This is a genomic window from Bradyrhizobium sp. Pa8, from assembly GCF_052588265.1.
The window spans coordinates 9,447,592-9,505,262 of record NZ_CP176767.1; the positions used below are offsets into that span (position 1 = coordinate 9,447,592).

Genomic DNA, 57,671 nt, shown 5'->3' on the forward strand with positions numbered 1-57,671 from the left:
ACATCCGGCGCGGAACAAGCGCGTAAGGAGCAGCGCTATGGCTGATCAGGTCCTCAAGTTCCAGCCCGAGCAGAAGAGCGACAGCGGCAAGCCCACCAAGAAAGCCGGCACCGATCCGCGCCGCCGCCTGGTGGCGGGCCTGCGCCGCTATCGCCGCTTCCTGCTGCTGGTCGTGCTGCCGCTCGTCGTCGCCGTCGGCGGCCTCACCTTCTATCTGAACGGCGGCCGCTATGTCGGCACTGACGATGCCTATGTCGGCGCGCAGAAGGTCCTGGTGACGCCCGACATCTCCGGCAAGATCCAGAAGGTCGTCGTGAGGGAAGGCCAGATCGTCAAGCAAGGCGACGAGCTGTTCGAGATCGATCCCGTGCCGTTCCGCCTCGCGGTGGACGAGGCGAGGGCGCAGCTGATGCAGGCGCAGTCGACCTATGACAACCTCCGCGCCAACATCAAGATCTACGGCGACATGCTCAACCTCGCGCAACAGGGCGTCGACCTGAAGCAGCGCGATGTCGAGCGCAAGCAGGCGCTGGTGAAGAACAGCTACGGCTCGCAGCTCGACCTCGACAACGCCGCGAACGCGCTGGTCACGTCAGGTTCGATCGCGCAATACGTCAAGCAGCAGATCTCGACGGCCAAGACGCAGCTGCTCGGCGACACCGACCTGCCGCTGGAGAAATTCCCGCCTTACGCGCAGGCCAAGTCCAAGCTCGACAATGCCGAGCGCAATCTCGACCACGCCGTGGTGCGGGCATCGATGGGTGGCGTTGCGACGCAGGTCGAGCAGATTCAGCTCGGCCGCTACGTCACCGCCGGCACGCCGGTGTTCTCCATCATCGACGTCGCCCACCCCTGGGTCGACGCCAATCCGAAGGAGAGCGACCTCACCTACGTCACCGAGGGACAGCCTGTTACCCTCGAGGTCGACGCGTTCCCGAACCACGTCTTCAAGGGCAAGATCGGCTCGCTCTCGCCCGGCACCGGCGCGCAATTCGCGATCCTGCCACCGCAGAACGCCACCGGCAATTTCGTCAAGGTGGTGCAGCGCGTGCCGATCCGGATCTATTTCGACGAGACCGACAAATACGTGCGGAAGCTGAAGGCCGGCATGAGCGTCTACGCCACCATCGACACCGGCCACAAGCGCTCGCTCGCCGGCCTGTTCGGATTGTCGGCGACGGCGAACCAGGACAAGGACTGATCCGATGTCCGGTCCCAATGCCAGCCTGATGGTCCCCGGCCTGCGCCGGAACATGGTGACGATCTGCGCCATGACCGCGACCATCATGCAGGCGCTGGACACCACCATCGCCAACGTCGCTTTGCCCTACATGCAGGGCACACTGTCGGCCTCGCAGGACCAGATCAACTGGGTCTTGACCTCCTACATCGTCGCCGCCGCGATCATGACGGCGCCGGTGGGCTGGATCGCCAACCGCTTCGGCCGCAAGCGCATCTTCATCATCTGCGCCGCCGGCTTCACCTTCGCATCCGTGCTGTGCGGGCTCGCGCAGGACATCAACCAGATGGTGCTGTTCCGCCTGCTGCAGGGCGTGTTCGGCGCCGCCCTGGTGCCGCTGTCGCAATCGGTCATGCTCGACTATTACACGCTCCAGGAACGCGCCAAGGCGATGTCGATCTGGGGCATGGGCGTGATGATGGGCCCGATCATGGGCCCCTCCCTCGGCGCCTGGCTGACCGAGACCTATTCCTGGCACTGGGTGTTCTTCGTCAACCTGCCGTTCGGCGTGATCACCGTGCTCGGGCTGATCATCTTCATGGACGAGACCCGGAAGGATATCAGCCTCAAATTCGACTGGTTCGGCTTTGCCGCACTGGCGATCGCGATCGGCTCGCTTCAACTCGCGCTGGACAGGGGCGAGCAATTGGGCTGGCTCGAATCCAATGAGATCATCGCGGAGTTCATCGTCTCGGCCGTCGCCTTCTATTTCTTTCTCGCGCACTCCTTCACGACGTCGACGCCGTTCATCCGCTTCGCGCTGTTCAAGGATCGAAATTTCGTCACCGGCTGCATGTTCATGGTCGTGATGGGGCTTGTGTTGTTCTCGACCATGGCGCTGGCCTCGCCCTACATGCAGAACGTGATCGGCTATCCCATCATCACCGCCGGCCTGCTGCTGGCGAGCCGCGGCTTCGGCACCTTCTTCGCCATGATGCTGGTCGGCCGCATGATGCGCTATATCGAGGCGCGCACGCTGATCATCACCGGCCTGACGCTGACCGCGGGCTCGCTGTTCCAGATGACCGGGTGGACCGACCTGACCCAGGTGCCCGAGATCGTCACCGTCAGCGTCATCCAGGGCTTCGGCTTCGGCCTCGTCTTCGTGCCGCTCTCGACGGTGGCGTTCCTGACCTTGTCGAACGAGCTGCGGACCGACGGCACCGCGATGCTGACCCTGATGCGCAACGTCGCGAGCTCGGTCGGCATCTCCGTCGTCATCGCTGAGCTGACGCAGGGAACGCGGCGGACCTACGCGATCCTGTCCGAGTACATCAACCCGTTCAACCACGCGCTCCAGATGCCCAGCGTCAGCGGCATGATCAATCTCTCCACCGACGCCGGCCGCGCCATGGCCGACAGGATGGTCAGCGTGCAGGCCCAGATCATTGCGTTTGCGCACGACTATATGCTGGTGATGATCTTCATCCTCTGCACCATCCCGCTCGCCTTGCTGATCGGCTCGACCAAGGCCACGCTGCGCAAGCAGGCCGCCGGGCCGGAACATGCGGTGATGGAGTAGCAGTGTCATGCCCCGGCTTGACCGGGGCATCCAGTACGCCGCAGCCTCTCCGAATCCCATGACCGTCTCTGGAATACTGGGTCGCCCGGTCAAGCCGGGCGACGACAGCGAACAGGCGGCACGAGCTTCTACAACAACTCCTCACAGCCCAGATCGTCCACCGCCATCATCACCCGTTCCAGATTATTCCACCAGATCAAGGGCGGGATGTTGATGCTCCATTGCCAGACCGGCCTCGTGATCTGCCAGAGCACGGACCAGCGGTAGTCGCGATCGAGCGCACCTCGCGTGTAGCCCGTGATGCCGCTTTCGATCAGCGTGTCATGATAGGAATTGAGCAGCGAGCGTTCGAGCCCCTGCCGTCGCTCCGGGTACCACTGCATCGCCATCATGTAGGCGAGATCATTGGTCGGGACGTTGATGCCCCACAGGTCGAAGTCGAAGATGCGCACGGTATCGGCAACACCGGTGCGAGGCAGCAGGAAATTCCAGCTATGGGCGTCGCCATGGGTGATGCTGAGATGACGGCGCGCATGATAGCGCTCGGATAGCCGGGCCGACTGATCGATGAGGCGACGGTAGAGGAGGCGTCGCTCCTCGCTGAGACGGTCACCGAGCAAATCGGCAAAGCGGTCGTAATGACCCGCGAACGTCTCCATGTGCTGCGCGCTGTCTTCGGTGCTCGCCCAGCGGCCGACGGTCTGGCCGAGATCGGGATGGTCCCACCAGGCCGCGTGCCAGCGCGCCAGCGTCGTGACGATCGCGATCGCCTGCTCGCGTGACGGCGGCAGCGGCCATTGCGTTGCGACCTCGTGGCTGTCGGTCAGATCCTCGAGCAGCAGGTGCCAGGCGAGGTTCTCTTCGTCGAAATGCGCGTCGAAGCAGCGCGGCACCAGTCCCAGCGGCATCTTCGGCGCAGGCTGCGTGTAGTACGCCACCTCGTGCCGGCCGGCATTGGCGAGTGTCTGCGCAAACCCGGAATTGGCGGTCTTCAGGATCAGCGATTGCGGCGCACCGGCGGATTCCCCGACATAGCGCAGGCCGAGGCGGACGATGTGTGACACGACGGTGTCACGCTGATGCAGCACCTTCACCTCGCGCACCGCGCCAGCGTCCAGCACGCCACCCCTGCGCAGCGCAGCCGTCAGTTGGGCGGGCTCAACGACCGCCGGCAGTTGTGGAGGTGTCATGACCACGATGCCCCTGTCCCGCGCCATACTGCACGATCAAGCCCCCACGTACCAGCCGCGGACCCGGCGCCCGGCTCAAGCCGCGGCGGTCGAATCGCGCACGGTCCGGACCACGACCGACCGCAGCGATTCCAGGTTGGCCGCCATGCCCGCAATCGCCTGCCTCACCTCCGTGGCGCGCTCGTCCACCGAGGCGGCGTCGCGGCTGACATTGGCGATCTTGGCCGAGACCTCCTTCGCAGCGGATGCCGATTCGGAAATCGACCGCGCGATCTCCCGCGTTGCGGAGTCCTGCTCTTCCATCGCCGCCGCGACCGAGGTCGCCACGCCGTCGATTTCGACGATGTGGCCTCCCATCGTCTCGACGGCATCGACTGCGGCCTGGGTCGAGGCCTGCACCTCGGCGATCAGGCGCCCGATCTCTTCGGTGGATTTGGCGGTCTGGTCGGACAGGGATTTCACTTCGGCCGCAACCACCGCAAAGCCGCGGCCGGCCTCGCCGGCCCGCGCGGCCTCGATCGTGGCATTGAGCGCCAGGAGGTTGGTCTGGCCGGCGATGCCGCCAATGAGGTCGGAGACCTCCGCAATCTTCTTCACCGCGCCCGCCAGCGCCTGGATGGTCGAACGCGCCTGCTCGCGGCCCGCGACCGCCGATTTCGTGACCGTGCTGGTCCGCGCCACCTGCGTTGCGATGTCCCGGATCGAGGCGCTCAGTTCTTCGGCCGCGGCCGAGACTGTCTGCGAGCTGCCCAGCGCCTGGGTGGAAGCCGAGGCGACGGCCTGCGACTCCGCGGACAGCGACCGGGCGATCTCGGACAGGCTGGAGGCGGCCCGTTCGACGCCCTGGCTTGCCACGCTTGCGGAATCGACCGAGCGGCCGGTCTCGCGCTCGACGGTCTCGGCCATCTGGTGCAGGGCACCGCGCTTGGCCGTCGCGGCCTCCTGCTCCTTCCGCAACTGCTCCTCGCGCAGGCGCGAATTCTCGATCGCCCCTTGCTTGAACACCTGGAGCGCACCCGCCATCGAGCCGACCTCGTCCTGCCGATGCGCGAAGGGGATGTCGGCGGCGAGATCGCCGGTCGCGAGCTTCTGCATCGTGTCCGTCATGCGTACGATCGGCCGCACCACGCCAAGCGCGACGCCGAGCAGGCCTGCGGCAATGAAGGCCAGGACGGCTGCGGAGACGCCAAGGAGAATGTAGAGGATCGAGCTGTCGCGCTCGGCGGCCAGCTTCTCCATGTCGGCATTCTGCTTGTTGGCGCTCTCGACGATGCTGTCGATGACGGCGCGGTGCGCGGTATAGGCGTCCTTGAGCTGCGCATAGGCGCGTTCGGCGCCGGCCATGTCCTTGGCTTTGAGGGCTGGCATGAGCTGGTCGGATAGAAGCTTCCAGAACTTCTGCACCTCGGCGTCGGATTTCGACACCAGTGCCGTCTTCAGATCGGTGGAGAGGCTGGAGGTAGTCCAGAATGCCTTGCGTTCGTCGTAGTCCTTGCGGAGCTGGACCAGGCGTTCGCCATGGGCCGACAGCTGGTCCGGCTCGCGCAGGGCGAGTGTGGCCTCGAGATAGGCTTCGATCACATATTCGGGCGGCGGCAGGATGTCCGCGATGAGGTCGTTGCCGAGCTTGATGTCGGAATAAAGCGGACCGCCGACCTTGAGCTCGCGCAGGGCGTAAAGGCTGGTCGAAACGACGGCAGTAAAGCCGATTGCGAGAACGATCCCGAATGCAATGACTGCAGAAGAAAGCGAGAGACGAATTTTCATGAAACAATCCAATGGCGCAGGTCGAAATCCGAACGGACCCTAAACAACTGCGGTAAACACGGGATTGCTTCGCGCGGAAATTGTATCCCGCGGACACCGGAAAAATACGGAAACAGGACGTCAATCGGTCGGTTTTGAGTCAGCGAGACCGACTCACGGCACGAACCGAAACGTCTCAGGCCCAATGAAACGCAGCAACCAGCTCAGTTGCGCTGGATGAGAAACGCGTGCCGGCTGTCGATATCGCCGTCACGCGTTGCTGCCTCACATGTCGAAGAAGACCGTCTCGTCGTCGCCCTGAAGCCGCAGGTCGAGCCGATAGACCGCCTTCCCCGCCTCGCGCGTCGCGATCAGCGTCGCGCGGCGATCGGCCGGCACCAGTCCCAGCACGGGATCGGCGGCATTGCCGGCCTCGTCGCTGAAATAGATACGGGTGTAGAGATGCCGCAGCATGCCGCGGCCGAACACCGCAAGCACGATGTGCGGCGCCTGTGGCTTGCCGTCGGGATCGGGCACCGCGCCCGGCTTGATGGTGTCGAAGGAATAATTGCCGTCCTTGTCGGTGCCGCAACGGGCAAAGCCGCGGAAGCTGGCATTGGGCAGCGCGCGCTTGTCCTGGGGGGCGGCGAAGCGGCCCTGCGCATCCGCCTGCCAGATCTCCAGCATGACGTCGGGCACCACGACGCCGTCGCCGTCGAACACGCGGCCTTCGATGCGGACGCGATCCCCGGTAACGTCGGGCGTCAGCGTCGAGTTGGTGAACGCGTCGTTCCAGGCGTATTCGCCGGTCGGTGTCAGGCCGTATTTGAAGAACGGACCGACGGTCTGCGACGGGGTGATCCCGTCTGGCTTCACAGAATCCTGCACCTTAGTGGTTCTCCATGGGCGTGGCGTTCTTGCCGCGCAGCACGATGTCAAAGCGGTAGCACAGCGCCCATTCGGGCTGGGTGTTCTCGAGGTCGAACGACGACACCATCCGCGCCCGCGCCTTTTCGTCCGGCACCGAGTTGAAGATCGGGTCGAATGGGAACAGCGGGTCGGCAGGGAAATACATCTGCGTCACGAGGCGCGTGACGAAGGAATGCCCGAACACCGACAGATGGATATGCGCGGGACGCCAGGCGTTGTGGTGATTGCCCCAGGGATAGGCGCCAGGCTTGATGGTGACGAAACGGTAGTAGCCGGCGGCATCGCTCACGGTGCGGCCCGCGCCGGTGAAATTCGGATCGAGCGGCGCCGGATGCTGGTCGCGGACATGGACGTAGCGGCCACAGGAATTGGCCTGCCAGATCTCGACCAGCGAGTTCGGCACGCCGCGGCCGTCCTCGTCGCGGACATGGCCATGCACGATGATGCGCTCGCCGATCGGCTCGCCGGTATGCTGGGTGGTGAGATCGGCATCGCCCTCGCGCACGGTCTCGTGGCCGTAGACCGGGCCGGTCAATTCCGACAGCGTGTGGCGCATCGGGATCAAGGGCTTGTTCGGCGCGCGCTTGATCGAGCTCTTGTATTCGGGCGACAGCGGCAGCGGATGCGCCTTGTTGCTGTCGACGGGATAGATGAATGTCATTGGCGAACTCCTCCCCGGCCACTTTGCTCCGGCCGGTCAACGCTTCCCCCGATCATTATAGAACATAACTAATCTAGGGAAGCGGGTTTGGCAGGCGTCCTGTGCCCGGCAGGACCGCCCTATTTGATCGGCGGACGTGGCAGCACGGCCTCACCGGCCTCCAGCCGGTAGGTGTGGTCGAGCGAATACCAGGGGGTCGGGACGTCAGGCGCGGTCGGATGCGGCGTGTCGTGGCGCTGGAACTTACCGATCAGTGCCTGCGTCACCCCGAACTGCACGTCGCTGTCGATATGCGGGTCGGCGGGGTCGTAGACCTGCGAGATCAGCACCTTGAATCCGGGCTTGAAGATCAGCGCGTGCAGATGCGCGGGGCGATAGGGATGCCGGCTCTGCGCCTCGAGCAGGCGGCCGACCACGCCGTCGGTCGGAATGGGGTAGCCGACCATCATCACCGAGCGGAAGGCGAAGCGTCCGTCCTGGTCGGTCGTGAACTTGCCGCGCAGGTTCATGTCGGCCTGATCAGGGTCCTGGTTCTCGTAGAGACCGACCGGCGAGGCGTGCCAGACATCGACCTCCGCACCCGTGACGGGACGGCCGTCCCTGTCGACGACGCGGGCGCTGACGAACAGCGGCGCGCCGGGCGTCTCAGAGCGGACGATCGAGCCGCCATTCTCGACCTGCGGCGAGTTCAGCCGCCAGAACGGGCCGAGCAGCGACTGATCGGTTTCGGTATTGCCCTGATCGCCGTTATTGAGCAGGCACACCAGCGGCGAGACGCCGAGCGAGCCCGCCATCAGCACGACTTCGTTGTGCGTGTCGGTCGTGAGCTTGCCGAGCTCGGCGACGATCGCGGTCGCGTCCCTGAATTCCTTCTCAGTCAGGCGGACATCGCGGACGAAGGCGTGCAGATGCTTGACCAGGGAGACCATGATCTGGCGCAGCCGCGGATCGGACGTCCGCTCCATCACCGCCAGTGCAGCGGCCGTGACGTCCTGCTCGCGCTCGATGATCATGGGACGGCCCCTGAAGCGACCTGCGTAACTCCAACACTGTCATTCCGGGATGGTCCGGAGGACCAGACCTCAGGTGCGCAATTGCGCACCGGGGAATCTCGAGATCCCGGGTTCGGTGCAAGTGCACCGCCCCGGGATGACGGGACGCTACGCGTCCCGTCAGTTCAGCTTCTCGATCGCGACCGCAACACCCTGGCCGACGCCGACGCACATGGTGGCCAGCGCCAGCTTGCCGCCGCGCTTTTCCATGCCGTGGACGGCGGTGAGCGCGAGGCGCGCGCCGCTCATCCCGAGGGGATGGCCAAGCGCGATGGCGCCGCCATGCGGATTGACGAAATCGGCATCGTCGGCAACGCCGAGCTGGCGCATGCAGGCGATGCCTTGCGAGGCGAAGGCCTCGTTGAGCTCGATCAGGTCGAAATCGCTGATCTTCTTGCCGAGGCGTTCCATCAGCTTGCGGGTCGCCGGCACCGGGCCGATGCCCATGATGCGCGGCGGCACGCCGGCCGAGGCGAGGCCGAGGATGCGGGCGCGCGGGGTGAGGCCATGCTTCTTCACGGCGGCTTCAGAGGCCAGGATCATCGCGGCCGCGCCGTCATTGACGCCGGAGGCGTTGCCGGCGGTCACGGTGCCGGGATTACGCACGATCGGCTTCAGTTTTGCCAGGCCTTCCAGTGTCGTCTCCGGGCGCGGATGCTCGTCCTTGTCGACCGTAATCGGGCCGGCCTTGCCGCCGGGGATGGTCATCGGCGTGATTTCCTCGGCGAAATAACCCGCCGCAATCGCCGCGCCCGCGCGCTGCTGCGAGCGGATCGCGAAGGCGTCCTGGTCGGCGCGCGAGACCTGGAATTCCTCGGCGACGTTCTCGCCGGTCTCCGGCATGGCGTCGACGCCATACTGCGCCTTCAACAGCGGATTGATGAAACGCCAGCCGATGGTGGTGTCAAAAATCTCGGCAGAGCGCGAGAAGGCTTCCTGCGCCTTGCCCATCACGAAGGGCGCGCGGGTCATGGATTCGACGCCACCCGCGATCGTAAGCTCGATCTCGCCGGAACGGATAGCGCGGCCGGCCGCACCGACCGCGTCCAGGCCGGAGGCGCAGAGCCGGTTCAGGGTCTGGCCGGGAACCGAATCCGGCAGGCCCGCAAGCAGCAGCGCCATGCGCGCGACGTTGCGGTTGTCCTCGCCGGCCTGGTTGGCGCAGCCGAAGAAGACTTCGTCGACCTGTGCCCAGTCGAGATTGGGATGCTTGGCCATCAGCGCCTTGATCGGGGCCGCGGCGAGGTCGTCGGCGCGCACCTTGGCGAGCGAGCCGCCGAAACGGCCGATCGGGGTCCGCACGGCATCGCAGATAAAGACGTCACGCATCGTTGTTCTCCCTGAATGCCGCGGTCCGGCCCAAATTCTTCAATGTCCGCGAAGTTTTAGGAGGGCGCCCGCGGCAGGTCAATTGACGGTTTCGCGGGCGGCGTATTCGACTGAGTGCATGAAACTCGCTCGTCATTCCGGGGCGCCCGCAGGGCGAGCCCGGAATCCATAACCACAAGCCGGGGTTATGGATTCCGGGCCTGCGCCTGACGGCGCGTCCCGGAATGACGATGAGAATGTGGCAGCTCTTCGCCCAATGCGGACAACGTGGAAAACCTCCCCTCGCTGGCCAAACCGGTAGGAGCACGGGGCGAAATTTTGTAGGTTGCGCCGCCCATGACAATGCAACAGCCGATACCTGTGCCGCCCCCTGACGAAGCGCCCGCACCGCCGGCGGAAGCTGCCGCGCGCGTCACGCCGATGATGGAACAATATCTGGAGATCAAAGCGGCGCATCAGGGCCTGCTGCTGTTCTACCGGATGGGCGACTTCTACGAGCTGTTCTTCGAGGACGCCGAGATCGCCTCGAAAACGCTCGGCATCGTCTTGACCAAGCGCGGCAAGCATCAGGGCGCCGACATCCCGATGTGCGGCGTGCCGGTCGAGCGTTCCGAGGATTATCTGCATCGCCTGATCAGCGCCGGCCACCGGGTCGCGGTCTGCGAGCAGACCGAGGATCCCGCCGCCGCCAAAGCACGCGGCAACAAGAGCGTGGTGCGCCGTGGCGTGGTGCGGCTGGTGACGCCGGGCACGCTGACCGAGGACACGCTGTTAGACGCGCGCGCCAACAATTATCTGCTGGCGATCGCGCGCGCCCGCGCCTCCGGCGGCGGCGACCGCTTTGGCCTCGCCTGGATCGACATCTCGACCGCCGAATTCACGGTGATGGAATGCTCTAGCGGTGAGCTCGCCGCGACGCTGGCACGCATCAATCCGAATGAGGCGATCGTCACCGACGCGCTCTACAATGACAGCGAGCTCGGACAGACCTTGCGCGAGCTGCCGGCGGTGACGCCGCTGACCCGCGACGTCTTCGACGGCGCCACCGCGGAAAAACGCCTGTGCGATTATTTCGCCGTCGCGACCATGGACGGGCTCGCGCAACTGACGCGGCTGGAAGCGACCGCCGCAGCCGCCGCCGTCACCTATGTCGACCGCACCCAGGTCGGCAAGCATCCGCCGCTGTCGCCACCCGCGCGCGAGGCCTCGGGCGCGACCATGGCGATCGATCCGGCCACCCGCGCCAATCTCGAACTGACGCGAACACTCGCGGGCGAACGCCGCGGCTCACTGCTCGACGCCATCGACTGCACGGTGACCTCGGCCGGCTCGCGCCTGCTGGCGCAGCGGCTCGCGGCGCCGCTGACGGACGCGCCGGCGATCGCGCGGCGGCTCGATGCCGTGAGCGCCTTCGTTGCGGACTCCGCTGCGCGTGAAGACATCCGCAGCATCCTGCGCGGCGCGCCGGACATGTCGCGGGCGTTGGCCCGTCTTTCGGTCGGCCGCGGCGGACCGCGCGACCTCGCCGGCCTGCGCGACGGTATCATCGCCGCCGACCAGGTGCTGACGCGCCTCGGCGAGCTCGACCAGCCGCCGCAAGAGATCGTGGTGGTGATGGCGGCCCTGCAGCGTCCGTCGCGCGAGCTCGCGGCAGAATTCGCAAGTGCCCTCGATGACCAGCTGCCGTTGATCAAGCGCGATGGCGGCTTCGTGCGTCAGGGCTACGAGCCCGCGCTCGACGAAACACGAAGCCTGCGTGACGCCTCGCGCCTCGTGGTGGCATCGATGCAGGCGCGCTACGCCGATCATACCGGCGTGAAGGGCCTCAAGATCCGGCACAACAACGTGCTCGGCTATTTCGTCGAGGTCACCGCGCAGCACGGCGACAAGCTGATGTCGGCGCCGCTGAATGCGACCTTCATCCATCGCCAGACGCTGGCCGGACAGGTGCGCTTCACCACCTCGGAGCTCGGCGAGATCGAGGCCAAGATCGCCAATGCCGGCGACCGCGCGCTCGGCCTCGAGCTCGAGATCTTCGAGCGGCTCTGCGCCAAGGCGCTTGATATCAGCGACGATCTGCGCGCCGCCGCTCATGCCTTCGCGTTATTCGACGTCGCGACCTCGCTGGCCAAGCTCGCGATCGACGACAATTACGTGCGGCCTGAAGTCGACGAGTCCCTCGGCTTCGCCATCGAGGCGGGCCGCCATCCCGTCGTGGAACAGGCGCTCAAGCGCAATGGCGAGCCGTTCATTGCCAATGCCTGCGATCTCTCGCCAACGCCGGCGCAAAAATCCGGCCAGCTCTGGCTGCTCACCGGCCCCAACATGGCCGGTAAATCGACCTTCCTGCGCCAGAACGCGCTGATCGCGCTGCTGGCGCAGATCGGCAGCTTCGTGCCGGCCACGCGCGCGCGGATCGGCATCATCGACCGCCTGTTCTCGCGCGTGGGCGCCGCCGACGACCTCGCGCGCGGCCGCTCCACCTTCATGGTGGAGATGGTCGAGACCGCAGCGATCCTGAACCAGGCCGGCGAGCGCGCGCTCGTGATCCTCGACGAGATCGGCCGCGGCACCGCGACGTTCGACGGCCTCTCCATCGCCTGGGCCGCGATCGAGCATCTGCACGAGAGCAATCGCTGCCGCACGCTGTTCGCGACGCATTATCACGAGCTGACCGCGCTCTCGGCAAAACTGCCGCGCATGTTCAACGCGACGGTGCGGGTGAAGGAATGGCAGGGCAATGTCGTGTTCCTGCATGAGGTGCTGCCGGGCTCGGCCGACCGCTCCTACGGCATCCAGGTGGCCAAGCTCGCAGGCCTGCCGCCCGCCGTGATCACGCGCGCCAAATCGGTGCTGGCAAAACTCGAGGCGCAAGACCGCGGCCAGACCGCGCGGGCGCTGGCCGACGATCTGCCGCTGTTCGCCGTGCCCTCGCGCGCCGCCGCCGAAGCCGCGCCGCCGAGCGAGGCCGAACTGCTGATGGACGCGGTGAAGGCGCTGCACCCCGACGAGATGTCCCCGCGCGAGGCGCTGGATGCGCTCTATGCGCTGAAGGCCAAGCTGCCGAAGCAGTGACAGCGAACCTTCCAACGACCAGGGAATGATGCCAAGCTGAAGCATGCCATGAGGCGAGCCGCAATGCCGGGCTGTGTGCCGCAGGCGGAATTGCGACGGCTTGGCCGTGTTCGCCGGCGTACTGGCCGTCAGCGAGCCGCCCTGGCAAACGGCTCGATCAGCTTCAAGGTGGCGGCGAGGCGGATGCTACGCTTGCCGGCGAGCGCGATCGCTTCCATGTCGGCGCCCTTGTCATCGCAGTGGCCGGAGAAGCCGATGCCCACCTCATAGCCACCGAACAAGGGATGCTCGCTCTTCGCCGGCGTGTGTTCCTGATTGACGAATTCGCCTTTCCAGCGACCGTTCGCCGAAGAATAGGCGCCGAGATAATAGAAGAAGGCATCGCCGCCGAGGATGCGGCCGTCGCGCAGCAACATCACGCCGGTATGGCCACCGGCAATTCCATCCAGCATCCGGATGTCGATCGAATAGAGCCCGCTGACGATGCCGCCCTCGCCGACCGCACCGGGCGGGGGAACGTCATCGTCGCCGAGCGGCGTCATCACGGCGCGAAACACCGAGGCGTCCTCGACCACTTCTCCCTCGAAGCGGTAGAGCTTGCCCTGCGGTCGACCGCGAATGCTGATTGTGACGGCGTCGGAACTGACCAGCGACCTGTGCTGCGGCGACCGGCTGTGGCGCTTCGTCCGGAGCCTGGCGACGATTTCGCCGTCCACAATCTCGTAGGTGCCGAAGTGCGCGAAGGCCGTGTTGCCGCCAAGCATTTTCCCGGCATGGGCGTACAGCACGCTGCGGCCGGAGCCGTCGTTGATATCGTATTCGACCTTGTACAATCCCTCCACCGCACGCCCCGATCTTGCTCTGTTGCCAGCTTAGCGGGTCTGCCAGTCCCGGTAACTATCTATCCTGACGCAGGGCTGAGGTCCCAAGCGTAGCGTACCTCGCCCTAGGAAGCGCGGCGCGGCTGATGCATCGGCCTCTTCCGTCGTCCCATCCACCACAGCGTCAGGTTCCAGCCGATGCAGGTGGCGAGTGCGCAACTCAAGCCGATCGCCGAGCCGAACTGCGTGACGGCGACGTGCAGCACCGCAATTGCCAGACCGAAGCCGAGCAGGCCCCAGGCGGAGTTGGCGAGCACGGCGGCGGTCGGCGGGCCGCCGATGCGCGGATGCAGGATCACCATCATGCTGGTGAACACGATCGGGTAGAGCGCGATGACGCCGCTCACCCGCGGGCCGACCCAGTCCGAGGTCGAGACCACGATCGCAACCAGCGTCGCGACCAGCGAGGCGCGGAATGGAATATCGTACCAGCGGCGCGTCACCAGCGGCATCTTCACATGGCGGTACCGTGCAAGCAGCGGAATGCAGATGCCGAAGGCGACCAGGTTGACGGCGAGCCCGGCCGTCAAAGTCCAGTCGAACAGGCGGATGATGGACGCCAGCACGATCCACACCGCGACCGCGCTGCCCGCGCTCACCAGCAGATTGTTCCGCTGCGCCAGCACGACATAGGTGAGCCCAAGGACGATCGTCGCGGCGTTGACCGGAAGGCTCGACAGCGCGCCTTGCGCGATGAAGGCGGCGTCATGGTCGAGCGCGAGGAAGACGTAGGAAGGACCGGCCGAGATCGGCAAGGTCGCCACCAGTCCGCCGATCACCGGACCGGTGCGCTCGGCAATGAACGACGCGGACACGACGAAGGCCGCGGCGATCGCCATGCGCAGGACGAGGAGGATGATGAAGTGGAGCTCGGGGGGCATTTTTTCTTCTTACCCTCCCCTGGAGGGGGAGGGTCGGCTCATATGGAGCGTAGCGAAAGATGAGACGGGGTGGGGTGACAGTCTCTCGACGGATACGGCGCCCGAGTGGAGAGACCGCACCCCACCCCGCTCGCGCTGCGCGCGATCGACCCTCCCCCTCCAGGGGAGGGTAAGAACCTTAGATCCGCTGCATCGACACCGAAACCTTCGGGCCGTTCTTGATGGTCTGGTAGACCACGCAATAGCGCTCGGTGAGTTTGAGCAGGAGATCGAGCTTGTCCTGCGGCGCATCGGTGTCGACCTCGAAGCGCAGGCGAATCTCGGTGAAGCCGACCGGCGTCTCCTTGTCGACGCCGAGCGTGCCGCGGAAATCGAGATCGCCCTCGGCATAGACGTTGCCGGTCTTCAGCGGGATCTCGATGGCGGTCGCGACCGATTTCAGCGTGACGCCGGCACAGGCGACCAAGGCTTCCAGCAGCATGTCGCCGGAGCAGAGCTCGAGGCCGGAGCCGCCGGTTGCGGGATGCAGGCCCGCCATCGCGATGGCGCGACCGGTCTCGACCTTGCAGGCGATGCCTTCGCTGTCGGTCGAGCCCTTGGCCTTGAGCGTGATCATCGCGGTCTTGGGATCGGTCTTGTAGCGTTCCTTGATCGGGGCCTGCATCTGGCGCAGTTCTGCGGCATCCATCTTGTTCTCTCCCGGAAAAATCGTCCCTCGATGTACCGGCTCAGAGAGAAAATGTCACCACCACATGGCCTGACCGGGACCCTGGGTTGCGTCACGGTCGGGCACGTTGCGGTCGAGCGAACGGTCGAGTGACGTCAGCACACTTCGCTTGAAGTTCTCGAACAGCGGCGAATTGCGGTCGCGCGGCCGGCCCAGATTGATCTCGATCTGGTCGAACAGCCGGCCCGGCCGCGGCCGCATCACCAGCACGCGATCGGCCAGCACCACGGCCTCGTCGACGTCGTGTGTGACGAGGATGAGGGTCGGCCGGGTGTCGGCCCAGAGGTCGAGCAGATGATCCTGGAGATCCCTGCGGGTGAAGGCGTCGAGCGCCGAGAACGGCTCGTCGAGCAGCAGCACTTCCGGCTGCGGCACCAGCGCACGCGCGATCGCGACGCGCTGCGCCTGCCCGCCCGAGAGTTCGCGCGGCCAGGCCTGCGCCTTGTCGGCGAGGCCGACGCGGGCGAGCGCGCGCGCCACCTTCTCGCGCCGCTCCGTCGCGGGCAGGTCGGCAAGGCCGAAGCCGATATTGTCGGCGACGCTGAGCCAGGGCAAAAGCCGCGGCTCCTGAAAGATGATGCCGATTTTTGCGTGCGGCGAACTGATCGCCTCGCTGTCGAGCGTCACCGTGCCTGCGCTCGCGCGATCAAGGCCGGCAATGGCGCGCAAGAGCGTGGACTTGCCGCAGCCGGAGCCGCCGATGATGGCGACGATCTCGCCCTGTTTGATCTCGGCGGAGAAGCGCACCAGCGCCTGGACGCCGTTGGGGTAGGTCTTGCTGACCCGGTCGAGCGCCAGCATCGCGTTACGTTCCCTTCGCGCGCCCGAAGGCGTCCTGCCAGCGCAGGAACGGCGCGGCTGCGACCTCGATCAGCCAGTCGGTGAGCTTGCCGAGGATGGCGAAGATCACGATCGCGGCCAAAATCTGCGCGGGCTTGCCGAGCTGCTGGCCGTCGAGCAGGAGATAGCCGAGGCCTTCGGAAGCGCCGATCAGCTCGGCCGCCACCACGAACATCCACCCCAGACCAAGGCCGACACGCAAGGACACGACATAGGCCGGCAGCACCGCAGGCAGCAGGATGCGGCGGATCATGGCGAACCCGGAAAGGCGGAAGGTGCGACCGACCTCGACGATCTTGCGATCGACGGAAAGGATCGCGCCCATCACGCCGAGATAGACCGGGAAGAACACGCCGACCGCGATCAGCGCGATCTTGGAGGTCTCGAAGATGCCGAGCCAGAGGATGAACAACGGCACCCAGGCGAGCGAAGGGATCGCACGCAGCGCCTGCACGGTCGGATCGAGCAGCCGGCGCGCCAGCGACCAATAGCCGGAGATGGCACCGAGCACGGTGCCCGCGATCACGCCGAAGGCGAAGCCGAGACCGACGCGCCACAGTGTTGCGGCGATGTGGCGGACCAGCTCGCCGGAGCGGGCAAGCTCGGTGATGGTCGCAAAGACGCGCGAGGGCGGCGGCACCAGACGGCCGTTGGACCAGCCGAGCCAGACCACGAGCTCCCAGCCGAGCGCGAGGATGAGCGGCAGCAACAGTCCCAGCACCGGCCGCGCGTAGCGCGCGAGCCGCGAGGGCGCGGCGGCGCTCTCGGCCGGTTCCGATGTCTGTTGCAGCACTGGCGCGTCGGAGATCATGGCCGGTAGGAAGCGCGTCTGGTCAGGGAATGCAAGGGCGCCTCTTACCCACCCCTGGAGGGGGAGGGTCGGCTCATGTTGAGCGAAGCGAGACATGAGACGGGGTGGGGTGACGGTCTCTCCGCGTCGAACAGTATCCGTGTGGAGAGATCACCCCACCCCGCTCGCGCTACGCGCGATCGACCCTCCCCCTCCAGGGGAGGGTAAGACCACCTCAATTCGTCGGCAGCGGGACCTGGTCGTCGATCAGGGCATCCAGCGTCGCCTTCACGTCGACCTTGGCGTCGACGACGCCGGCCTGCTGGAGGGCAAGGCCGGCGGCGAGGATCGACTCGCGCTGGGGCGCGCCGATGCGGCTGTGGGTGAGCTCGGTGCGCTCCTTGAGCTGCTTGTCGACGACGGCCTCCGGCAGCTTGGTCACGGCGATGAAGGTCTTCTTGAGATCATCGTAATTGGCCAGCGAATATTTGCGCGCTTCCTCGTAGACCGCGAGCACGCGACGGGCGGCGTCCGGATAGTCCTTCAAGAACTGCTCACGCACATTGAGGATGCCCCAGGTGTTGGCATCCGCCTTGCGATAGAACAGTTTTGCACCTTCCTCGACCTCGGCCTGCGCCATCATCGGATCGAGGCCGGCCCAAGCGTCGACGTCGCCGCGGATCAGCGCGGTCTTGCCGTCGGCGTGTTGGAGCAGCACCGGCGTGATGTCCTTTTCAGTCAGGCCTGCACCGAGCAGCGCGCGCACCAGGAAGATGTGCGGATCGGTGCCGCGCGTCACCGCGACGCGCTTGCCCTTGAGATCGGCAACGCTCGCGATCTTGGAATCCTTTGATGTCACCAGCGCGGTCCATTCGGGACGCGAATAGACGTAGATCGACTTGATGGGGTTCCCGTTGATCTTCGCCACCAGCGCCGCCGAGCCCGCGGTCGAGCCGAAATCGATCGAGCCGGCGTTGAGGAATTCGAGCGCCTTGTTGGAGCCGGCCGACTGCACCCAAATGATGCTGATGCCGTCCTTGGCGAACTCCTTCTCCAGCAGACCCTTCTGCTTCAGGACCATCGACACCGGATTGTAGGTCGCCCAGTCGATGCGGATTTCCTTGAGCGGATCCGCCGCCCGTGCCGCAGGGGTCATGGCGAGCGCAACAGCCCCCGCCAACAGAATGCGTCGTGTAATCCCGGTCATGCCCAGCCTCCTCAAAAACTTCATTGTTTTTCAATGAGTTATTTCTAGAGGTCAACGAGAAAATCGCTATCCCGAAAGCCCCTCGGCTGAGAACGATTTTGCCCGAGGCCGGCCTTTTCCAGCATGGAACGACTATTGCCAGAGAATGGCGGGTGACAGCGCCTGTCACCTCTTATATCCGGTGAGACATGGACAGCGTCGCGACTGAGCACAAGGCCGAGGTGGACGATCGCTTCGACACCGCGCGGATCACCGCCGCGGTCGATGCGCTTGCCGAGAAGCATCAGGGACGTGAGGACACGTTCCGCACGGCCATGGCGCAATTGCTCAAGGCCGAGCTGATCGCGGCGCGCGCCGCGGCGCAGGCGATCCTGCTGAAGGACCGTCACGGAAGGCGCTGCGCCGAGCGGCTGTGCCACGTGCAGGACGAGATCATCCGCATCCTGTATTCGGCGGCGACCCGGCATCTCTACCGCTCGCCGATCCCGAGCGGCGCTGAGCGCATGGCGGTGGTCGCGACCGGCGGCTATGGCCGCGGCCTGATGGCGCCGGAATCCGACATCGATCTCCTGTTCATCCTGCCCTACAAGCAGACCGCCTGGGGTGAGCAGGTGGCCGAAGCCATTCTCTACTGTCTCTGGGACATGGGGCTGAAGGTCGGGCACGCCACGCGCTCAGTCGATGAATCGATCCGGCAGGCGCGCGGCGACATGACCATCCGCACCGCGATTCTGGAAACGCGCTTCCTGACCGGGGACCAGCCGCTCTATGACGAACTGGTCGCGCGCTTCGACAAGGACGTGGTGCAGGGCACGGCGTCCGAATTCGTCACCGCAAAGCTCGCCGAGCGCGAGGAGCGCCACCGCCGCGGCGGCCAGTCGCGCTACCTGGTCGAGCCCAACGTCAAGGACGGCAAGGGTGCCCTGCGCGACCTGCACACGCTGTTCTGGATCGCCAAATACGTCTACCGCGTCCGTGATACCGACGAGCTGGTCGAGCGCGGCGTGTTCGACGCGCAGGAATACCGCACCTTCCGCCGCTGCGCCGACTTCCTCTGGTCGGTGCGCTGCAATCTGCACTTCTACTCCGGCCGTGCGGAGGAGCGCCTCTCCTTCGATCTCCAGCGCGAGATCGCGGTCCGGCTCGGCTACACCTCGCATCCCGGCATGCAGGACGTCGAGCGCTTCATGAAGCACTACTTCCTGGTCGCCAAGGAAGTGGGCAACCTCACCGCCATCCTCTGCGCCAAGCTCGAGGACCAGCAGGCCAAGCCCGCGCCGGTGCTGAGCCGGATGATGGCGCGGCTGCGCCCCGCCCCCGCGAAGCGCCGCGTCCCCGACAGCGACGACTTCCTCGTCGACAACAACCGCATCAACGTCGCCGCGCCCGACGTGTTCAAGCACGATCCGGTCAATTTGATCCGGATCTTCCGCCTGGCACAGAAGAACAACCTCGCCTTCCATCCGGACGCGATGCGCGACGTAACGCGCTCGCTCGGACTGATCAACGCGCAGCTGCGCGAGAACCCGGAAGCCAACCGGCTGTTCATGGAGATCCTGACCTCCGACAACGCCGAGATCGTGCTGCGTCGGATGAACGAGACCGGTGTGCTCGGCCACTTCATCCGCGCCTTCGGCAAGATCGTCTCGATGATGCAGTTCAACATGTATCATCACTACACCGTCGACGAGCATCTGATCCGCTGCGTCGGCTTCCTGCAGGACATCGAGCGCGGCGGCATCGAGGAGTTCACGCTCGCCAGCGATCTCTTCCGCAAGATCCGGCCCGAGCACCGTGCGGTGATCTACATCACGACGCTGTTGCACGACATCGCCAAGGGACGGCCCGAGGATCACTCGATCGCGGGCGCCAAGGTGGCGCGCCGGCTGTGCCCGCGGCTCGGCTTCAGCGCGTCCGACACCGAGCTCGTGGCCTGGCTGATCGAGGAGCATCTGACGATGTCCACGGTCGCGCAGTCGCGCGACCTCTCCGACCGCAAGACCATCGAAAACTTCGCCGCCGTGGTGCAGTCGGTCGAGCAGATGAAATTGCTCACGATCCTGACCACCGCCGATATCCGCGGCGTCGGCCCGGGCGTGTGGAACGGCTGGAAGGCGCAGCTGCTGCGCTCTCTCTATTATGAAACCGAACCGGTGCTGACCGGCGGCTTCTCGGAAGTCGACCGCGGCAAGCGCCTGACGGCCGCCTACGCCGAATTCCGCATGGCCTTCGCCGAGTGGCCGGCGGACGAGCTCGATGCCTATATCGGCCGGCACTATCCCGCCTATTGGCTCAAGGTCGAGCTGCCGCGAAAGATCCGCCATGCCCGCTTCGTCCGCTCCAGCGAACAGGCCGGCCACAAGCTCGCGATCAATGTCGGCTTCGACGAGGTGCGCGGCGTCACCGAGCTGACGATCTTCGCCGCCGACCATCCCTGGCTGCTCTCGATCATCGCCGGCGCATGCGCCTCGGCCGGCGCCAACATCGTCGACGCGCAGATCTACACCACGACCGACGGCCGCGCGCTCGATACGATCTCGATCTCCAGGGAATACGACCGCGACGAGGACGAGGGCCGGCGCGCCACGCGCATCGGCGAGATGATCGAGGACGTGCTGGAAGGCAAGCTGCGTCTGCCCGAAGTGGTGGCGCGGCGCACCGTGCGCAGCAAGGCGCGGCCTTTCGTGATCGAGCCGGAAGTGACCATCAACAACCAGTGGTCCGACCGCTACACGGTGATCGAGGTCTCCGGCCTCGACCGCCCCGGCCTGCTCTACGAGCTGACCACCGCGATCTCGAAGCTCAACCTCAACATCGCCTCGGCCCATGTTGCGACCTTCGGCGAGCGCGCCCGCGACGTGTTCTACGTCACCGACCTCCTCGGCGCGCAGATCAACGCGCCGACGCGCCAGTCCGCAATCAAGAGCGCGCTGACCCACGTGATGGCCGGCGACAAGGCGGTGCAGCCGGCGGCGTGAGGGCGATCGCGTCCGTCTCCCTCCTCCGTCATTCCGGGCTCGCGCTTCGCGCGCCCCGGAATGACGAGGAGAGAGACCTAAACCTCCACCCCCTCATGCCGCAACAGCCAGCGCTTGCGCTCCAGCCCACCGCCGTACTTCACCAGCGAGCCGTCGGCGCCGATCAGGCGGTGACAGGGCAGCACCACGCTGATCGGGTTGGAGCCGTTGGCATGGCCGACGGCACGAATGGCTTTTGGCATATCAATCCTTGCAGCCATCGCGCCGTAACTCATCGTGGTGCCGGCAGGGATCTTTGCGAGCGCAGTCCAGACCTTCTGCTGGAACGGCGTGCCGGCGATGCGCCATGCGACGCCCGAGAGCTGGCCGAGATCGCCTTCGAAATATGCTGACAGCGCGGTCTTCATCGCCGCCGGCGCGGACCGATCAACCAGGTCCACGGCGCCGTAGTGCAGACGCAACAGCTCGCGCATGCGGTGCTCGTAGTCTTCCCAGTCGAGCGCACGCAAGGCGCCCTCGGCATCGGTGACGAGCAGCGCGATCCCGATCGGCGTCGTCAGGCGATCGAGGCCGAATCGTTCAGGCGGTTTGGTTGATCGAGCGGGCATTGCGACACCAGGCCATCGAAACACGCCATCGCACTTGCCATGCCGGCCGTGCTAACGTCCACCCGAAAGCTGACGCTTTGGGGGGCTCAACTTGATTCTGATCACCAATGTCCTGGTGGCGCTGGTCGCCGCACTGCACGCCTACTTCCTGATCCTGGAGATGTTTCTCTGGGATAAGCCGCTTGGCTTGAAGACATTCCGCAATACGCCTGAAAAGGCCGAGATCACGAAGGTGCTGGCGGCCAACCAAGGGCTCTATAACGGCTTCCTCGCCGCCGGCCTGATCTGGGGCCTCGTCCACGGCAACCCGGCCTTCGCATTCCAGATCAAGGCATTCTTCCTGCTCTGCGTGATCGTGGCCGGCGCCTACGGCGCGGCGACCGTCAGCACCCGCATCCTGCTCGTGCAGGCGCTGCCGGCGGCGATCGCGCTGGTTGCGCTGCTTCTGACCTGATTCTCTTGACCTGAGACGCTACAGCGCAGCGTCGCGATCCTTGCGCGACGCCGGACCTTCCTCCACACTCTCCGGCAGCGATGGCGACCGTTGCAATCAACGGGAAAAGACCGTCGACCGGAAATTCCGTCAGGAGGAACAACCAAGATGAACAATCGCAGAGCCTTCATAGCTGCCACGGCGGCGCTCGCCTTCGCGCTCTCCGCCAGCCAAGCCCTCGCCCAGAAGAAATATGACACCGGCGCGAGCGACACCGAGATCAAGATCGGCCAGACCGTGCCGTTCTCCGGCGCCTATTCCGTCTACGCCAATATCGGCAAGACCCAGGCCGCCTATTTCAAGATGATCAACGATCAGGGCGGCATCAACGGCCGCAAGATCAATTTGATCCAGTATGACGATGCCTATTCGCCGCCGAAGACGGTCGAGCAGGTGCGCAAGCTCGTCGAAGGCGACGAGGTGCTGTTCACCTTCCAGATCATCGGCACGGCCGCGAACGCCGCCGTGCAAAAATATCTCAACGGCAAGAAGATCCCGCAGCTGCTGGCCTCCACCGGCGCCGCACGCTTCAACGATCCGCAGAACTATCCCTGGACCATCGCCTACAATCCCAATTACGTGTCCGAGGGACGCATCTACGCCAAGTACATTCTCGCCAATCACCCCAATGCCAAGATCGGCGTGCTCTACCAGAACGACGACATGGGCCGCGACTATCTCGCCGGCCTCAAGAGCGGCCTCGGCGACAAGGCCGCCAAGATGATCGTCGGCGAGGTGTCCTACGAGGTCACCGACCCGACCGTCGACTCGCAGGTGGTCAAGCTGAAGTCGCTCGGCGCCGATCTTTTCTACGATGCCTCGACGCCGAAGTTCGCGGCGCAGGCAATCAAGAAGGTGGCCGAGCTCGGCTGGAATCCGGTGCACATCCTCGACATCAATGCGAGCCCGATCTCGGCGACGCTGAAGCCGGCCGGCCTCGACATCTCCAAGGGCATCATCTCGACCCAATACGGCAAGGAGCCGAGCGACCCGCAGTGGAAGGACGATCCGGGCGTGAAAGCGTTCTTCGCCTTCATGGACAAGTATTTCCCCGAAGGCGACAAGCTCAACACGGTCAACACCTATGCTTATTCGGTCGCCGAGTTGCTGACGCAGGTGCTGAAACAGTGCGGCGACGACCTGTCGCGTGAGAACGTGATGAAGCAGGTCGCCAACATCAAGGACTTCACCCCGAGCTTCGCGCTGCCCGGCATCAAGATCAACACCGGGCCGAACGATTATCGCGTCAACAAGCAGATGCAGATGATGAGGTTCAACGGCGAGCGTTGGGAGCTGTTCGGCCCGATCATCGAGGACAACGGCCCGGCGGGTTAGGCGGCGAAGGCGTACGTCGTAGGGTGGGCAAAGACGCGCAAGCGTCGTGCCCACCATCTCTCCACGATCGCGACGAAGGTGGTGGGCACACGCCGGGATGCGCATTCGCGCACCCCGGCGCTTTGCCCACCCTACGACTTAAGAAGGTATCTCCCCAAAATTCTTGCCCACCGGCAGCACCGCGTGGCGGATCAGCCGTGAATCCTCCACCGCGGCCTGCCGATGCTTCACCGCTTCGCGATAGACGGGATCGCGGATCATCTCCACGAAGGCGGCGACGCTTGGATATTCGGCGATGAAGCAATGGTCCCAGCGCTCCTCTTGCGGGCCGATCAGCATCAGCTCGAATTTGCCCTGCCAGACGATGCGGCCGCCGAGGCGCTCGAACACCGGGCCGCTCTCGCGGCCGTAGGCCGCATAGGCTTCCGCGCCGCTCGCCTTGCGTCCGTCGGGATAGGCCGCCTCTTCGCGCAAACGCACCAGATTGAGCATGTGGATCGGGCCGGGGCGATCGTTGTCCCGGAACTGCGCAAAAATCTCCTTGCTCGGATCGATATGGCCCATGCCGGTTCCCTCTTGTCTTATGCGGGCGATCCTAGCTCTGCCGCCCGGCGAGCGGAACTGCGGCAAGCGAATGCCGCACCTCCTAATCGCGCGTTAAGCTCTGGGTAACCGGGCCTTAAACAGCGACCGGTAGCGTGCGGTGGGGCGGGCTGACCGGGCGTTTTGCGTATGGCGTGGGGAAAGAAAAAGGGTAGGCGGAAGGAGCCGTTGTTCGGTTTGCCTGCTGCGCTCGCCGATCTGCGCCTGACCGCGGCCGACCGCGTCCCCGGCGGCGAGGACAAGCCGAAAAAATCAACGAAACCATCCGCAAGGCGCAAGAGCGAGGATGCCGGCGACGAGCCGCCGCGCGAGCGGAAGGCACAAGCCGGCCGCAGCGGCGCCAAGCGCCGGTCGAAATCGGGCGGAGGCTTCGGCCTCGGCCGCCTCGTCTATTGGGGTGCGGTGCTCGGCCTGTGGGGCATGATCGCCGTGATCGGCGTCGTGATCTATGTCGGCGCCCATCTGCCGCCGATCCAGTCGCTGGAGATTCCCAAGCGGCCGCCGACGATCCAGATCGTCGGCATCGACGGCAGCATGCTGGCGCAGCGCGGCGAGATGGCCGGCGCCAATGTCTCGCTGCAGGAGCTGCCGCCCTATCTGCCGAAGGCCTTCATCGCCATCGAGGACCGCCGCTTCTACTCGCATTTCGGTATCGATCCCGTAGGCATCCTGCGGGCCCTCGTCACCAACGTGCTCCATCGCGGCGTCTCGCAGGGCGGCTCGACCTTGACGCAGCAGCTCGCGAAGAACCTGTTCCTGACCCAGGAGCGGACCATGGCCCGCAAGCTGCAGGAGGCGGAGCTCGCGATCTGGCTGGAGCGCAAGCATTCCAAGAACGAGATTCTGGAGCTCTATCTCAACCGCGTCTATTTCGGCTCGGGCGCCTATGGCGTCGAGGCCGCGGCCCAGAAATATTTCGGCAAGTCGGCGAAGAACGTCACCGTCGCCGAAGCCGCGATGCTGGCCGGCCTCGTCAAATCGCCGTCGCGGCTGGCGCCGAACCGCAATCCGGAAGGCGCGGAAGCGCGCGCGCAGATCGTGCTCGCGGCGATGGCGGATGCCAAGTTCATCACCGACGCGCAGGCGCAGGCCTCGATCGGTCACCCCTCCTACAACGTGAAGCCGGCCGGCGCCGGCACAGTCAACTACGTCGCCGACTGGATCGGCGAGGTGCTGGACGATCTGGTCGGCCAGATCGACGAGAGCATCAAGGTCGAGACCACGATCGATCCGAAGCTTCAGAGCGTGGCGGAAGCCGCCATCATCGACGAGCTCGCGGCCAAGAGCGTCAAGTTCAATGTCAGCCAGGGCGCGCTGGTGGCGATGACGCCCGACGGCGCGGTACGCGCCATGGTCGGCGGGCGGAACTATTCCGACAGCCAGTACAACCGCGCGGTCACCGCGAAGCGCCAGCCGGGCTCCTCGTTCAAGCCGTTCGTGTACCTGACCGCACTCGAGCAGGGGCTGACGCCGGACACGGTGCGCCAGGACGCTCCGATCGAGGTCAAGGGCTGGAAACCCGAGAACTACACCCATGAATATTTCGGCGGAGTGACGCTGACGCAGGCGCTGGCGATGTCGCTCAACACCGTCGCCATCCGCCTCGGTCTCGAGGTCGGGCCGAAGAACGTGGTGCGCACCGCGCATCGGCTCGGCATCTCCTCGAAGCTCGAGCCCAATGCCTCGATCGCGCTCGGCACCTCCGAAGTCTCGGTCGTCGAGCTGGTCGGCGCCTATGCCCCCTTCGCCAATGGCGGCTTCGCGGTGGCGCCGCATGTCGTCACGCGGATCAGGACGCTCGGTGGCAAGCTGCTCTACATGCGTCAGCCCGAGGAGCGCAACCCGGTCATCGACCCCCGCTATGTCGGCATGATGAACACGATGATGCGGGAGACGCTGATATCAGGCACCGCCAAGAAGGCGGAGATCCCCGGCTGGCCGGCGGCCGGCAAGACCGGCACCAGCCAGGATTACCGCGACGCCTGGTTCATCGGCTACACCGCCAACCTCGTCACCGGCGTCTGGCTCGGCAATGACGACAACTCGCCGACCAAGAAGGCGACCGGCGGCGGCCTGCCCGTCGAAGTCTGGTCGCGCTTCATGCGCACGGCGCACGAGGGCGTGCCGGTGGCCGTCTTGCCAAACTCGCAAGCGACCTGGGGCCTCTCGAACCTCGCGCAGGCGGCATCGCAGGTATCGCCGCCGACGGCAACGACAGCGCCCGGGCCGGCACCGGCGAGCAGTGGCGGCTATCGCCCGCCTCCGACGCGCGCCAATGTGCGGCCGGAAGCCGCAGCAGGCCTCGACGGCTGGCTGATGGACCGGCTGTTCGGCGGAAATCGGTAGCTTCGAGCTGAGGTCCACGGGGCCTCAAAACAAAAAACGCGAAAACAACCCCATGCACAGTAGCCGGTGATTTCCGGCGCGATGCGCGGTGAAGCTCGCGAACTCATTGGCGCGTCGGAGCATTCGGTCGCCATCGCGCAAGGCGTGGCGGCCGCATTGCATTTGACGATTCAGTGGACCGAATGCAGCTGCAATGCACGCATTCGAACTCATTCGCGCGATGCCACAGTCCGCGGTTCCCAAAGGCAAGTCCTGCCTATGGCGGCAAGATTTACCGACGCCGGGAAGTTGCCGAACGCCAAAACACCAGTGTCTTCAAGCCTCCGCAATCGGTCCGGGATTTGCTCTCTTAGGTTGAGTTCCGACAACTCGGGTTTAGTGGGAAGGAGCGTTCCATGATTTCAGGCTTGTCCAACCCGGCATCGAGCTATCTGCGTCCCGCATCAACGTCCAATTCAAACCCAACGTCAGGTGGCCTCTCGGAGGTGCCGGCCGACGCAGCGACCAGCGCACCCGGAATTGACGTGTCGAAATTCAAGCCGCTGCAAGGCGCCAAGCCGATCTCGGTGGCGGATAACCCGGTCCTGCGCGACCTGATGGCAACGAATTGGCTGATGACCCACGGCGCGAACGCGACTCAACCGGCCGTCTCGGACGATGCGCCTGAGAACACCTATGCCCAGGTGAAGGTTGACGGCAAGGTGGTGGCCACTCTGTACAATGGCGGGTCCTCGACGATGACCAACGCGGCGGCCGCAAAGATCGGCAAGCTCGAGGATCCTCCCGGTCTGAGTGGACCCGATTTGGCGCAATGGCGAGCCGACAATTACGCCAAGCAGCTTGGCGGCACCGTTGAAAAGGCGTCCACCGCGATCACGCAATCGCAATGGACACCGCGTCAAAGCAGTTCTGCGAACTATAGTCGCGATCAACTCGACGCGGCCTTCCAGGCGATGCTGGCCGAGGGCCAGAAGGCCGCAGCGCAACTGCAATCGTCCTATCTCGCTACACGCGCGCAGTCGGGGACAAGCGCAGATATCAGCGCCTGACCTGAGAGATGGTTTGAGGACGCGCGGCATCCGGGCGACGAATTTTGTCAAAGCACATCAAGCAAACTCATCCCGGCTGACGCCGAACAACGAGCCGTCGAGGCGTTCGCGTTTTAGAGCGTTTGAGATCGATCGGCCGGACGTATTCTCCGGCTGTCATTCCCCGCGAAGGCGGGGAATCCAGTACGCCGCGGCCTCTCGGCATAACAATAAACTGCCTCTGGAATACTGGATCGCCCGCTTTCGCGGGCGATGACACTTTCCAAGATGGCTAGCAGCGAGGCCTAATCCTCGGCCCGCCCTAATCCTCGACCCCATAGCGGTGCAGGTCGTTGCCGTGCGTATCGAGCCACTTCTTGGCGCGCTCCATCGACGGGCAGGCCTTTCCGCAGACGCGCCAGAATCGCGCCGAGTGGTTCATCTCGACGAGATGGGCGACCTCGTGCGCGGCGAGGTAGTCGAGCACGTAGGGCGGCGCGAGGATCAGGCGCCAGGAGAACGACAGCGAGCCGGCCGAGGTGCAGGAGCCCCAACGGCTGGACTGATCGCGGATCGAGAGGCGCTTGACCCTGACGCCGAGCTCGACGGCATAGGCCTCCGCCGAGCGCTGGAGATCGTGGCGCGCCTCGCGCTTGAGGAAGTCGCTGATGCGGCGGTCGACATGCTCGACCCCGCCGGCGACGCAGAGAATGCGTTCACCGCTGTCGCGCACTTCCGTCCAGACCGTGCCGCGCGTGCCGGCACGATGAACGATACGATGGGGGTTGCCGCGTAGCGGTATCACTGTGCCGGGTTGGAACGGCGCAGCCTTCGGCAAACGACCAAGACGTGCAGCGATCCACGCGCCGTGACGCTGCGCGAAGTCCTTGGCTTCGGCCAGCGTGCCGCGCGGCGGGATGGTGAGGATGGCTTCGCGATCGCTCGGATGAATTCTGAGCGTGTAGCGGCGCGCGCGGCGGTGCCGGCGCAATCGAATCGCAAAAAACTGCGATCCATGGGTGATGACCAGGGTCTTCGGCTCGTGGGGCCGTCGATAGAGGAGTGCGCGAGTGGCCATGTCTGTCAGTCCGGGGGGCAGGAGGGCGCCCGGATTCTGCCATAACCGCCGCCAGGGAAAGCGCTCGGCGCAAAAACAAATCATTTGCCCAATATACAGCGGTCTAGCGTCCGGGAGACCCTACAGACTGGGGTTGGAACCCGGTTTTTTCGCCCCCGCTGGACGCATGCGGCACCCCCAAGGGCTGAGGTGGGACTCACTCCTATAAGGCTACCTAAATACCGCGAATCTGGAGGGAACCAGCCCCTGCTGGAACCGCCGGCAGGGCGTCGATTTTCAGCGGGAAAGCCGAAAAACGCGCCCAGAGCCGTTCCGATGGATCGGAACGGCTCTGGATTCCTATTTTGACGCGTTTTCTTTACGCGAACCGGTCGCCACTTCGCTCGAAAACGCTCTATTCGGCTGCAAGAGCCTGCAACGAGCTCGGATTCGCAGCCGAGACCATGAAGTCATGGATGCGCGGCACGATTTCCGACTTGAAGCGCGAGCCGTTGAACACGCCGTAATGCCCGACGCCCTTCTGGACGTAATGAACGCGGCGGTGATCGGGGATCGAGCTGCACAATGTGTGTGTTGCTTCGGTCTGACCGAGCCCGGAGATGTCGTCGTTCTCGCCTTCGACCGTCATCAGCGCCACGCGCGTGACCTTCGAGGGGTCGACGCGTGTTCCGCGATGGGTCATCTCGCCCTTCGGCAGCGAGTGCTTCACGAACACGGTGTCGACCGTCTGCAGATAATACTCGGCGGAGAGATCCATCACCGCGAGATATTCGTCGTAGAAGTCGCGATGCTTGTCGACGAGGTCGCCGTCGCCCTTCACCAGATTGGCAAACAGGCGCTTGTGGGCGTCCATATGCCGGTCGAGGTTCATGCTGATGAACCCGTTGAGCTGCAGGAAGCCCGGATAGACGTCGCGCATCATGCCCGGATGCGGGAACGGCACCTTGGTGATGACGGTGTTGCGGAACCAGTCGATGCCGCGCTCCTGGGCGAGCTTGTTCACGCCCGTCGGGTTGCGGCGGGTGTCGATCGGGCCGCCCATCAGCGTCATCGAGGTCGGCACGAAGGGGTCGCGCCGCGCTTCCATGATCGAGACGGCGGCAACGACGGGAACGGAGGGCTGGCACACCGCCATGACATGGGTGTTGCCGCCAAGGACGTGCAGCATCTCGATGACGTAGTCGATGTAGTCGTCGAGATCGAATCGGCCTTCGCTCAGGGGCACCATGCGGGCGTCGGCCCAGTCGGTGATGTAGACCTCATGCGCCGGCAGGAAAGCCTCGACCGTGCCGCGCAGCAGCGTCGCGTAGTGGCCGGACATCGGCGCCACGATCAGCACGCGCGGCTGCGGGCTGCGCAAGGGACGGGCGAACTTGCGATCGAAGTAGAGCAGGTTGCAGAACGGCTTTTCCCAGACCGAGCGGACCTCGACGGGGACGCGGATGCCGTTGACCTCGGTGTCGTTGAGACCCCATTCCGGCTTGCCGTAACGGCGCGTGGTGCGTTCGAACAATTCGCAGGCCGCGGCGACGGACTTGCCGACCTCGGTGCGCGCCCACGGATTGAGGGGATTCTGAAACAGGAGCTTGGTCGCGTCGGTGACCGCACGCGCCGGATTGAGAGAGGCCTGCGCCATCTCGTACATCCAGTACATCGGCGTCGTCAGGACCGGACTGCCCTCGGCCGCCAGGGGCGGCGCGCCGCCGAACTCACCAATAGGCATCGCTATATTCCTCTTCGCATCGCAACATACTGCCGAATGCGTAATATTGCGTCAATGCATGGTTCCGTACATCTACGTAGCCGGAACGGCTAAATCAGCCTGAATCCACGGGAAAGTGAGATTATTCACCGCTCGAGAGCAGCGAGCCGTGCTTCTTGGCGCTCCGCAAAAGGGCAAGGAATGCCCCAAAAGATGCAACCAGCAGCACCGCATTGATGGCCAACGCACGCAACATCAGATCGGTCCTGAAGGTTTGCTCGATCAGGAGCGCCCGCATTCCCTCGAACACGTAGGTCGGCGGCAGCGACCAGGCGACGTATTGCAGCCATGCCGGCAGCACGCTGGCGGGATAGTAGACGCAGGCGAGCGGCATGACCGCGAACATCAGGGTCCAGACGATGCTCTCGGCGCCGAGGCCGTTTCGCAGCACCAGCCCCGAGACGAAGATGCCGACCGCCCAGCTCGTGAAAATCAGATTGCAGAAGAACGCGATCAGCGGCAGGCCGAGGGCGTAGACGTTGAAGTGAAACAGGAACAGCGCGAGCAGCGTCATCGGGATGACGCCGATCGCGAGCCGGATCATGCTCATGATCATCAGCGACAGCAGAAACTCGATCGGCTTCAAGGGGCTCATCATGAGGTTGCCGATGTTGCGCGCCCACATCTCCTCCAGGAACGAGATGGAAAAGCCGAGCTGGCCGCGGAACAGGATGTCCCAGAGGATGACGGCGCCGATCAGCGTGCCGCCGGCACGCGCGAAGAAATTGGCGTTCTCGGCGATGTAGAGCTGGAGAAAGCCCCAGGTGATGACCTGGAGCGCAGGCCAATAAAGCAGCTCGAGCAGCCGCGGCCAGGACGACATCAACAGATACCAGTAGCGCAGGATCATCGCGCCGATGCGATGGATGGAAATGCCGCGGTGGAGGGAGAGCTCGGTCATCGCGGCAACCCTTGGCCCGGATGGAGCCTGTCATCCCGCGGCGCGACATAGTCGCGAGCTATGATGCGCAATTGCGCATCTGAGGATCCATAACCACAGGAATGAATTTGACGAAGACTCGGGGTTACCAGTCTCGCTCCATAACCGTCGCCTGTGGTTATGGATTCCGGGCTCGCGCTCCGCGCGCCCCGGAATGACGGGGCTCCATCCGGGCTACGGCGGTCACTCAGAGACTCTCTCACCTTGCCGCCTCCTTCGCACCGTTCACCCGCCCGCGCGCGACGTCCAGGAACACCTCCTCCAGCGTGGTGCGGTTGTAGCGCGCCATGATGGCCTCCGGCGTGTCGTCGTCCTCGATGCGGCCGCGCTTCATGATGATGACGCGGTCGCAGAGCCGCTCGACCTCGAGCATGTTGTGCGAGGCCAGAAGGATGGTGGCGTTGTTCTCCTTGCGATAGCGCTCCATATGCGCCCGCACCCAGTCGGCCGTATCCGGGTCGAGCGAGGCGGTGGGCTCGTCCAGCAGCAGCAGCTCGGGCTGGTTGATCAGCGCCTTCGCCAGCGCGACGCGGGTCTTCTGCCCGGCGGAGAGCTTGCCGTTGGCGCGGTCGATGAACTCGGTGAGATCAAGCTCGTCGGCCAGCCTGGCGATGCGATCGGAGACGTTCTTCACCGCATAGAGCTTGCCGAACACGGTGAGGTTCTGCCGCACCGTGAGGCGCATCGGCATGTCGACATAGGGGCTCTCGAAATTCATCCGCCCCAGCACCGCCGCGCTCTCCTCCGGCATCCGATGCCCGAGCACCTGCACGCGGCCGGAGGTCGGCAGCACCAGGCCCATGATCATCGCGATGGTCGTGGTCTTGCCGGCGCCGTTGCCGCCCAGGAGCCCGGTGATGCTGCCACGCGGCAGCGAAAAGGAGATATCGTCGACGGCGCGGGTCTGCTTGTAGACCTTGACGAGGTGATCGACCGCAATGGCCGCAGAAGAGCCGCGCTCCGCGACAGTCGGCGGACTTGAAGCTTTGTCGTTCCCGGTCATGCTAGCCGTTCTTCTGCTATTGCAGCGGATAGCGCAAGGCTTGTAATCCGGGTGGTTCCGCGAGCCCCGCGTTTGTGACCGAGAAGGCACCGCCACATTGGCCGAGATGACAGAGACCGCCGATACCGACTTCCGCCATGCACAGCGGCATATCCGCCTGGACACGATCCTGCGGCTGCGCTGGCTGGCGGTGCTCGGCCAGCTCGCGGCGATCTTCATCGTGGCGCAGGGGCTGGAGTTCAACGTCGAGATCGTCCCCTGCGTCAGCATCATCGCGCTGTCGGCGGCGCTCAACCTGGCGCTCCAGACCGTGTCCAATCCGCTGCAGCGGCTGGAGCCGATGCAGGCGGCCGGACTGCTCGCGCTGAACATCGTGGAGCTGGCGGGGCTGTTGTTCTTCACCGGCGGACTGCAGAACCCGTTCTCGTTCCTGTTCCTCGCGCCCGTGCTGATCTCGGCCACGGCGCTGCCGGCCCGCCTCACCTTTGGCCTCGGCCTGCTCGCGGTGGCCTGTGCCTCGCTCCTGTTCTTCTTCCATCTTCCGCTGCCCTGGGATTCCGACGATCCCCTGGTGCTGCCGCCGATTTATCTCATCGGCATCTGGCTCTCGATCGTGCTCGCGATCGGCGTCACCAGTCTCTACTCGTTCCAGGTGACGGAGGAGGCGCGCAAGCTCGCCGACGCGCTGGCTGCGACCGAGCTGGTGCTGACTCGCGAGCAGCATCTGACCCAGCTCGACGGCCTGGCTGCCGCAGCCGCGCACGAGCTCGGCACGCCGCTCGCGACCATCTTCCTGATCTCGCGCGAGCTGGAAAAGACGGTGAAGGACCCAAGTTTCGCCGCCGACCTGAAAACCCTGCGCGAGCAGACCCAGCGCTGCCGCGACATCTTGAGCAAGATCACCCAGCTTTCCTCCGAAGGCGCGCCGTTCGATCGCATGAAAATGTCTGAGCTGATCGAGGAGGTGGTGGCCCCGCACCGCGATTTCGGCGTCGACATCAAGGTGCGGATCGCGGTGGCGGCCTTCGCCGAGCCGATCGGCTCGCGCAACCCGGCGATCCTCTACGGGGTCGGCAACATCGTCGAGAACGCGGTCGATTTCGCCCGCACCACCGTCGAGGTGAATGCATGGTGGAACAAGGACACGATCGAGCTCGTGATCTCCGACGACGGCCCGGGCATTCCGCCCGACATCCTTAACCGGATCGGCGAGCCCTATTTGTCGCGGCGGCGCAATCTGGATGACGGCGGCGGCGAGCGGCGTGGGCTCGGGCTTGGCGTGTTCATCGCGCGCACCTTGCTGGAACGCACCGGGGCCAAGGTCTCGTTTACCAACCGGACCTTTCCGGAACACGGCGCAGTGGTTCACATCATTTGGCCGAGGGAGCGTTTTGAGACTATCGAGACGCTCGAAGAAACAATAGGATAGGCCGCGACCTTGCGTCGCACAGCAGGGCCGATCGACTATTTGCGGCCTTGGCACCGCCTGATTGCGACGCCATATGTGGATGTGCAGAGAGAGGACAACACCTTGAACGCCATCGCCGAACTGAACGAACAGACCGACCGCTCGCTTCTCATCGTGGAGGACGACAAGCCGTTCCTGGAGCGGTTGTCGCGCGCGATGGAGACCCGCGGCTTTGCGGTGACGTCGTGTGACACCGTCTCGGATGGCCTCGCGCAGATCGGCAAGGCCGCGCCCGCATTCGCCGTGGTGGATCTGCGGCTTGGCGACGGCAATGGTCTCGACGTCGTCTCCGCGCTGAAGAAGAAGCGCCCCGAAGCCCGCGCGATCGTGCTGACCGGCTATGGCAACATCGCCACCGCCGTGACCGCCGTGAAGATGGGTGCGATCGATTATCTGTCGAAGCCCGCGGATGCCGACGACGTCGTCGCCGCGCTGCTCTCGACCAGCTCGGAGAAATCCGAGTTGCCGACCAACCCGATGTCCGCCGACCGCGTCCGCTGGGAGCATATCCAGCGCATCTACGAGATGTGCAACCGCAACGTCTCGGAGACGGCGCGCAGGCTGAATATGCACCGTCGTACGTTGCAGCGGATTTTGGCCAAGCGCGCGCCGAGGTAATTTCCGGCAATCACAAATCCCTCACCGTCACCCTGAGGTGGCCGCTCCTTTGGCGGCCCTCGAAGGGCGACGGCCCGGTTGCATCGCGGCCGCACATCCTTCGAGGCTCGCTGCGCGCGCACCTCAGGATGACGGGGATACAAACTCACTGAATGCGTAAATTCGTCGGATGGGTCGAGCTAAGCGAAACCCATCTTCTTCGCAGCTCGCGCAGAAAGCGATGGGTTTCGCTTCGCTCCACCCATCCTACAGAATCATTCCCAAAAATCCGCGTGGCCCTGCGGGTCGACCAGACGGTTGATCCGGAGCGCTGCCGCCATGGCGAAACGCACCGTCATCTGCTTGCGCGTGGCAGCGGCGATCTTGTGTTCAGGCGCCTCGCACTGCATGTGCGCGCCATAGGCATCCGCAATGATCAGGCCGGTGTCTTGCGGGAAGATCTCGCACGGCAGATCCTGCGTGAAGGCGAAGAACAGCCGGTCGCAATGGGCGCGGTATTCGTGCCATTTCTGGTCGGCACGCAAATCCTCCACCGACGATTTGATCTCCACGATCCAGATCTCGCCGCGCTCGTTGAGCGCCACCAGATCGGCGCGCCGGCCCGACGGCAGCGGTAGTTCGCTGATGCAGGTAAAGCCGAGCGAGCGCAGCAATCGCGCCGTGCCGCGTGCGATCGCCAGCGCCGTCTCGGACTGGCGGCGGTCGGGCGGCGGAACCAGGGCGATGTTGCGGGCGGTGCTGTCCATGGAGGGGAGGATAGCCGATTCCATTCCGCCCGTCATTCCGGGGCGCGCCACTTGGCGCGAGCTATGGTGCGCAATTGCGCACCTGAGAATCCATAACCACAGGGAGGAGTGTGGGGTGAGCGGGTAACTCCGAGTCTTCGCCAAACTTCTCCCTGTGAGTATGGGTCCCGGGCTCGCGCTTCGCGCGCCCCGGGACGACGGAGAGAGCGGGAACCTCACCCTCCCTTCGCACTTATCACGCAGCCGCCGACAGTTGCGGGCGGACCGAAGAGGGCCTGTCCCCGATATGATCGACGATCTCTGGTACAAGAACGGCGTGATCTACTGCCTCTCCGTCGGCACCTATATGGATGCCAACGGCGACGGCGTCGGCGACTTCAAGGGCCTGCTGCGGCGGCTCGACTACCTGCACGGCCTCGGCATCACCACGATCTGGCTGATGCCGTTCCAGACCTCGCCGGGCCGCGACGACGGCTACGACATCGCCGACTATTACAGCGTCGATTCCCGCTACGGCACGCTCGGCGATTTCGTCGAGTTCACCCATGGCTGCAAGCAGCGCGGCATCCGCATCATCATCGACCTCGTCGTCAACCACACCTCCGACCAGCACCACTGGTTCAAGGAGGCGCGGCGCGACAAGAATTCGCCCTATCGCGACTGGTATGTGTGGTCGGACAAGAAGCCGGCCGGCGCCAACAAGGGCATGGTGTTTCCCGGCGTGCAGAAGTCGACGTGGACGCGCGACAAGGAAGCCGGCGCCTGGTTCTTCCACCGCTTCTACGATTTCCAGCCCGATCTCAACACCTCGAACCCGCACGTGCAGGCCGAGATCCTGAAGATCAAGGGCTTCTGGATCCAGCTTGGCGTGTCCGGTTTCCGCATGGACGCCGTGCCGTTCGTGATCGCCACCAAGGGCGCGAAGGTGAAGAAGGCGGTCGAGCAGTACGACATGCTGCGCGCGTTTCGCGAGTTCCTGCAATGGCGGCAGGGCGACGCCATCATCCTCGCCGAAGCCAATGTGCTGCCCGAGACCGACATGGAATATTTCGGCCGCGACGGCGACCGCATGCACATGATGTTCAACTTCCACGTCAACCAGCATCTGTTCTATGCGCTGGCATCGGGCGACTCGCGTCCGCTGGCGAAAGCGCTGAAGGCGACCAGACCACGGCCGGCCAGCGCGCAATGGGGCCTGTTCCTGCGTAATCACGACGAGCTCGATTTGGGACGCCTGACCAAGGCGCAGCGCGACATCGTGTTCAAGCGCTTCGGACCGGACAAGGACATGCAGCTCTACGATCGCGGCATCCGCCGCCGCTTCGCGCCGATGGTCGGCGGCGACCGAAGGCGGCTCGAGCTCGCCTACAGCCTGATGTGCACGCTGCCGGGGACGCCCGTCATCCGCTACGGCGACGAGATCGCAATGGGCGACGATCTCACGCTGCCGGAGCGCAATTGCGCGCGCACGCCGATGCAATGGTCGACCGAGCCGCATGGCGGCTTCACCAAGAGCAGCAAGCCCGCGTGTCCGGTCATCGACACGGGCCCCTACGGCTACGAGCACGTCAATGTCGCGAAACAGCGGCGTGATCCCAATTCTATGCTGAACTGGACCGAGCGCATCGTCCGCATGCGCAAGGAAGTGCCCGAGATTGGCTGGGGCGATTTCGCGATCATTCCGACGCGCGATCCCGCCATGTTCATCATGCGCTACGACTGGCGCAACAATTCCGTGCTGTTCGTGCACAATCTGGATGAGAAGCCGCGCGAGATCGCGTTCTCGGCGGGACTGCCCGGCGACGGCGGCGCGCACCTGATCAACCTGCTCGCGGAAGATCACAGCCACGCCGACAAGCGCGGCCAGCATCGCGTCGTGCTGGAGCCCTATGGCTATCGCTGGTACCGCGTCGGCGGCCTGGATTATCTCTTGAAGCGAAGTGATATCGAGACGCGCTAGTTTGCTCCGCCATTTCCGCAATGACGAGGAGAGAGCGTCGACCATCCCCTGCCCCGTCGTCCGGGACGACGGCTACATGTGTGGCGGCATCACCACCACGCCCTCGTTGCCGCGCAGGTCCAGCACGCCTTCGAGCCTCTCGCCCTCGCGATCCAGAAACGTCGACAGCAAGATCTCGCTGCCGAACCGTATCGAACTGCTGGTGACCGCGATCGGATCGGGCCCGAGATTGAGCACCACGATCACGCTCCTGCCCTCGGCCTCGCGGCGATAGATCAGGAGATCGCCTTGCGCGGCGATCGGATGGTAGTCGCCCTCGACCAGCGCCGGAGATGCCTTCCGCAAGGCAATCAGCCGCCTGTACAGGTTGAGGATCGAACGCGAATCGGCTTCGAGGTTGGCGACGTTCTCGTGGATATGGTCCTCCGGCAGCGGCAGCCAGGGCCTTACGCCGGAGAAGCCGCTGGCCGGCGACCCATCCCACTGCATCGGCGTGCGGCAGCCGTCGCGCCCGACGCCGATGCCGGGCACATTCTTCTCGAAGGGATCGCGCACGTCCGCAGGGGAGATCGCGAGCTGATGCATGCCGATCTCGTCGCCGTAATAGAGCGTCGGCGTGCCGCGCAGCGTCAGCAGCAGCATGGCGGCGACGCGGGCCTGCTCCGGCCCGACACGGCTTGCGACGCGCGGACGGTCGTGGTTGCCGAGCACCCAGTTCGGCCAGGCGCCCTTCGGCAGCGCCTTCTCGTAGTCCTCGACGATTGTCTCGATCGAGCGCGCGCTCCAGAACGTCGAGAGCAGCGCGAAGTTGAACGGCATCTGCGCGCCGGTGAGATCGTTGCCGTAATAGGCCATCAGCCGGTGCAGCGGCAGATAGATTTCGCCGATCAGCACGCGGTCGCGATACGCATCCGTGACGCGCCGCATCTCGGCGATGACGTCATGCACCTCCGGCTGGTCGGTGGAGTATTGCGTCAGGATCTTCTCGTTCGGCGGCCGGCCCTCGACGTAATGCGGGTTCGGCGGGTTGTCGCGGAATTCGGCATCCTTGATCAGGTGCCAGATCACGTCGACGCGGAAGCCGTCGACGCCCTTCTCCAGCCAGAACCGCATCGCGTCGTAGATCGCCGCGCGGACATCCGGATTGCGCCAGTTGAGGTCCGGCTGCTCGGCAAGGAAGGCGTGGTAGTAATATTGACCTGTCGTCTCGTCGAGTTGCCAGGCGCTGCCGCCGAATTCGGACAGCCAGTTGTTCGGGACACCGCCATCGGCGGCCGGATCGCGCCAGACGTACCAGTCGCGTTTGGGATTGTCGCGCGAGGACCGGCTCTCGACGAACCAGGGGTGCTGGCTTGATGTGTGGTTCGGCACGAGGTCAAGGATCAGCTTCAACCCGTTGTCATGTGCGGCCGCGAGCAACGCATCGAAATCCGCCATCGTGCCGAACAGCGGATCGATGCCGGTATAGTCGGAGATGTCGTAGCCGAAATCGGCCATCGGCGAGGGAAAGATCGGCGACAGCCAGATCGCGTCGACGCCGAGCGATTTCACGTAAGGCAGCCGGCGGAGAATGCCGGAGAGATCGCCGACGCCGTCACCGTCTGAGTCCTGAAAGGAGCGCGGGTAGATCTGATAGAAGATGCCGTCGCGCCACCAATTGTCGCCGCCCTGAGCCATGCCGGAAAACCCACCCAAAAATCTGCGTCTCGCGCGAGTGAACGCGGAACGAACGCCGCGGTTCAAACCAGCAGGCGAATTGGGACGGCCGTGTGACGGCGGGTGCGGCTGTTCCGGGGCGAGGCACGAATCTTTTGCTTGGCGGCATGGCAAAAATCGGCATTGTGGCGCCATGACCGAGCAAAATGACACCCAAGAGTCCTCGCAAGCCAAGGCCGGCGCGATCATCGTCCCCGTGACGCTGTTCGAGCAGAACTGCACCATCATCTGGGACGAGCCCGGCAAGAAGGCCGTGGTGATCGACCCCGGCGGGGACGTGCCGAAGATTCTGGACGCGATCAAGCAGACCGGCGTCACCGTGGAGAAGATCTGGCTGACCCACGGCCATATCGACCATGTCGGCGGCGCGGCCGAATTGCGCGATGCGCTGAAGGTGCCGATCGAGGGGCCGCATGTCGCGGATAAATTCCTGCTCGACAACGTGGTCGAGAGCGGCGCGCGCTTCGGCATGACGGAGGTGCGCAATTTCGAGCCGGACCGCTGGCTCGACGAGGGCGACAGCGTGTCGATCGGCGGCCTGCAGTTCGACATTCTGCACTGCCCCGGCCACTCGCCCGGCAGCGTGGTGTTCTACAACAAGGACTTGCGTTTTGCCCATGTCGGCGACGTGCTGTTTGCCGGCTCAGTCGGCCGCACCGACCTGCCCGGCGGCAGTCACGCCACGCTGATCAATTCGATCAAGACCAAGCTCCTGCCGCTCGGCGACGATGTCGGCTTCATCTGCGGCCACGGCGCCGGCTCGAGCATCGGCCAGGAACGGATGACCAATCCGTTCATCACCGGCGAGATGTAGCCTTTTACTTGAGCATGATCTTTTCGGAAAACCGCTTCACACTTTTCCGGATCATGCTCTACTCGGCGGCCTCCGCCAACGCCGCCGTCTCACTGAGGTTGCGCTCGCCCCATTGCCGGATCGCGGCAACGACCGGCACGAAGCTCTTGCCCTTGCGGGTCAGGCGATACTCGACCTTCGGCGGCACCTCGCCAAAATCCTTGCGGTCGATCAGGCCACTTTGGGTCAGCGCCTTCAATTCGCGGCTGAGCACGCGCGGGGTGATCTCGGCGCTGCCGGCCGCGCCGCGCAGCAGGCCGCTCCTGATCTCGCCATAGCGGCGCGGACCGTCCCTGAGGTCCCAGACGATGCGGAGCTTGTACTTGCCGCTGATCATCTTCTGAAAGGCCGCAACCGGACAGGTGCGCGCCGGGCTTGCCCTTGCCATGTCGTCTCCTCCATGCGCAGCCAGCTTGCGGGAGGATAGGAGCGACGCCGAAAAAGTCCATACTATCAATTTTGTCCATACTTGCGGGATCGCCTGCAAGGCGCAGATGATGGCGCACATGACGAACAGGGAGCGTCACATGAAGCATTTCATGATCAGGTACGAATTCAGGAACGGCACGACGGAAGCCTGGCACCAGGAGATCGGCCGCTTCATCAAGGCGATCGACGGCGATCCGGAGTTGAAGGGGCGGATCGGCTATCGGGTCCTGAAGAACCGCGACGACGCCAGCTATTTCCACCTCGCCAGCGTCACCGACGATGCCGCGCAAAAAGCGCTGCAATCGCGCGACTTCTTCAAGGCCTATCAGGAGATGACGCGGAAGGTCGCCGGCGGCGAGGTGACGGTGGCGCCAATCGAATGGATCGATCAGACGGCGTAGCTCCGTCATTCCGGGGCGCGCGACAGCGCGAGCCGGAATCCATAACCACAGGCCCATTTGGTTACGGGGACTCGGAGTTGCGCCTTCGCGCCTCACCCTATCCTGTGGTTATGGGTCCCGGGCTCGCGCTTCGCGCGCCCCGGAACGACAGCTGGGCTGGGGCTACTTCATCAATCCCGCGGCGGTGAGTGCGCGCGTGATGATCTGGCCGAGATCGAAGCCGCGGGCCGCCGCGCGCTTCGGCTCGGCCGGCTCTTCGGCGACGGCGGCGCGGATCGAGCGGGCGAGATGCGGCGCGGGTGACAGCGCCGGCTTCGACGTCGCAGGCCCGGCCTTCTTCCCGGCCGCGTCCGGAATCCAGCCGGTGAGGCCGAAGAATTTTGCGATGTGGTACGACGAGGAGATACCGGCGTCGATCAGGAACGCGCCTTCGATGCCGTACCGCTGATCATTGTCGGCGAGGCCGAGCGGCGTGCCGTGAGCCATATCGGTGATGGCGTAGGACTCGACCAGCGTTTCGCCGTCCTTGTTCCACCAGGCCTGGCGCGGATAGCCATCGACAATGGTCTCCGCCATCGGCACGGCCGGCAGATCGTGCAAATCGAGCCACTGCTTGACGATCTCGCTGGCGTTGCCGGGATTGACGGTGCGGTCGGCGCTGCCATGCCACACCGAGATCTTCGGCCACGGCCCGCGATGATTCGAGGCGCGCCGCACGAAATCGCCGAGTTCGCGCTCCGGCCGCGCCGGCGAATGAAACATGCCGTCCAGCGCCTCGCGCAGGTTCGAGGCGATGCCATAGGGCAACCCGGCTATCACCGCGCCGGCCGCGAAGACCTCCGGATAGGTCGCGAGCATCACCGACGTCATGCCGCCGCCGGCGGAGAGACCGGTGATGAAGACGCGCCTGGGATCGATGCGGTGCGCTTCGGCCATATGCGCGATCATCTCGCGGATCGACCGCGCCTCGCCGCCGTCCCGCGCAGTGTCTTCCGGATTGAACCAGTTGAAGCAGGTGTTGCCGTTGTTGACGCGCTGCTGCTCGGGCATCACCAGCGCGAAGCCGTAATGCTTCGCGAGCGTCGACCATCCCGCGCCGAGATCGTACGCAGCAGCGGTCTGGCCGCAGCCATGCAGCACGACGACGAGCGCGCGCGGCTTCTGGAACTGCGCCGGCACGAACGCGAACATGCGTAGGTTTCCGGGATTGTCGCCGAAGCCCGTGACCTCTTCCAACGGGCTGGACACGTCCGCGCTCCGGCCGAATTCGGCAAGGCGCAGACCATCCACCTTTGGCAGATGTCTCAAGAGAGCGAGATTTTTGGCAAGCGACACGGCAACTCCTGGCAGGCGACGTTCAACGTTCACCCAAACCAAATAGTTGCTGCGGTGCAAAATAAAAAGCCCGTGTGCTGTCAATCACCCGAAATCACGCAAAAATCCGCAGGAATCCTGCATGAATCCGCACGGATTAACCGCAATGCCTCAACTTCGTGCAGAGACGCGGCGCATCCACGCCAGAAATGCGGCGCAGATCGTGATTAACGCCGCAAACGCGGCGAGCGAAACGAAGAAGCCTGCGCGCGCCGATTGCAGCGCTTCAACCGCGAAGAACGCCGCGCCGATTGCGGCCACTCCGGCCGCATTTCCGATCTGCGCCGTCGTGCCGTACATGCCGGACGCCGAGCCTGCCGCGACAGGCTTCACCGTCGAGAGCACCGCACCGGATAGCGGCGCCATCACCAGCCCCTGGCCGTAGCCGAAGATGATCATGACGAGTGCGAGCAAGATCGGCGCCGGCGCATCGATATAGCCCGTGACCAGTGCGAGTGCGGCGAGGCCCGCGATCTGCAGCATGCAGCCTTCGATCAACACCTTGGTCCCGCGATGACGCGCCCGCGCGCCGCTGTGACGCGACGCGACCACGAAGGACAGCGCGAGCGGAATGAAGGCCATGCCGGCTGCGAGCGGCGCGATCTTCAGGCCGCGCTGCATGAACAGCGTCATGACGAGATAGAACGAGAGATTGGCGACGAAGAAAAAGAAGGCAGCGCCGAGCCCGCGCAGGAAGGCCGCGTCGGACAGCAGCGTCAGATCGATCAGCGGCATGCCTCCGGCGCGCGCCACTGCATGCTCGAGCTTCAGGAAGGTGACGAGGATCGCGCCGCCGCTCGCCATCACGGCCCATAGCCACGGCGTCCAGCCGACATCGTGACCGAACAGCAGCGGTCCGATCAGGCACAACAGCCCCGCGAACAGCACCACGCTCCCTTTGATGTCGAGCCGCGTGCCGGCTCGGCGCGGCACCGACGGCATGATGCGCCAGGCGGCGGCCGCAATGACGAGCCCGCAGGGCACGTTGACGAAGAACACCGAGCGCCAGCCGGTACCGGCGAGGTCGATCGTGACCAGGAGACCACCGAGCAGGAAGCCCGCGGCGCCCGCGAGCCCGAGCACGATGCCGTAGATGGCGAAAGCGCGGCTGCGCTGTTCGTCGACAAACAGCAGATGCAGCGTCGCCAGCACCTGCGGCACCATCAGCGCTGCAGTCGCGCCCTGCGCTAGCCGTGCGATGATCAGCTCCCCGCCCGATTGCGCCAACCCGCACCACAGCGAGGTCACCGTGAAACCGAGCACGCCGACAAGGAAGACATTCTTCGTGCCGTGGATGTCGCCGAGGCGGCCGCCGGTGACGACCAGCGTGGCGTAGGCGATCAGATAGATCGCGATGACGGATTCGATCTGCGCCGGCGTCGCATGCAGATCGACCGCGATGGTCGGGATGGCGACGTTCACGATGAAGGCATCGACGCCGAACATGAACTGCGCAGCGACGACGATCGCCAGCACTCCCCAGCGGCGCGACGAATCGACTTGTTTTGTGACGGTTTGATGCATTTTCGCGCGAGCCTTCAGCGATTTATTTGCGCGCAAAACTCGCAGATCGGCGTCATCGGTGCGATTACCTCCGAGGTAGGACTAGCTTTCCCCTTGCCGCCTTGGCCCGATTGCTGCATGTCGGTTCCCGCTGGTTTTGCGGGCTCGGAAGTCTTCCGGATGTACGACTACGACATGGTGGTGATCGGCTCGGGCCCGTCGGGGCGCCGGGCCGCGGTGCAATGTGCCAAGCTCGGCAAGGCCGTGCTGGTGGTGGAGAAGGGCCGGCGGGTCGGCGGCGTCTCCGTCCACACCGGCACAATTCCTTCAAAGACCCTGCGCGAGACCGTGCTCAATCTCTCCGGCTGGCGCGAGCGCGGCTTTTACGGCCGCTCCTACAAGGTGAAGCAGGACATCGCGGCGAGCGACCTGATGATCCGTCTGCAGAAGACGCTCGACCATGAGGTCGAGGTGCTGGAGCATCAGTTCAGCCGCAATCTGGTGCGCACCGCCAATGGCGAGGCGCGCCTGGTCTCACCGCACGACGTCGAGATCACCAGCGCCATCGGCGAAGTGAAGGTGGTGTCGGCCGCCTTCATCCTGATCGCCTGCGGCACGCACCCGTTCCGCCCCGACTACGTGCCGTTCGACGGCACCACCGTGCTCGACAGCGACGAGATCATCGAGCTGCCAAAGCTGCCGCGCAGCCTGGCCGTGATCGGCGCCGGCGTGATCGGCGTCGAATACGCCACCATCTTCAGCGCGCTCGACGTACCGGTGACCCTGATCGAACCGCGGCCGACCTTCCTCGATTTCATCGACAAGGAATTGATCGACGAGTTCGTGCACGAGCTGCGCGACCGCAACGTCGCGCTGCGGCTCGGTGCCAAGGTCAACTCGATCGAGAAGACGGCGCAGGGCAGCATCGTCACGCATTTGTCGGACGGGCGGCATATCACCACGGACATGCTGCTGTTCGCGGCGGGGCGCGTCGGCGCGACCGACCGGCTCAACTTAGAGGCCGCCGGCATTGTCGTCGACCATCGCGGCCGCATCTCGGTCGATCCCGTGACCTTGCAGACCAGCGTGCCGCACATCTACGCCGCCGGTGACGTGATCGGCTTTCCGAGCCTTGCTTCCACCTCGATGGAGCAGGGACGCGTCGCCGCCTGCCACGCGCTCGGCATGGAGCCGCTCGCGCCGCCGGAGTTCTTCCCCTACGGCATCTATTCGGTGCCGGAGATATCGACCACAGGACTCACCGAAGAAGAGGTGCGTACGCGGGGCATTCCCTACGAGGTCGGCATCGCACGCTTCCGCGAGACCTCGCGCGGCCACATCATGGGGCTGAACAGCGGCATGATGAAGATGATCTTCTCGACCAAGACGCGCCGGCTGCTCGGCGTGCACATCCTCGGCGAAGGCGCCACCGAGCTGATCCATATCGGCCAGGCCGTGCTGAACCTCAAAGGCACCATCGACTATTTCATCCAGAACACGTTCAACTATCCGACGCTGGCGGAGGCGTACAAGATCGCCGGGCTGGATGCGTGGAACAGGATGACGCGGTGATGTTCTCCTCGCCCTCTTCTCGTCATGCCCGGGCTTGTCCCGGGCATCCATATTCTTCGTAGCGCCGCAAAGGTCGTGGATGGCCGGGACAAGCCCGGCCATGACGGTGTGGAAGCGTCTGCACGCAAGAATGGGGAGAAGGAGAAGAGAGCGGTCTTCGCTGCGCATGCCTGCATTCCGCCGCGCGGGACGCCGCGCGATTGCGTTCGCTTGTCCCAGCACGTAGCCTCGCCACCTCAACAAACAGAAAATTCAGCCGGAGAGAACGCCATGGCGCGCCTGAAGTTCGGAGCCTTCCTTGCCCCGCATCACCCGATCGGGGAGCATCCGATGCTCCAGTTCCGGCGCGATCTCGACCTGGTCGAGCAACTCGACGCGCTCGGTTATGACGAGTTCTGGTGCGGCGAGCATCATTCCTCCGGCTGGGAGATGATCGCCTCGCCCGAGATGTTTCTGGCCGCGGCCGGCGAGCGCACCAAGCGGATTAAGCTCGGCACCGGCGTGGTGTCGCTGCCCTATCATCATCCCTTCAACGTCGCCCAGCGCATGGTGCAGCTCGACCACATGACCGGCGGCCGCGCCATTTTCGGCTCCGGCCCCGGCGCGCTGGCGTCGGACGCGCACACGCTCGGCATCGACCCGATGACGCAGCGCGACCGCCAGGACGAGGCCATCGGCGTGATCCGCCGCCTGTTCAACGGCGAGCGCGTCACCGCCAGGAGCGACTGGTTCACCATGAACGACGCCGCGCTCCAGATCCTGCCCTTGCAGGAGGAGATGCCGTTCGTGGTGGCCTCGCAGATCTCGCCCTCGGGCATGACGCTCGCCGGCAAATACGGCATCGGCATCATCTCGCTGGGCTCGATGACGACGCAGGGGTTGATGTCCCTGCAACAGCAATGGCAGTTCGCCGAGGACGCCGCCAAGAAGCACGGCACCAAGGTGGATCGGGCGAACTGGCGCGTGCTGCTGACCTGGCACCTCGCCGAGACCCGCGAGCAGGCCCGCCGCGAGGCCGGCGCCGGCCTGATGCGCTGGCACAACGAATATAATGTCGGCACGCTGCAGCGGCCGGGCCTGACCGCATTCGCCTCGCCCGACGAGGCCGTGGACAAGACCGCTTTCGTCGACGGTGCGGCCTCCGTCATCGGCACGCCCGACGACCTCGTCAAGATGATCAAGAACGTGATGCAGGTGTCGGGCGGCGTCGGTGCCGTGATCGGCTTCGTGCACGATTGGGCCAATCCCGAAAATACCCGCCGAAGCTGGGACCTGGTGGCGCGCTACGTCGTGCCGGAGATCAACGGCTATATCGACGGACTGCGCAAGTCGCAAAAGTTCGTGATCGAGAACCGCGCGATCTTCGAACGCGCCGGGCAGGCGGTGATGGCGAAGATCATGGAGAACGAGAAGGCCGCAGAGGCCCTGAAGGTGACCGGCGCCGGCCGCGTCGCCATTCCCGCCGTCAACGCCCCGGATTTGCAGAAGGAAGCGGCGAAGCGGTAGGCCGGTCGGAATTACGCTTGTAACGACGTTCACAAGAAAGACATACCGGCCTGTGCTATGCTGCCCCCGGTCAGCTGGCGCGGGCCGTAGTCATCTGTGTTCGCGCGGCTGTTCGGTCGGTCAACCGGAGCAATCGTCATGTCGATGCAGAATGTCGCCCCTGTGCTTCCGTTCATCGCCCCCAAGCGCACCGAGCTGACGCACATCCCCGGCGACGAGGGCTGGCCGATCATCGGCAAGACCTTTCAGGTGCTCGCCGACCCCAAGGGACATATCGAGGCGAACGGCGCCAAATACGGCCCGGTCTACCGCACCCATATTTTCGGCGAGACCAATGTCGTGCTGCTCGGCCCCGAGGCCAACGAGCTCGTGCTGTTCGACCAGCAGAAGCTGTTCTCGTCGACCCATGGCTGGAACAAGGTGCTCGGCCTGTTGTTTCCGCGCGGCCTGATGCTGCTCGATTTCGACGAGCACCGGCTGCATCGCAAGGCGCTGTCGGTCGCGTTCAAGTCGGGGCCGATGAAGTCGTACCTGAGCGATCTCGACCACGGCATCGCCGCGCGCGTCGCGCAGTGGAAGGCGAAGCCTGGCGAGATGAAGCTCTATCCGGCGATGAAGCAGCTCACGCTCGACCTCGCGGCGGCGTCGTTCCTCGGCGCCGACATCGGGCCGGAGGTCGACGAGATCAACCGCGCGTTCGTCGACATGGTCGCGGCGGCCGTCGCCCCGATCCGCCGGCCGCTGCCGGGCACGCAGATGGCCGCCGGCGTGAAGGGACGCAAGCGCATCGTCGCCTATTTCCGCGAGCAGATCCCGCTGCGGCGCGGCAATCACGGCGGCGACGATCTGTTCTCGCAGCTCTGCCGCGCCACCCACGAGGATGGCGCCCTGCTCTCCGAGCAGGACATCATCGATCATATGAGCTTCTTGATGATGGCGGCGCACGACACGTTGACCTCGTCGCTGACCTCCTTCATCGGCGAGCTCGCCGCCAATCCGGACTGGCAGGATAGATTGCGCGCAGAGGTTCTCGCGCTGGGGCTCGCACCGGGTTCGCCGAGCAGCTTCGACGACCTCGAAAAAATGCCGCTGTCGGAGATGGCGTTCAAGGAGGCGCTGCGGATCAAGCCGCCGGTGCCGTCGATGCCGCGCCGCGCGATGCGCGATTTCACCTTCAAGGGTTTTACGATTCCGGCCGGCACCGCCGTCGGCGTCAATCCGCTCTACACCCACCACATGAAGGACATCTGGCCGGAGCCGGGTCGCTTCGATCCCTTGCGCTTCACCGAGGAAGCCCAGCGCAACCGGCATCGCTTCGCCTGGGTGCCGTTCGGCGGCGGCGCACATATGTGCCTCGGCCTGCACTTCGCCTACATGCAGGCAAAATGCTTCGCGCGGCACTTCCTGCAGAACATCGAGGTGTCGCTGGAGCCGGGCTACAAGCCGGACTGGCAGATGTGGCCGATCCCGAAGCCGCGGGATGGCTTGAGGGTGCGGGTGAAGGCGGTGTAGCTCACATCTCTCGTGTCCCGGACGCGCTGCGCAGAGCCGGGACCCAGAATCTTGCGATACCGTCCGCTCCGAGAGATGGGCCCCGGCTCTGCAGCGCACCGCTGAAGAAGCGCTGCGCTGCGTCCGGGGCACGAGACCTGCCGCGAGCGCAGGTCTCGTAGGGTGGGCAAAGGCGCGTAGCGCCGTGCCCACCATTCCTCGCAAAGAAAGAATTGGTGGGCACGCTTCGCTTTGCCCACCCTACGGCGCTGCGTCCGGGGCACGAGAGCGTCCTACGCCCCCTGATCGAACGCCTTGCGCATGGCGACGTAACCCTGCTGCTGCTGGCTCCAGTTGCGGCCGCCGGTGACGGCGCCGTCGACGACGAGATCGTGTCCATTGACGAAGCTGGATTCGTCGCTCGCCAGAAACACCGCGGCCTGCGCGATGTCATCAGGGAGGCCCGCGCGCGGGATCGGCTGTGCGGTCTTGAAGACTTCGCGCATCACGGCAGGCGTCGCCTCCGCCGCATCGGTCGCGAGCCCCAGCGCCTTGCCGAAAATGCCGGTCGCGATCGCACCGGGCGAGATCGAGTTGACCCGCACGTTGGACTCGCCGAGCTCCATCGCCACGCATTTGGTGAGATGGATCACCGCCGCCTTGGCCGCGCCATAGACGACCGAGGAGGAAAAGCCGGCGAGACGGCCTGCGATGCTGCCATTGTTGATGATGCTGCCAGAACCCTGCTTCTTCATGACGGGCGCGGCATGCTTCATGCCGAGCATGACGCTGCGCACCAGGGTCGCCATCGCCGCGTCGAACCGCTCGACATCGAGGCCTTCGATGCCCCCGGTCTGCGCCGGGCCGCCGGCATTGTTGAACAGGCAGTCGATCCGGCCGAACTTCTCCGCCGCGAGCGCGATCAGCGCCTGCATCTGCGCTTCGACCGTCACGTCGGCCTGGCGAAAGACGCAGGCGGCCCCGAGCTGTTTCGCCAGCGCCTCGCCTTCCGGTATGCGCCGTCCCGCGATCACAATTTTGGCACCTTCGGCAACGAAGACTTCCGCGGTACGCAAGCCGATCCCGCTCGTCGCGCCCGTAATCACCGCAACCTTGCCATCCAGCCTGCCCATGGAATGTTCCTGTTTTCGAATGATTTGACGCCAAATGACGGACGCCGATCGATCTCTGCGCCGCGACAGTCACTATTCCTGCCGGTCCGCGACAAGGCAAGCTTTGCTTGTGCATGCGACATGCGTAACATTCCCGCTCCTTTCTCGATTTACGCGCGCATAGCGCAACCGGGCCGGGCATGGAGAAGCTGATCGACGAATTCCGCAAGGGCTGGCAGGGCGTGGCGCCGCCATCGCTCGCTCTGAGCCTCGGCTTCGCGGTCGCCTGCCTGCTGGTTGCGACGGTGGCGCGCTGGGGTCTCGCGCATGTGCGGCCCGACGTCTACTTCACCCCGTACTTTCCGGCCGTGTTCTTTGCCGCCGCATTCGGCGGCTTGCGGATCGGCATCATCACCGCGCTGGTCGGCGGCGTGCTCGGCGTCGTCGTCAATTTCAGCGACGCTTTTGCCGATCGCTCCAGGTTCACCTTGCTGACCCTCTATTGGGGCGTCTCCGCACTCACCATCTGGGGCGTCGAGCATTATCGCGCGATGCTGGCGGAACAGCGCCGGATTTCCAAACGCCTGATCGAGGAAGAAGAGTATCGCAAGCTGCTGGTCGACGAGCTCCAGCACCGGCTGAAGAACAAGCTGTCGACCGCGCACGCCGTGCTGCACCAGGTGCTGCACGACCAGCCGCAGGTCTGGGCCCGGATCGATCCGCGGCTACGGTCGCTGGCCGCAACCGACGATCTGATCTCGCGGATCGACAAGGGCGGCTGCGATATCCGCGATCTCCTGATCGCGGAGCTCGGACCTTACGGCCATGTCCGCTTCACGCTCAACGGCGACCGGCTGTTCCTGCCGCCGAAGCTCGCGGTCACGCTGTCGCTGATGTTTCACGAGCTCGCCACCAACGCGGGCAAGTATGGCGCGTTCTCCTCGCCGCGCGGATTATTGCAGGTGTCATGGACCGTCAACGGCGACCGTCTGACCGTCACCTGGGACGAAACCGAGGGCCCGAGCATCGACAAGGTCTCCGAGCCCGGCTTCGGCACCAAGCTGCTGAAGTCTGCGCTGTCGGCTTTCGACGGCAAGTCCGAGGTTTCGTATCTCAAGACCGGCCTGCATTGCATCATGCAATGCCGCATCCCGCAAAACGGTTAGACGCGGCACGAGGGGCAAGAGACGCGCGCCCACTCGCAGTTTCGCTGCGCGCGTTGACGCTCCGTTAATGACGATGGGTCGGGCGCGTCGCATCGCCGCAAAACACCCCCGTATTTCTCCGTATCCCTTAACCAAACCTAAGAGGGAACTGCGCAAGATCGCGCCCATTGCAAAGGCGCGCTGAAACAACAAGATTCATGACTTCTATGAACGACAACAGATATTCCGGCGCGAGTGAAGCCGAGCTCGGGTTTCTCAAGGAAATCATTAGAATGCTGCCTGCCGGCCTGACCGTGCAGGACGCGCAGGGCGAGCTTCTCCTGGTTAACGATGTCGCGGCCGCCCAGCTCGGCATGGACGGCAGCCGTCCGTCGCCCGATCCGACGCCGCGCCGGGAAGCCTGCCAGCGGGCACTGAGGTCCGGCGAGGCGGTCATCTCCGAGGAAGCGCTCCACGACGGAGCTGCACGCCAGGTGCTGCTGACCACCCATCGCCCCGTCCGCGTCGCCGGACGCGAGCTGCTGATCTCGGCGTCCTCCGACATCACCGAACAGAAGAACTTCGAGGACCAGCTGTTCCGCTCGGCCTATTTCGACGAGCTGACCGGCCTGCCCTCGCGGCGCGTGATCGAGCATCGCGCCGGCAGCCTGCTCGCGCGCGACGGCAAGGGCGAGCGTTTCGCGCTCGCCTTTCTCGACGTCGACAATTTCAAGCACATCAACGACTATTACGGCCACGCCGTCGGCGATGCGCTGCTGGTCGAGCTGTCGAAGCGGCTCGGGCGCGACCTGCGCGATTCCGACATGCTGTCGCGCATCTCCGGCGACGAATTCCTGCTGCTGCTATCCCCGATCCAGAGCCAGGAGGAAGTCGCCGAATTCATGCAAGCGACGCTGGAGCGGCTGACCGCACCCTTCTTCATCGACAATTCGGAAGTCTTCGCCTCCACCTCCGTCGGCGTCAGCCTCTATCCCGACCACGGAAGCAGCTTCGAGACGCTGCGCCAGAACGCCGACATCGCGATGTACCGCATCAAGAACAGGGGCAAGGGCTCGGCGGCCTTCTTCGACGCCAGCATGGAGCGCGAGGCGCTGGCGCGGATGAAGATCGAGCAGTCGCTGCGGCTCGCCATCCTCGATAAGCGCTTCTGCTGCGCCTTCCAGTCCAAGGTCGACATCCGCACCCAGGCCGTGACGGGCATCGAGGCATTGGTGCGCCTGCGCGACGACGAGGGCGTGATCCAGGCGCCGGGCTCGTTCATCAACCTTGCCGGCGAATTGGGACTGATCGACGAGCTGACCCATCTCGTGCTCGCCGAGATCGTCAAGTCGATCGACCTGATCAACGACAGCTTCGGCGCGGAAGCGACCATCAGCATCAACGTCGCCGCCAAGCAGGCCGGCAACCCCGAATTCATGCGTAGTTTCGCGCGGGCGCTGGACGAGACCGGCTTTCCGCAGCGCTTCATGATCGAGGTGACGGAGGACGCCTTCGTCGCCAAGAATCATTTCCAGACCGAGATCCTGCCGATGTTCCGCAAGCTCGGCGTCGGCATCTCCATCGACGATTTCGGCACCGGCTATTCCTCGCTCTCGGCGCTCGCCGACATCACCGCCGACGAGATCAAGATCGACCGCTCGTTCATCACCGACATCCATAAGCGTCCGCGCAGCCAGGGCATCTTGCGCGCGATCGAATCCTTGAGCGAGGCGCTCGGCATGACCGTGATCGCCGAAGGCCTCGAATCCTACGAGGAGCTGGCCTATCTCCAGGCCGCGACCAAGATCCGCTACGCGCAAGGCTATTATTTCGCCCGGCCGATCTTCCTGGAAGAGCTCAAGCTCGCGACGCCCGCCTCCAGCGAAGCCCGCCCCGGCGTATCCAGCCGCCCGACGCAGCAGAACCGCCAGGGCTATTCGCGGGCGAGCGGGTACCGGCGGTAGGAGCCCAAGCGCCGCTCCAATCTCGATGTCGTCGCCCGGCTTGACCGGGCGACCCAGTACGCCGAGACGGTTGTGGTTGAACCGATAGGCCACGGCGTACTGGATGCCCCGGTCAAGCCGGGGCATGACAGCGGTGGGGGTGGCTCGCATCCGCAGCACCCATTTCCCCCTTTGAAATTACTGCCCTTTTGCTAATACACAGGCGGACTTCCCTGAGGTACGCCATGCCCTCCTCCTCCGCCGTCAGCGATCCCGCCTATGTCCGCGCGCGGGCGATGGTGACGCTGTTCGAGCGGCTGGAGCATCTGTGCGAGGGCGCGATCGCGATCGATCGCAAGGGACGGGTCGTCTACGTCAACGAGAAGTACCTCGCGGCGCTCGGCCTCAAGCGGACATCCGAGGCAATCGGCCGGCCGATCGAGGAAGTCATTCCGAACAGCCTGATGCGGAAGGTGGCCGAGACCGGCGAGCCGATCCTGCTCGACATCATGGAGCTCGGCGGCGAGCAGCTCGTCGTCACCCGCATGCCGATCGAGGACGAGAACCACGAGGTGATCGGCGCGATCGGCTTCGTCCTTTACGATCATCTCGAAAGCCTCAAGCCTCTGCTTGCCCGCGTCACCCAGCTCGAGAGCGACCTGCGGCTGGCGCGTCGGCAATTGTCCAACGCCCGCGCCGCGCGCTTCACCTTTGCCGACTTCGTCGGCGCGACGCCGGGAATCGCGCAGGCCAAGGAGCTCGCGGGCCGCGCCGCCCGGCAGAACGTCACCGTGCTTCTCACCGGCGAAACCGGAACGGGCAAGGAGATGCTGGCACAGGCCATTCACAACGCGTCATCCCGCGCCGAAAAGCCGTTCGTCAGCGTCAACGTCGCCGCGATCCCGGACACATTGATCGAATCGGAATTTTTCGGCACCGCGCCGGGCGCCTATACCGGCGCCGACCGCAAGGGCCGCGAGGGAAAGTTCCGGGTCGCAGACGGCGGCACGCTGTTTCTCGACGAGATCGGCGAGATGCCGCTGCAACTGCAGGCCAAGCTCCTGCGCGTGCTGCAGGAGCGCGAGATCGAGCCGCTCGGATCCGACAAGATCTCGAAGGTCGATGTCCGCATCGTCGCCGCCACCAATGTGGACTTGCGCAAGCGCGTCAGCGACGGCGCATTCCGGCCCGACCTCTATTACCGGCTCAACGTGCTCTCGATCGACCTGCCACCTCTGCGCGACTGCCTTGGTGATCTGCCCGAGATCAGCGCCCGGCTGCTCGAGGACATCAGCGCGTCCGGCGATTATGTCAGTGCGAAGATCACGCCGAGCGCGCTCTCGGCACTCGCCCGTTACGACTGGCCGGGCAACGTCCGCGAACTGCGCAACGTCCTGGAGCGCGCGCTGATCCTCAGCGATTCCGGGCGACTGACCGGCGACGATTTCGCGCGCATCCTTCCCGTCGGCACGGATGCGAGGCCGGCGGCGCCGGTACGAGCGGCCGGCATCGTGGTGCCCTATGCCGAGGCGGAGGCGGAATTCGAGAAGCACACGCTCGAACAGGCGCTCGCCGCCAGCAACGGCCAGATCTCGGAAGCCGCGCGGATGCTGCGCATCTCGCGCGCGACGTTCTACAAGAAGCTCGCCAAGTTCGGACTGGCGTCGGGAGCACCGCCTGTCTGACTTTCGAGACGGCACGTGTCCGGAGTCTCGGACTCCTGACACCGTCATATCGGCACTCGCCTGTAGCGTTCGCGCGCGATCCGCCGCAATTTCAGGCATTCCCGCGCAGAACTCCGGATCTGGCGCAGGGCTTGCTCTGAGGCGGCCTGAGGAAACGCATGGGCTGATGTGAAGCCGGGGGATCGTTAACGCGAACTCATCGCGACCTGCGACGATCCGGCACGCGCACGTCAAGAGTCTGTCACATGAGCCTCGTGCAAGCTCCGCCGGAAGGTGGAATTGCAATGTATGCACACTTGTGCAAATCGCTGTGATCAAGGCAGTTCATTCAAGGAGGAAATCATCGTGCGTCGATCGCTCATTCTCGCGGCAGCCATCCTCGGCCTGGCCGCGAACACCTCCGCGCAGGCCGACGACCTCAAGGTCGCGCTGATCTACGGCAAGACCGGCCCGCTCGAAGCCTATGCCAAGCAGACCGAAACCGGCCTGCAGATGGGTTTTGAATACGCCACCAAGGGCACCATGACGCTCGACGGCCGCAAGATCGTCGTCATCACCAAGGACGACCAGGGCAAGCCCGACCTGTCGAAGGCCGCGCTCGCGGAAGCCTATCAGGACGACAAGGCCGACATCGCGATCGGCACGACCTCATCGGCCGCGGCGCTCGCCATCCTCCCCGTCGCCGAGGAGAACAAGAAGATCCTGATCGTCGAGCCCGCGGTCGCGGACCAGATTACCGGCGAGAAGTGGAATCGCTACATCTTCCGCACCGCGCGCAATTCGTCGCAGGACGCGATCTCGAACGCGGTCGCGATCGGCAAGCAGGGCGTCACCGTGGCGACGCTCGCGCAGGACTACGCCTTCGGCCGCGACGGCGTCGCCGCCTTCAAGGAGGCGCTCGCCAAGACCGGCGCGACGCTCGCCGCGGAAGAATACGCCCCGACCAACACCACCGACTTCACCGCGGTCGGCCAGCGTCTGTTCGACGCGCTGAAGGACAAGCCCGGCCGCAAGGTGATCTGGGTGATCTGGGCCGGCGCCGGCAATCCGCTGGCGAAACTCCAGGACATGGACCCGAAGCGCTACGGCATCGAGCTCTCCACCGGCGGCAACATCCTGCCGGCGCTCGCCGCGTATAAGGGCCTGCCCGGCATGGAAGGCGCGACCTATTACTACTACGAGATCCCGAAGAACCCGGTGAACGACTGGCTGGTCGCCGAGCACCAGAAGCGCTTCAACGCGCCGCCGGACTTCTTCACCGCGGGCGGTTTTGCCGCCGCGATGTCGGTCGTCGCCGCCGTCACCAAGGCGAAGTCGACCGACACCGAGAAGCTGATCACGGCGATGGAAGGCCTGGAGTTCGACACGCCGAAGGGCAAGATGGTGTTCCGCAAGGAGGACCATCAGGCGCTCCAGAGCATGTATCACTTCAAGGTCAAGGTCGATCCGAACGTCGCCTGGGCCGTGCTCGAGCCGGTGCGCGAGCTGAAGATCGAGGACATGGACGTTCCGGTCCGCAACAAGCGTTGATGTCAAATCTCCTCTCCCCGCATGCGCGGGGAGAGGCTTCTTCCGCATTCCCCAGAGTTCTCCCGATGGCCCTGACGTTAGAGACCCGCGACCTCACCATTCGCTTCGGCGGGCATGTCGCGGTCAACAACGTTACCTGCACGTTCCGCCCCGGCGAGCTCACCGCCATCGTCGGGCCGAACGGCGCCGGCAAGACCACCTATTTCAACCTGATCTCGGGCCAGCTGCGCGCTTCGCACGGCAGCATCCTGTTCGACGGCACCGACATCACCCAGCATTCCGCGCCGCTGCGCACCCGCGCGGGCCTCGGCCGCGCGTTCCAGCTCACCAACCTGTTTCCGAACCTCACCGTGGAAGAGAACGTCCGCCTCGCGGTGCAGGCGGCCAGTGGCACCCATTACGACATGCTGCGGCCATGGATGGTCCGCCGCGATCTGATCGCCCGCGCCGATGCCATCCTCGACCAGGTCGCACTCGGCAATCGCCGCGGCGTCGCCGCCACTGCGCTGTCGCATGGCGATCAGCGCAAGCTCGAGGTGGCGCTGATGATCGCGCTCGAACCCAAAGTGTTCATGTTCGACGAGCCGACCGCGGGCATGAGCATCGACGAGGTACCGGTCGTGCTGAACCTGATCGCGCAGCTCAAGCAGGACAAGAGCAAGATCATCCTCCTCGTCGAGCACAAGATGGACGTGGTGCGCTCGCTCGCCGACCGCATCATCGTGCTGCACAACGGACAACTTGTCGCCGACGGTCCGCCGGCCGAGGTGATCGCCTCGCCGATCGTGCAGGAAGCCTATCTCGGCGTTGCTCCCAAGAAAGCTGCGGGGAGTGCCGCATGACCGATCTGCTCAAACTCTCCGGCGTGCACACGCATATCGGCCGCTACCACATCCTCCAGGGCATCGACCTCGCAGTCCCGCAGGGCCAGACCACCATGCTGCTCGGCCGCAACGGCGCCGGCAAGACCACGACGCTGCGCACTGTGATGGGCCTGTGGCAGGCCTCCAGCGGCGAAATCACGCTCGCAGGCGAGCGCATCGAGAGCCGCGCCACGCCCGACATCGCGCGGCTCGGCGTCGGCTACGTGCCGGAGAGCATGGCGGTGTTTTCCGACCTCACGGTGAAGGAAAACCTGGTGCTGGCGGCGCGCGACGGGCCGCTCGACGATACCCAGCTCGACTGGATCTTCGGCTTCTTCCCCGCGCTGCGCCGGTTCTGGCTGTCGCGCGCGGGAAGCCTCTCGGGCGGACAGAAGCAGATGTTGTCGATCGCGCGCGCCATCGTCGAGCCGCGCAAGCTGCTGCTGATCGACGAGCCGACCAAGGGGCTGGCGCCCGCGATCGTCATGGCACTGATCGAGTGCCTGAAGGAGATCAAGCGCAAGGGCGCGACGATCCTGCTGGTCGAACAGAATTTCTTTGCCGCCCGCGAGCTCGGCGACAACGTGCTGGTCATGGACAACGGCACCATCGTCCATCGCGGCGAGATGGCGGCGCTCGCCGCCGACGTGCCGCTGCAGGAGCGGCTGCTCGGCCTGAGCCTGGAGGCGCATCAGTGACTGAACTCGCCGCAAATGATCCGCTGCCGAAGCCGAAGCGCGATCTCGCGCCGATCCTGCTGCCGATCGCACTGGCGCTTGCGATGATTCCTCTGGTGGGGTCACCCAGCACCTGGCTGACGCTGACCGCCGCGAGTCTCGCCATGGGCATGATGATCTTCATCATGGCTTCGGGGCTGACGCTGGTGTTCGGCCTGATGGACGTGCTCAATTTCGGCCACGGCGCCTTCATCGCCGTCGGTGCCTATGTCGCGACCCTCGTGCTGGCGCCGTTCGCGGCCTCGATGCAGGCGGATTCGCTCTGGATCAACCTCGCGGTGCTCGCGCCGGCCGCACTGCTGTCGATGGCGGTATCCGGCGCGCTCGGCCTGGTCGTCGAGCGCGTGCTGATCCTGCCCGTCTACGGCCAGCATCTGAAGCAGATTCTGATGACGACGGGCGGCCTGATCGTCGCCGAGCAGACGCTCTATGCGCTGTGGGGACCGCAGATCATCCCGATGCCGCTGCCGACATCGCTGCGGGGCTCCTTCATCCTCGGCGACGTCGCCATCGCCAAATACCGCGTGCTGGCGATGCTGATCGGCCTCGCCGTCTTCATCGCGATCCAGCTCGTGCTCAACCGCACCAAGCTCGGCCTGCTGATCCGCGCCGGCGTCGAGAACCGCGAGATGGTCGAGGCGCTCGGCTATCGCATCCGCCGCCTGTTCCTCGGCGTGTTCATGACGGGATCGGCGCTCGCCGGCCTCGGCGGCGTGATGTGGGCGCTCTATCGCGAGCAGGTCCATGCCTCCATGAGCGACGACCTCACCGTCT

Annotated in this window: 48 protein-coding genes (2 of these 48 only partly in view); 24 read left to right on the forward strand and 24 right to left on the reverse strand. The window is 64.9% G+C overall.

The window, feature by feature from the left end; translation table 11 throughout:
• The 3 genes in view from ACKWRH_RS44800 to ACKWRH_RS44810 are tightly spaced (at most 4 nt apart) and all read left to right on the forward strand, a layout consistent with a single transcriptional unit that may run on beyond the window.
• On the forward strand, positions 1 to 45 hold the 3' end of the coding sequence (locus tag ACKWRH_RS44800) for a MarR family winged helix-turn-helix transcriptional regulator (RefSeq protein WP_014491125.1). 438 nt of this gene lie to the left of the window's left edge; only the last 45 of its 483 coding nucleotides appear in the window; the start codon falls outside the window, past its left edge; it ends in the stop codon at positions 43 to 45.
• Complete coding sequence (locus ACKWRH_RS44805; RefSeq protein ID WP_445218749.1) at positions 38 to 1,201, forward strand: HlyD family secretion protein; 1,164 nt, start codon at positions 38 to 40, stop codon at positions 1,199 to 1,201. The genes ACKWRH_RS44800 and ACKWRH_RS44805 overlap by 8 nt, the downstream gene beginning before the upstream one ends.
• 4 nt (positions 1,202 to 1,205) lie before the next feature.
• Positions 1,206 to 2,762: an MDR family MFS transporter gene (locus tag ACKWRH_RS44810; protein WP_445218750.1), complete on the forward strand. Its 1,557-nt coding sequence runs from the start codon at positions 1,206 to 1,208 to the stop codon at positions 2,760 to 2,762.
• Between the two features lie 128 nt (positions 2,763 to 2,890).
• On the opposite strand, the gene ACKWRH_RS44815 is transcribed toward ACKWRH_RS44810, so the two are convergent.
• From ACKWRH_RS44815 to pcaF, 6 genes are all read right to left on the reverse strand, one after another.
• Complete coding sequence (locus ACKWRH_RS44815; RefSeq protein ID WP_445218751.1) at positions 2,891 to 3,979, reverse strand: phosphotransferase; 1,089 nt, start codon at positions 3,977 to 3,979, stop codon at positions 2,891 to 2,893.
• Positions 3,980 to 4,027: 48 nt separating this feature from the next.
• Complete coding sequence (locus ACKWRH_RS44820) at positions 4,028 to 5,719, reverse strand: methyl-accepting chemotaxis protein (protein WP_445218752.1); 1,692 nt, start codon at positions 5,717 to 5,719, stop codon at positions 4,028 to 4,030.
• 264 nt (positions 5,720 to 5,983) lie between these two features.
• A complete protein-coding gene (gene pcaG / locus ACKWRH_RS44825) occupies positions 5,984 to 6,586 on the reverse strand; it encodes a protocatechuate 3,4-dioxygenase subunit alpha (protein WP_445218753.1) in 603 nt (200 codons plus the stop codon).
• A gap of 1 nt (position 6,587) precedes the next feature.
• Complete coding sequence (gene pcaH / locus ACKWRH_RS44830) at positions 6,588 to 7,289, reverse strand: protocatechuate 3,4-dioxygenase subunit beta (protein ID WP_445218754.1); 702 nt, start codon at positions 7,287 to 7,289, stop codon at positions 6,588 to 6,590.
• 119 nt (positions 7,290 to 7,408) lie between these two features.
• The gene (locus ACKWRH_RS44835) at positions 7,409 to 8,302 is read right to left on the reverse strand and encodes a dioxygenase family protein (protein WP_445218755.1); all 894 of its coding nucleotides are present in this window, start codon (positions 8,300 to 8,302) and stop codon (positions 7,409 to 7,411) included.
• Positions 8,303 to 8,461: 159 nt separating this feature from the next.
• Positions 8,462 to 9,670, reverse strand: coding sequence for a 3-oxoadipyl-CoA thiolase (gene pcaF / locus ACKWRH_RS44840; RefSeq protein ID WP_445218756.1), 1,209 nt, complete (start codon positions 9,668 to 9,670; stop codon positions 8,462 to 8,464).
• 336 nt (positions 9,671 to 10,006) lie between these two features.
• Here pcaF and mutS point away from each other — a divergent pair, with 336 nt between their 5' ends.
• Positions 10,007 to 12,745, forward strand: a complete 2,739-nt coding sequence (mutS, locus tag ACKWRH_RS44845) for a DNA mismatch repair protein MutS (RefSeq protein WP_445218757.1) — start codon at positions 10,007 to 10,009, stop codon at positions 12,743 to 12,745.
• 128 nt (positions 12,746 to 12,873) lie between these two features.
• Here mutS and ACKWRH_RS44850 read toward each other — a convergent pair whose 3' ends face one another.
• From ACKWRH_RS44850 to ACKWRH_RS44875, 6 genes are all read right to left on the reverse strand, one after another.
• A complete protein-coding gene (locus ACKWRH_RS44850; protein WP_445218758.1) occupies positions 12,874 to 13,587 on the reverse strand; it encodes a GrlR family regulatory protein in 714 nt (237 codons plus the stop codon).
• A gap of 104 nt (positions 13,588 to 13,691) precedes the next feature.
• A complete protein-coding gene (locus ACKWRH_RS44855) occupies positions 13,692 to 14,507 on the reverse strand; it encodes a hypothetical protein (protein ID WP_445218759.1) in 816 nt (271 codons plus the stop codon).
• 178 nt (positions 14,508 to 14,685) lie between these two features.
• Positions 14,686 to 15,195: an OsmC family protein gene (locus ACKWRH_RS44860; protein ID WP_445218760.1), complete on the reverse strand. Its 510-nt coding sequence runs from the start codon at positions 15,193 to 15,195 to the stop codon at positions 14,686 to 14,688.
• A gap of 54 nt (positions 15,196 to 15,249) precedes the next feature.
• Positions 15,250 to 16,035 (reverse strand): ABC transporter ATP-binding protein, encoded by a 786-nt coding sequence (locus tag ACKWRH_RS44865; RefSeq protein WP_445218761.1) that lies wholly within the window; start codon positions 16,033 to 16,035, stop codon positions 15,250 to 15,252.
• A gap of 4 nt (positions 16,036 to 16,039) precedes the next feature.
• Positions 16,040 to 16,885: an ABC transporter permease gene (locus ACKWRH_RS44870; protein ID WP_445218762.1), complete on the reverse strand. Its 846-nt coding sequence runs from the start codon at positions 16,883 to 16,885 to the stop codon at positions 16,040 to 16,042.
• Positions 16,886 to 17,099: 214 nt separating this feature from the next.
• Positions 17,100 to 18,071 carry an aliphatic sulfonate ABC transporter substrate-binding protein gene (locus ACKWRH_RS44875; protein ID WP_038943838.1) on the reverse strand — a complete coding sequence of 324 codons (972 nt, stop codon included), beginning with the start codon at positions 18,069 to 18,071 and terminating at the stop codon, positions 17,100 to 17,102.
• Positions 18,072 to 18,259: 188 nt separating this feature from the next.
• Between ACKWRH_RS44875 and ACKWRH_RS44880 the strand changes: the two genes are divergently transcribed.
• The gene (locus tag ACKWRH_RS44880; protein ID WP_445218763.1) at positions 18,260 to 21,049 is read left to right on the forward strand and encodes a [protein-PII] uridylyltransferase; all 2,790 of its coding nucleotides are present in this window, start codon (positions 18,260 to 18,262) and stop codon (positions 21,047 to 21,049) included.
• 77 nt (positions 21,050 to 21,126) lie between these two features.
• Here ACKWRH_RS44880 and ACKWRH_RS44885 read toward each other — a convergent pair whose 3' ends face one another.
• On the reverse strand, positions 21,127 to 21,657 hold the full coding sequence (locus tag ACKWRH_RS44885; protein ID WP_445218764.1) for a methylated-DNA--[protein]-cysteine S-methyltransferase: 531 nt from the start codon (positions 21,655 to 21,657) through the stop codon (positions 21,127 to 21,129).
• A gap of 97 nt (positions 21,658 to 21,754) precedes the next feature.
• Here ACKWRH_RS44885 and ACKWRH_RS44890 point away from each other — a divergent pair, with 97 nt between their 5' ends.
• Together ACKWRH_RS44890 and ACKWRH_RS44895 are read left to right on the forward strand one after the other, a co-directional pair.
• Positions 21,755 to 22,111, forward strand: a complete 357-nt coding sequence (locus tag ACKWRH_RS44890) for a DUF1304 domain-containing protein (RefSeq protein WP_247313212.1) — start codon at positions 21,755 to 21,757, stop codon at positions 22,109 to 22,111.
• Between the two features lie 147 nt (positions 22,112 to 22,258).
• A complete protein-coding gene (locus tag ACKWRH_RS44895; protein WP_445218765.1) occupies positions 22,259 to 23,485 on the forward strand; it encodes an ABC transporter substrate-binding protein in 1,227 nt (408 codons plus the stop codon).
• A 138-nt stretch (positions 23,486 to 23,623) separates the two neighbouring features.
• Here the strand turns inward: ACKWRH_RS44895 and ACKWRH_RS44900 are convergent, their stop codons facing one another.
• The gene (locus ACKWRH_RS44900) at positions 23,624 to 24,049 is read right to left on the reverse strand and encodes a DUF1330 domain-containing protein (RefSeq protein WP_038954579.1); all 426 of its coding nucleotides are present in this window, start codon (positions 24,047 to 24,049) and stop codon (positions 23,624 to 23,626) included.
• 168 nt (positions 24,050 to 24,217) lie between these two features.
• Here ACKWRH_RS44900 and ACKWRH_RS44905 point away from each other — a divergent pair, with 168 nt between their 5' ends.
• Together ACKWRH_RS44905 and ACKWRH_RS44910 are read left to right on the forward strand one after the other, a co-directional pair.
• Positions 24,218 to 26,434 (forward strand): transglycosylase domain-containing protein, encoded by a 2,217-nt coding sequence (locus ACKWRH_RS44905; RefSeq protein WP_445218766.1) that lies wholly within the window; start codon positions 24,218 to 24,220, stop codon positions 26,432 to 26,434.
• 395 nt (positions 26,435 to 26,829) lie between these two features.
• A complete protein-coding gene (locus tag ACKWRH_RS44910; RefSeq protein ID WP_445218767.1) occupies positions 26,830 to 27,483 on the forward strand; it encodes a hypothetical protein in 654 nt (217 codons plus the stop codon).
• Between the two features lie 301 nt (positions 27,484 to 27,784).
• On the opposite strand, the gene ACKWRH_RS44915 is transcribed toward ACKWRH_RS44910, so the two are convergent.
• From ACKWRH_RS44915 to ACKWRH_RS44930, 4 genes are all read right to left on the reverse strand, one after another.
• Positions 27,785 to 28,624 (reverse strand): M48 family metallopeptidase, encoded by an 840-nt coding sequence (locus ACKWRH_RS44915; RefSeq protein WP_208083656.1) that lies wholly within the window; start codon positions 28,622 to 28,624, stop codon positions 27,785 to 27,787.
• A gap of 310 nt (positions 28,625 to 28,934) precedes the next feature.
• Positions 28,935 to 30,263: a polyhydroxyalkanoate depolymerase gene (locus tag ACKWRH_RS44920; protein ID WP_282522554.1), complete on the reverse strand. Its 1,329-nt coding sequence runs from the start codon at positions 30,261 to 30,263 to the stop codon at positions 28,935 to 28,937.
• 121 nt (positions 30,264 to 30,384) lie between these two features.
• Positions 30,385 to 31,203 carry an ABC transporter permease gene (locus ACKWRH_RS44925; protein ID WP_445218768.1) on the reverse strand — a complete coding sequence of 273 codons (819 nt, stop codon included), beginning with the start codon at positions 31,201 to 31,203 and terminating at the stop codon, positions 30,385 to 30,387.
• A 238-nt stretch (positions 31,204 to 31,441) separates the two neighbouring features.
• Positions 31,442 to 32,245, reverse strand: coding sequence for an ABC transporter ATP-binding protein (locus ACKWRH_RS44930; RefSeq protein ID WP_445218769.1), 804 nt, complete (start codon positions 32,243 to 32,245; stop codon positions 31,442 to 31,444).
• A 106-nt stretch (positions 32,246 to 32,351) separates the two neighbouring features.
• On the opposite strand from ACKWRH_RS44930, the gene ACKWRH_RS44935 reads away from it, so the two are divergent.
• Together ACKWRH_RS44935 and ACKWRH_RS44940 are read left to right on the forward strand one after the other, a co-directional pair.
• On the forward strand, positions 32,352 to 33,674 hold the full coding sequence (locus ACKWRH_RS44935; protein ID WP_445222592.1) for an ActS/PrrB/RegB family redox-sensitive histidine kinase: 1,323 nt from the start codon (positions 32,352 to 32,354) through the stop codon (positions 33,672 to 33,674).
• A gap of 102 nt (positions 33,675 to 33,776) precedes the next feature.
• Positions 33,777 to 34,331: an ActR/PrrA/RegA family redox response regulator transcription factor gene (locus ACKWRH_RS44940; protein ID WP_014491094.1), complete on the forward strand. Its 555-nt coding sequence runs from the start codon at positions 33,777 to 33,779 to the stop codon at positions 34,329 to 34,331.
• 254 nt (positions 34,332 to 34,585) lie between these two features.
• Here ACKWRH_RS44940 and ACKWRH_RS44945 read toward each other — a convergent pair whose 3' ends face one another.
• Entirely contained in the window at positions 34,586 to 35,077 is a 492-nt protein-coding gene (locus tag ACKWRH_RS44945; RefSeq protein WP_028170389.1) for an MmcB family DNA repair protein, read from the reverse strand.
• 286 nt (positions 35,078 to 35,363) lie between these two features.
• On the opposite strand from ACKWRH_RS44945, the gene ACKWRH_RS44950 reads away from it, so the two are divergent.
• Positions 35,364 to 37,037, forward strand: coding sequence for an alpha-amylase family protein (locus ACKWRH_RS44950; protein ID WP_445218770.1), 1,674 nt, complete (start codon positions 35,364 to 35,366; stop codon positions 37,035 to 37,037).
• 72 nt (positions 37,038 to 37,109) lie between these two features.
• On the opposite strand, the gene ACKWRH_RS44955 is transcribed toward ACKWRH_RS44950, so the two are convergent.
• Complete coding sequence (locus ACKWRH_RS44955; RefSeq protein ID WP_445218771.1) at positions 37,110 to 38,714, reverse strand: alpha-amylase family glycosyl hydrolase; 1,605 nt, start codon at positions 38,712 to 38,714, stop codon at positions 37,110 to 37,112.
• Positions 38,715 to 38,886: 172 nt separating this feature from the next.
• Here ACKWRH_RS44955 and ACKWRH_RS44960 point away from each other — a divergent pair, with 172 nt between their 5' ends.
• Complete coding sequence (locus ACKWRH_RS44960) at positions 38,887 to 39,567, forward strand: MBL fold metallo-hydrolase (protein WP_445218772.1); 681 nt, start codon at positions 38,887 to 38,889, stop codon at positions 39,565 to 39,567.
• Positions 39,568 to 39,625: 58 nt separating this feature from the next.
• Here the strand turns inward: ACKWRH_RS44960 and ACKWRH_RS44965 are convergent, their stop codons facing one another.
• A complete protein-coding gene (locus ACKWRH_RS44965; protein WP_445218773.1) occupies positions 39,626 to 39,994 on the reverse strand; it encodes a winged helix-turn-helix transcriptional regulator in 369 nt (122 codons plus the stop codon).
• 139 nt (positions 39,995 to 40,133) lie between these two features.
• On the opposite strand from ACKWRH_RS44965, the gene ACKWRH_RS44970 reads away from it, so the two are divergent.
• Positions 40,134 to 40,436 (forward strand): hypothetical protein, encoded by a 303-nt coding sequence (locus tag ACKWRH_RS44970; protein WP_445218774.1) that lies wholly within the window; start codon positions 40,134 to 40,136, stop codon positions 40,434 to 40,436.
• A gap of 162 nt (positions 40,437 to 40,598) precedes the next feature.
• Here the strand turns inward: ACKWRH_RS44970 and ACKWRH_RS44975 are convergent, their stop codons facing one another.
• Together ACKWRH_RS44975 and ACKWRH_RS44980 are read right to left on the reverse strand one after the other, a co-directional pair.
• Complete coding sequence (locus ACKWRH_RS44975) at positions 40,599 to 41,771, reverse strand: extracellular catalytic domain type 1 short-chain-length polyhydroxyalkanoate depolymerase (RefSeq protein ID WP_445218775.1); 1,173 nt, start codon at positions 41,769 to 41,771, stop codon at positions 40,599 to 40,601.
• Between the two features lie 150 nt (positions 41,772 to 41,921).
• Positions 41,922 to 43,334 carry an MFS transporter gene (locus tag ACKWRH_RS44980; RefSeq protein WP_445218776.1) on the reverse strand — a complete coding sequence of 471 codons (1,413 nt, stop codon included), beginning with the start codon at positions 43,332 to 43,334 and terminating at the stop codon, positions 41,922 to 41,924.
• Between the two features lie 159 nt (positions 43,335 to 43,493).
• Here ACKWRH_RS44980 and sthA point away from each other — a divergent pair, with 159 nt between their 5' ends.
• From sthA to ACKWRH_RS44995, 3 genes are all read left to right on the forward strand, one after another.
• Positions 43,494 to 44,885 carry a Si-specific NAD(P)(+) transhydrogenase gene (sthA, locus tag ACKWRH_RS44985; RefSeq protein WP_445222593.1) on the forward strand — a complete coding sequence of 464 codons (1,392 nt, stop codon included), beginning with the start codon at positions 43,494 to 43,496 and terminating at the stop codon, positions 44,883 to 44,885.
• Positions 44,886 to 45,155: 270 nt separating this feature from the next.
• Positions 45,156 to 46,391 carry an LLM class flavin-dependent oxidoreductase gene (locus tag ACKWRH_RS44990; RefSeq protein WP_304492113.1) on the forward strand — a complete coding sequence of 412 codons (1,236 nt, stop codon included), beginning with the start codon at positions 45,156 to 45,158 and terminating at the stop codon, positions 46,389 to 46,391.
• A 138-nt stretch (positions 46,392 to 46,529) separates the two neighbouring features.
• The gene (locus tag ACKWRH_RS44995; RefSeq protein ID WP_445218777.1) at positions 46,530 to 47,903 is read left to right on the forward strand and encodes a cytochrome P450; all 1,374 of its coding nucleotides are present in this window, start codon (positions 46,530 to 46,532) and stop codon (positions 47,901 to 47,903) included.
• Between the two features lie 272 nt (positions 47,904 to 48,175).
• Here the strand turns inward: ACKWRH_RS44995 and ACKWRH_RS45000 are convergent, their stop codons facing one another.
• A complete protein-coding gene (locus ACKWRH_RS45000) occupies positions 48,176 to 49,015 on the reverse strand; it encodes an SDR family NAD(P)-dependent oxidoreductase (RefSeq protein ID WP_445218778.1) in 840 nt (279 codons plus the stop codon).
• A gap of 179 nt (positions 49,016 to 49,194) precedes the next feature.
• Here ACKWRH_RS45000 and ACKWRH_RS45005 point away from each other — a divergent pair, with 179 nt between their 5' ends.
• From ACKWRH_RS45005 to ACKWRH_RS45035, 7 genes are all read left to right on the forward strand, one after another.
• Positions 49,195 to 50,160 (forward strand): sensor histidine kinase, encoded by a 966-nt coding sequence (locus tag ACKWRH_RS45005; RefSeq protein WP_282522566.1) that lies wholly within the window; start codon positions 49,195 to 49,197, stop codon positions 50,158 to 50,160.
• A gap of 206 nt (positions 50,161 to 50,366) precedes the next feature.
• Entirely contained in the window at positions 50,367 to 52,103 is a 1,737-nt protein-coding gene (locus ACKWRH_RS45010) for a putative bifunctional diguanylate cyclase/phosphodiesterase (protein WP_445218779.1), read from the forward strand.
• A gap of 224 nt (positions 52,104 to 52,327) precedes the next feature.
• Complete coding sequence (locus ACKWRH_RS45015; protein WP_445218780.1) at positions 52,328 to 53,767, forward strand: sigma-54 interaction domain-containing protein; 1,440 nt, start codon at positions 52,328 to 52,330, stop codon at positions 53,765 to 53,767.
• 345 nt (positions 53,768 to 54,112) lie between these two features.
• The gene (locus ACKWRH_RS45020) at positions 54,113 to 55,297 is read left to right on the forward strand and encodes a substrate-binding domain-containing protein (RefSeq protein ID WP_445218781.1); all 1,185 of its coding nucleotides are present in this window, start codon (positions 54,113 to 54,115) and stop codon (positions 55,295 to 55,297) included.
• A 65-nt stretch (positions 55,298 to 55,362) separates the two neighbouring features.
• Positions 55,363 to 56,139 (forward strand): ABC transporter ATP-binding protein, encoded by a 777-nt coding sequence (locus ACKWRH_RS45025; protein ID WP_445218782.1) that lies wholly within the window; start codon positions 55,363 to 55,365, stop codon positions 56,137 to 56,139.
• Entirely contained in the window at positions 56,136 to 56,858 is a 723-nt protein-coding gene (locus ACKWRH_RS45030) for an ABC transporter ATP-binding protein (protein ID WP_212095247.1), read from the forward strand. The genes ACKWRH_RS45025 and ACKWRH_RS45030 overlap by 4 nt, the downstream gene beginning before the upstream one ends.
• Positions 56,855 to 57,671: the 5' portion of a branched-chain amino acid ABC transporter permease gene (locus ACKWRH_RS45035; RefSeq protein WP_248880549.1), read on the forward strand. It continues 194 nt past the right edge of the window; the window shows 817 of its 1,011 coding nt (coding positions 1–817); its start codon is at positions 56,855 to 56,857; its stop codon lies off the right edge, out of view. Before ACKWRH_RS45030 ends, ACKWRH_RS45035 begins: the two co-directional genes overlap by 4 nt.

Bases quoted from the DNA above. Each gene is read 5' to 3' on its own strand.
- ACKWRH_RS44805 (WP_445218749.1), top strand. From the start codon at position 38: ATGGCTGATCAGGTCCTCAAGTTCCAGCCCGAGCAGAAGAGCGACAGC.
- ACKWRH_RS44810 (WP_445218750.1), top strand. From the start codon at position 1,206: ATGTCCGGTCCCAATGCCAGCCTGATGGTCCCCGGCCTGCGCCGGAAC.
- ACKWRH_RS44815 (WP_445218751.1), bottom strand. From the start codon at position 3,979: ATGGCGCGGGACAGGGGCATCGTGGTCATGACACCTCCACAACTGCCG.
- ACKWRH_RS44820 (WP_445218752.1), bottom strand. From the start codon at position 5,719: ATGAAAATTCGTCTCTCGCTTTCTTCTGCAGTCATTGCATTCGGGATC.
- pcaH (WP_445218754.1), bottom strand. From the start codon at position 7,289: ATGACATTCATCTATCCCGTCGACAGCAACAAGGCGCATCCGCTGCCG.
- ACKWRH_RS44835 (WP_445218755.1), bottom strand. From the start codon at position 8,302: ATGATCATCGAGCGCGAGCAGGACGTCACGGCCGCTGCACTGGCGGTG.
- pcaF (WP_445218756.1), bottom strand. From the start codon at position 9,670: ATGCGTGACGTCTTTATCTGCGATGCCGTGCGGACCCCGATCGGCCGT.
- mutS (WP_445218757.1), top strand. From the start codon at position 10,007: ATGACAATGCAACAGCCGATACCTGTGCCGCCCCCTGACGAAGCGCCC.
- ACKWRH_RS44855 (WP_445218759.1), bottom strand. From the start codon at position 14,507: ATGCCCCCCGAGCTCCACTTCATCATCCTCCTCGTCCTGCGCATGGCG.
- ACKWRH_RS44860 (WP_445218760.1), bottom strand. From the start codon at position 15,195: ATGGATGCCGCAGAACTGCGCCAGATGCAGGCCCCGATCAAGGAACGC.
- ACKWRH_RS44865 (WP_445218761.1), bottom strand. From the start codon at position 16,035: ATGCTGGCGCTCGACCGGGTCAGCAAGACCTACCCCAACGGCGTCCAG.
- ACKWRH_RS44870 (WP_445218762.1), bottom strand. From the start codon at position 16,885: ATGATCTCCGACGCGCCAGTGCTGCAACAGACATCGGAACCGGCCGAG.
- ACKWRH_RS44875 (WP_038943838.1), bottom strand. From the start codon at position 18,071: ATGACCGGGATTACACGACGCATTCTGTTGGCGGGGGCTGTTGCGCTC.
- ACKWRH_RS44880 (WP_445218763.1), top strand. From the start codon at position 18,260: ATGGACAGCGTCGCGACTGAGCACAAGGCCGAGGTGGACGATCGCTTC.
- ACKWRH_RS44885 (WP_445218764.1), bottom strand. From the start codon at position 21,657: ATGCCCGCTCGATCAACCAAACCGCCTGAACGATTCGGCCTCGATCGC.
- ACKWRH_RS44895 (WP_445218765.1), top strand. From the start codon at position 22,259: ATGAACAATCGCAGAGCCTTCATAGCTGCCACGGCGGCGCTCGCCTTC.
- ACKWRH_RS44900 (WP_038954579.1), bottom strand. From the start codon at position 24,049: ATGGGCCATATCGATCCGAGCAAGGAGATTTTTGCGCAGTTCCGGGAC.
- ACKWRH_RS44905 (WP_445218766.1), top strand. From the start codon at position 24,218: ATGGCGTGGGGAAAGAAAAAGGGTAGGCGGAAGGAGCCGTTGTTCGGT.
- ACKWRH_RS44910 (WP_445218767.1), top strand. From the start codon at position 26,830: ATGATTTCAGGCTTGTCCAACCCGGCATCGAGCTATCTGCGTCCCGCA.
- ACKWRH_RS44915 (WP_208083656.1), bottom strand. From the start codon at position 28,624: ATGATTTGTTTTTGCGCCGAGCGCTTTCCCTGGCGGCGGTTATGGCAG.
- ACKWRH_RS44920 (WP_282522554.1), bottom strand. From the start codon at position 30,263: ATGCCTATTGGTGAGTTCGGCGGCGCGCCGCCCCTGGCGGCCGAGGGC.
- ACKWRH_RS44925 (WP_445218768.1), bottom strand. From the start codon at position 31,203: ATGACCGAGCTCTCCCTCCACCGCGGCATTTCCATCCATCGCATCGGC.
- ACKWRH_RS44930 (WP_445218769.1), bottom strand. From the start codon at position 32,245: ATGACCGGGAACGACAAAGCTTCAAGTCCGCCGACTGTCGCGGAGCGC.
- ACKWRH_RS44935 (WP_445222592.1), top strand. From the start codon at position 32,352: ATGACAGAGACCGCCGATACCGACTTCCGCCATGCACAGCGGCATATC.
- ACKWRH_RS44945 (WP_028170389.1), bottom strand. From the start codon at position 35,077: ATGGACAGCACCGCCCGCAACATCGCCCTGGTTCCGCCGCCCGACCGC.
- ACKWRH_RS44950 (WP_445218770.1), top strand. From the start codon at position 35,364: ATGATCGACGATCTCTGGTACAAGAACGGCGTGATCTACTGCCTCTCC.
- ACKWRH_RS44955 (WP_445218771.1), bottom strand. From the start codon at position 38,714: ATGGCTCAGGGCGGCGACAATTGGTGGCGCGACGGCATCTTCTATCAG.
- ACKWRH_RS44960 (WP_445218772.1), top strand. From the start codon at position 38,887: ATGACCGAGCAAAATGACACCCAAGAGTCCTCGCAAGCCAAGGCCGGC.
- ACKWRH_RS44965 (WP_445218773.1), bottom strand. From the start codon at position 39,994: ATGGCAAGGGCAAGCCCGGCGCGCACCTGTCCGGTTGCGGCCTTTCAG.
- ACKWRH_RS44970 (WP_445218774.1), top strand. From the start codon at position 40,134: ATGAAGCATTTCATGATCAGGTACGAATTCAGGAACGGCACGACGGAA.
- ACKWRH_RS44980 (WP_445218776.1), bottom strand. From the start codon at position 43,334: ATGCATCAAACCGTCACAAAACAAGTCGATTCGTCGCGCCGCTGGGGA.
- sthA (WP_445222593.1), top strand. From the start codon at position 43,494: ATGTACGACTACGACATGGTGGTGATCGGCTCGGGCCCGTCGGGGCGC.
- ACKWRH_RS44990 (WP_304492113.1), top strand. From the start codon at position 45,156: ATGGCGCGCCTGAAGTTCGGAGCCTTCCTTGCCCCGCATCACCCGATC.
- ACKWRH_RS44995 (WP_445218777.1), top strand. From the start codon at position 46,530: ATGTCGATGCAGAATGTCGCCCCTGTGCTTCCGTTCATCGCCCCCAAG.
- ACKWRH_RS45000 (WP_445218778.1), bottom strand. From the start codon at position 49,015: ATGGGCAGGCTGGATGGCAAGGTTGCGGTGATTACGGGCGCGACGAGC.
- ACKWRH_RS45005 (WP_282522566.1), top strand. From the start codon at position 49,195: ATGGAGAAGCTGATCGACGAATTCCGCAAGGGCTGGCAGGGCGTGGCG.
- ACKWRH_RS45010 (WP_445218779.1), top strand. From the start codon at position 50,367: ATGAACGACAACAGATATTCCGGCGCGAGTGAAGCCGAGCTCGGGTTT.
- ACKWRH_RS45015 (WP_445218780.1), top strand. From the start codon at position 52,328: ATGCCCTCCTCCTCCGCCGTCAGCGATCCCGCCTATGTCCGCGCGCGG.
- ACKWRH_RS45025 (WP_445218782.1), top strand. From the start codon at position 55,363: ATGGCCCTGACGTTAGAGACCCGCGACCTCACCATTCGCTTCGGCGGG.
- ACKWRH_RS45030 (WP_212095247.1), top strand. From the start codon at position 56,136: ATGACCGATCTGCTCAAACTCTCCGGCGTGCACACGCATATCGGCCGC.